48 protein-coding genes, 1 tRNA gene, 1 other RNA gene and 2 pseudogenes are annotated in these 50,110 nt (G+C 65.5%); 24 read left to right on the top strand and 28 right to left on the bottom strand.

All coding sequences use genetic code 11. The features are described 5' to 3' along the window. The 3 genes and pseudogenes from V6M49_RS03210 to V6M49_RS03220 all read left to right on the top strand — a co-directional run. Positions 1-247: pseudogene (locus V6M49_RS03210) on the top strand (gfo/Idh/MocA family oxidoreductase); the annotation flags it as partial. A 1-nt stretch (position 248) separates the two neighbouring features. After that, complete coding sequence (locus V6M49_RS03215; RefSeq protein WP_332760006.1) at positions 249-1,250, top strand: sugar phosphate isomerase/epimerase family protein; 1,002 nt, start codon at positions 249-251, stop codon at positions 1,248-1,250. 22 nt (positions 1,251-1,272) lie between these two features. Next, on the top strand, positions 1,273-1,806 hold the full coding sequence (locus V6M49_RS03220) for a GNAT family N-acetyltransferase (protein ID WP_332760007.1): 534 nt from the start codon (positions 1,273-1,275) through the stop codon (positions 1,804-1,806). Between the two features lie 22 nt (positions 1,807-1,828). On the opposite strand, the gene V6M49_RS03225 is transcribed toward V6M49_RS03220, so the two are convergent. Together V6M49_RS03225 and V6M49_RS03230 are read right to left on the bottom strand one after the other, a co-directional pair. Continuing rightward, entirely contained in the window at positions 1,829-3,976 is a 2,148-nt protein-coding gene (locus V6M49_RS03225) for an amylo-alpha-1,6-glucosidase (RefSeq protein ID WP_332760008.1), read from the bottom strand. After that, the gene (locus V6M49_RS03230; RefSeq protein WP_332760009.1) at positions 3,973-5,109 is read right to left on the bottom strand and encodes a glycosyltransferase family 4 protein; all 1,137 of its coding nucleotides are present in this window, start codon (positions 5,107-5,109) and stop codon (positions 3,973-3,975) included. The genes V6M49_RS03225 and V6M49_RS03230 overlap by 4 nt, the downstream gene beginning before the upstream one ends. Positions 5,110-5,289: 180 nt before the next feature. On the opposite strand from V6M49_RS03230, the gene V6M49_RS03235 reads away from it, so the two are divergent. Next, complete coding sequence (locus tag V6M49_RS03235) at positions 5,290-5,997, top strand: DsbA family oxidoreductase (protein WP_332760010.1); 708 nt, start codon at positions 5,290-5,292, stop codon at positions 5,995-5,997. A gap of 122 nt (positions 5,998-6,119) precedes the next feature. Continuing rightward, on the top strand, positions 6,120-6,761 hold the full coding sequence (locus V6M49_RS03240; RefSeq protein ID WP_141139355.1) for a TetR/AcrR family transcriptional regulator: 642 nt from the start codon (positions 6,120-6,122) through the stop codon (positions 6,759-6,761). 78 nt (positions 6,762-6,839) lie between these two features. On the opposite strand, the gene V6M49_RS03245 is transcribed toward V6M49_RS03240, so the two are convergent. After that, the gene (locus V6M49_RS03245; protein WP_104062683.1) at positions 6,840-7,505 is read right to left on the bottom strand and encodes a LytR C-terminal domain-containing protein; all 666 of its coding nucleotides are present in this window, start codon (positions 7,503-7,505) and stop codon (positions 6,840-6,842) included. After that, entirely contained in the window at positions 7,498-7,797 is a 300-nt protein-coding gene (locus tag V6M49_RS03250; protein ID WP_058930154.1) for a type II toxin-antitoxin system VapB family antitoxin, read from the bottom strand. The genes V6M49_RS03245 and V6M49_RS03250 overlap by 8 nt, the downstream gene beginning before the upstream one ends. A gap of 149 nt (positions 7,798-7,946) precedes the next feature. Here V6M49_RS03250 and V6M49_RS03255 point away from each other — a divergent pair, with 149 nt between their 5' ends. Both V6M49_RS03255 and V6M49_RS03260 read left to right on the top strand, forming a co-directional pair. Beyond that, positions 7,947-8,876, top strand: coding sequence for a hypothetical protein (locus V6M49_RS03255; protein WP_141139354.1), 930 nt, complete (start codon positions 7,947-7,949; stop codon positions 8,874-8,876). A gap of 282 nt (positions 8,877-9,158) precedes the next feature. Further along, the gene (locus V6M49_RS03260) at positions 9,159-10,574 is read left to right on the top strand and encodes a stealth family protein (RefSeq protein ID WP_141141945.1); all 1,416 of its coding nucleotides are present in this window, start codon (positions 9,159-9,161) and stop codon (positions 10,572-10,574) included. 79 nt (positions 10,575-10,653) lie between these two features. On the opposite strand, the gene V6M49_RS03265 is transcribed toward V6M49_RS03260, so the two are convergent. From V6M49_RS03265 to V6M49_RS03275, 3 genes are all read right to left on the bottom strand, one after another. Further along, a complete protein-coding gene (locus V6M49_RS03265; protein ID WP_141139353.1) occupies positions 10,654-11,586 on the bottom strand; it encodes a phosphodiesterase in 933 nt (310 codons plus the stop codon). Between the two features lie 122 nt (positions 11,587-11,708). Next, entirely contained in the window at positions 11,709-12,236 is a 528-nt protein-coding gene (locus V6M49_RS03270) for a glutathione peroxidase (RefSeq protein WP_332760015.1), read from the bottom strand. Between the two features lie 81 nt (positions 12,237-12,317). After that, positions 12,318-13,664 (bottom strand): M23 family metallopeptidase, encoded by a 1,347-nt coding sequence (locus tag V6M49_RS03275; RefSeq protein WP_332760016.1) that lies wholly within the window; start codon positions 13,662-13,664, stop codon positions 12,318-12,320. A 165-nt stretch (positions 13,665-13,829) separates the two neighbouring features. On the opposite strand from V6M49_RS03275, the gene V6M49_RS03280 reads away from it, so the two are divergent. Further along, positions 13,830-14,747, top strand: a complete 918-nt coding sequence (locus tag V6M49_RS03280; RefSeq protein ID WP_332760017.1) for an oxygenase MpaB family protein — start codon at positions 13,830-13,832, stop codon at positions 14,745-14,747. 100 nt (positions 14,748-14,847) lie between these two features. Here V6M49_RS03280 and V6M49_RS03285 read toward each other — a convergent pair. Next, a tRNA-Ser gene (locus V6M49_RS03285) sits at positions 14,848-14,935 on the bottom strand. A 311-nt stretch (positions 14,936-15,246) separates the two neighbouring features. On the opposite strand from V6M49_RS03285, the gene V6M49_RS03290 reads away from it, so the two are divergent. The 4 genes from V6M49_RS03290 to recR all read left to right on the top strand — a co-directional run bounded on the left by V6M49_RS03290 (position 15,247) and on the right by recR (position 19,898). After that, a complete protein-coding gene (locus V6M49_RS03290; RefSeq protein WP_141139350.1) occupies positions 15,247-15,573 on the top strand; it encodes a hypothetical protein in 327 nt (108 codons plus the stop codon). 88 nt (positions 15,574-15,661) lie between these two features. After that, positions 15,662-15,758: signal recognition particle sRNA small type (gene ffs / locus V6M49_RS03295), an RNA gene on the top strand. Between the two features lie 66 nt (positions 15,759-15,824). Beyond that, a complete protein-coding gene (locus V6M49_RS03300) occupies positions 15,825-19,235 on the top strand; it encodes a DNA polymerase III subunit gamma and tau (protein ID WP_332760018.1) in 3,411 nt (1,136 codons plus the stop codon). A 63-nt stretch (positions 19,236-19,298) separates the two neighbouring features. Then, positions 19,299-19,898, top strand: a complete 600-nt coding sequence (gene recR / locus V6M49_RS03305; protein ID WP_056348564.1) for a recombination mediator RecR — start codon at positions 19,299-19,301, stop codon at positions 19,896-19,898. A gap of 134 nt (positions 19,899-20,032) precedes the next feature. Here the strand turns inward: recR and V6M49_RS03310 are convergent, their stop codons facing one another. Next, positions 20,033-21,184 carry an ABC transporter permease gene (locus V6M49_RS03310; RefSeq protein ID WP_332760023.1) on the bottom strand — a complete coding sequence of 384 codons (1,152 nt, stop codon included), beginning with the start codon at positions 21,182-21,184 and terminating at the stop codon, positions 20,033-20,035. Beyond that, a complete protein-coding gene (locus tag V6M49_RS03315) occupies positions 21,181-22,152 on the bottom strand; it encodes an ABC transporter ATP-binding protein (protein ID WP_141139347.1) in 972 nt (323 codons plus the stop codon). The genes V6M49_RS03310 and V6M49_RS03315 overlap by 4 nt, the downstream gene beginning before the upstream one ends. A 216-nt stretch (positions 22,153-22,368) precedes the next feature. Between V6M49_RS03315 and V6M49_RS03320 the strand changes: the two genes are divergently transcribed. Beyond that, positions 22,369-23,727: an aspartate kinase gene (locus V6M49_RS03320; protein ID WP_332760025.1), complete on the top strand. Its 1,359-nt coding sequence runs from the start codon at positions 22,369-22,371 to the stop codon at positions 23,725-23,727. Positions 23,728-23,817: 90 nt separating this feature from the next. Here V6M49_RS03320 and V6M49_RS03325 read toward each other — a convergent pair whose 3' ends face one another. After that, positions 23,818-24,033: a hypothetical protein gene (locus V6M49_RS03325; protein WP_141139346.1), complete on the bottom strand. Its 216-nt coding sequence runs from the start codon at positions 24,031-24,033 to the stop codon at positions 23,818-23,820. 131 nt (positions 24,034-24,164) lie between these two features. Continuing rightward, positions 24,165-24,407 carry a hypothetical protein gene (locus V6M49_RS03330; protein ID WP_141139345.1) on the bottom strand — a complete coding sequence of 81 codons (243 nt, stop codon included), beginning with the start codon at positions 24,405-24,407 and terminating at the stop codon, positions 24,165-24,167. 81 nt (positions 24,408-24,488) lie between these two features. Here V6M49_RS03330 and V6M49_RS03335 point away from each other — a divergent pair, with 81 nt between their 5' ends. From V6M49_RS03335 to V6M49_RS03350, 4 genes are read left to right on the top strand one after another with little or no spacing between them, the layout of a single operon-like run. Then, on the top strand, positions 24,489-24,971 hold the full coding sequence (locus tag V6M49_RS03335; RefSeq protein WP_141139344.1) for a MarR family winged helix-turn-helix transcriptional regulator: 483 nt from the start codon (positions 24,489-24,491) through the stop codon (positions 24,969-24,971). A 40-nt stretch (positions 24,972-25,011) separates the two neighbouring features. Beyond that, positions 25,012-25,587: an SSI family serine proteinase inhibitor gene (locus V6M49_RS03340; RefSeq protein WP_332760026.1), complete on the top strand. Its 576-nt coding sequence runs from the start codon at positions 25,012-25,014 to the stop codon at positions 25,585-25,587. Further along, a complete protein-coding gene (locus V6M49_RS03345) occupies positions 25,565-26,497 on the top strand; it encodes a 3-methyladenine DNA glycosylase (RefSeq protein WP_332760027.1) in 933 nt (310 codons plus the stop codon). The genes V6M49_RS03340 and V6M49_RS03345 overlap by 23 nt, the downstream gene beginning before the upstream one ends. Next, a complete protein-coding gene (locus V6M49_RS03350) occupies positions 26,494-26,847 on the top strand; it encodes a serine protease inhibitor (RefSeq protein WP_141139341.1) in 354 nt (117 codons plus the stop codon). The genes V6M49_RS03345 and V6M49_RS03350 overlap by 4 nt, the downstream gene beginning before the upstream one ends. Before the next feature lie 81 nt (positions 26,848-26,928). Here V6M49_RS03350 and V6M49_RS03355 read toward each other — a convergent pair whose 3' ends face one another. From V6M49_RS03355 to V6M49_RS03365, 3 genes are all read right to left on the bottom strand, one after another. Then, positions 26,929-30,093, bottom strand: a complete 3,165-nt coding sequence (locus V6M49_RS03355) for a S8 family serine peptidase (RefSeq protein WP_442959691.1) — start codon at positions 30,091-30,093, stop codon at positions 26,929-26,931. 306 nt (positions 30,094-30,399) lie between these two features. Beyond that, positions 30,400-33,357, bottom strand: coding sequence for an exo-alpha-sialidase (locus V6M49_RS03360; RefSeq protein ID WP_332760029.1), 2,958 nt, complete (start codon positions 33,355-33,357; stop codon positions 30,400-30,402). Positions 33,358-33,692: 335 nt separating this feature from the next. Beyond that, positions 33,693-33,878 carry a hypothetical protein gene (locus V6M49_RS03365; RefSeq protein WP_332760030.1) on the bottom strand — a complete coding sequence of 62 codons (186 nt, stop codon included), beginning with the start codon at positions 33,876-33,878 and terminating at the stop codon, positions 33,693-33,695. A 261-nt stretch (positions 33,879-34,139) separates the two neighbouring features. Between V6M49_RS03365 and purS the strand changes: the two genes are divergently transcribed. Genes purS through purL form a run of 3 tightly spaced genes read left to right on the top strand, consistent with a single transcriptional unit; the run spans position 34,140 to position 37,505 of the window. Further along, the gene (gene purS / locus V6M49_RS03370) at positions 34,140-34,391 is read left to right on the top strand and encodes a phosphoribosylformylglycinamidine synthase subunit PurS (protein WP_056348600.1); all 252 of its coding nucleotides are present in this window, start codon (positions 34,140-34,142) and stop codon (positions 34,389-34,391) included. 1 nt (position 34,392) lies between these two features. Next, positions 34,393-35,178 carry a phosphoribosylformylglycinamidine synthase subunit PurQ gene (purQ, locus tag V6M49_RS03375; protein WP_332760031.1) on the top strand — a complete coding sequence of 262 codons (786 nt, stop codon included), beginning with the start codon at positions 34,393-34,395 and terminating at the stop codon, positions 35,176-35,178. Then, positions 35,175-37,505, top strand: coding sequence for a phosphoribosylformylglycinamidine synthase subunit PurL (gene purL, locus V6M49_RS03380; protein ID WP_332760032.1), 2,331 nt, complete (start codon positions 35,175-35,177; stop codon positions 37,503-37,505). Before purQ ends, purL begins: the two co-directional genes overlap by 4 nt. Positions 37,506-37,628: 123 nt before the next feature. On the opposite strand, the gene V6M49_RS03385 is transcribed toward purL, so the two are convergent. The 6 genes from V6M49_RS03385 to V6M49_RS03410 form a co-directional block, all read right to left on the bottom strand. Beyond that, positions 37,629-38,570 (bottom strand): hypothetical protein, encoded by a 942-nt coding sequence (locus tag V6M49_RS03385; protein WP_332760033.1) that lies wholly within the window; start codon positions 38,568-38,570, stop codon positions 37,629-37,631. Between the two features lie 116 nt (positions 38,571-38,686). Further along, positions 38,687-38,980 carry a DUF503 domain-containing protein gene (locus tag V6M49_RS03390; RefSeq protein ID WP_104062665.1) on the bottom strand — a complete coding sequence of 98 codons (294 nt, stop codon included), beginning with the start codon at positions 38,978-38,980 and terminating at the stop codon, positions 38,687-38,689. Between the two features lie 75 nt (positions 38,981-39,055). Next, positions 39,056-39,373 (bottom strand): putative quinol monooxygenase, encoded by a 318-nt coding sequence (locus V6M49_RS03395; protein ID WP_104062664.1) that lies wholly within the window; start codon positions 39,371-39,373, stop codon positions 39,056-39,058. Between the two features lie 34 nt (positions 39,374-39,407). Next, entirely contained in the window at positions 39,408-40,034 is a 627-nt protein-coding gene (locus V6M49_RS03400; RefSeq protein WP_332760034.1) for a hypothetical protein, read from the bottom strand. Between the two features lie 14 nt (positions 40,035-40,048). Further along, on the bottom strand, positions 40,049-40,633 hold the full coding sequence (locus V6M49_RS03405; RefSeq protein ID WP_332760035.1) for a DUF1990 family protein: 585 nt from the start codon (positions 40,631-40,633) through the stop codon (positions 40,049-40,051). Then, on the bottom strand, positions 40,594-41,010 hold the full coding sequence (locus V6M49_RS03410) for an MmcQ/YjbR family DNA-binding protein (RefSeq protein WP_104062661.1): 417 nt from the start codon (positions 41,008-41,010) through the stop codon (positions 40,594-40,596). The genes V6M49_RS03405 and V6M49_RS03410 overlap by 40 nt, the downstream gene beginning before the upstream one ends. Before the next feature lie 45 nt (positions 41,011-41,055). Between V6M49_RS03410 and V6M49_RS03415 the strand changes: the two genes are divergently transcribed. Beyond that, positions 41,056-42,084 (top strand): isopenicillin N synthase family dioxygenase, encoded by a 1,029-nt coding sequence (locus V6M49_RS03415; RefSeq protein WP_332760036.1) that lies wholly within the window; start codon positions 41,056-41,058, stop codon positions 42,082-42,084. On the opposite strand, the gene V6M49_RS03420 is transcribed toward V6M49_RS03415, so the two are convergent. Beyond that, positions 42,085-42,510 (bottom strand): CoA-binding protein, encoded by a 426-nt coding sequence (locus V6M49_RS03420; protein ID WP_332760037.1) that lies wholly within the window; start codon positions 42,508-42,510, stop codon positions 42,085-42,087. Between the two features lie 133 nt (positions 42,511-42,643). Here V6M49_RS03420 and V6M49_RS03425 point away from each other — a divergent pair. Both V6M49_RS03425 and V6M49_RS03430 read left to right on the top strand, forming a co-directional pair. Continuing rightward, positions 42,644-42,961 (top strand): annotated as a pseudogene (locus V6M49_RS03425) (PLP-dependent transferase); the annotation flags it as partial. After that, complete coding sequence (locus tag V6M49_RS03430) at positions 42,958-43,452, top strand: CoA-binding protein (protein ID WP_332760038.1); 495 nt, start codon at positions 42,958-42,960, stop codon at positions 43,450-43,452. The pseudogene V6M49_RS03425 and the gene V6M49_RS03430, both read left to right, overlap by 4 nt. 46 nt (positions 43,453-43,498) lie before the next feature. Here the strand turns inward: V6M49_RS03430 and V6M49_RS03435 are convergent, their stop codons facing one another. The 5 genes from V6M49_RS03435 to V6M49_RS03455 form a co-directional block, all read right to left on the bottom strand. Then, entirely contained in the window at positions 43,499-44,284 is a 786-nt protein-coding gene (locus V6M49_RS03435; protein ID WP_332760039.1) for a hypothetical protein, read from the bottom strand. Further along, a complete protein-coding gene (locus tag V6M49_RS03440; protein WP_332760040.1) occupies positions 44,281-44,832 on the bottom strand; it encodes an RNA polymerase sigma factor in 552 nt (183 codons plus the stop codon). Before V6M49_RS03440 ends, V6M49_RS03435 begins: the two co-directional genes overlap by 4 nt. A gap of 281 nt (positions 44,833-45,113) precedes the next feature. Then, the gene (locus tag V6M49_RS03445; RefSeq protein WP_332760041.1) at positions 45,114-45,455 is read right to left on the bottom strand and encodes a YegP family protein; all 342 of its coding nucleotides are present in this window, start codon (positions 45,453-45,455) and stop codon (positions 45,114-45,116) included. A gap of 320 nt (positions 45,456-45,775) precedes the next feature. Further along, positions 45,776-47,065, bottom strand: a complete 1,290-nt coding sequence (locus V6M49_RS03450) for an adenylosuccinate synthase (protein WP_056348633.1) — start codon at positions 47,063-47,065, stop codon at positions 45,776-45,778. A gap of 244 nt (positions 47,066-47,309) precedes the next feature. Beyond that, positions 47,310-48,374 carry a M14 family zinc carboxypeptidase gene (locus tag V6M49_RS03455; protein ID WP_332760042.1) on the bottom strand — a complete coding sequence of 355 codons (1,065 nt, stop codon included), beginning with the start codon at positions 48,372-48,374 and terminating at the stop codon, positions 47,310-47,312. 308 nt (positions 48,375-48,682) lie between these two features. Here V6M49_RS03455 and V6M49_RS03460 point away from each other — a divergent pair, with 308 nt between their 5' ends. Then, complete coding sequence (locus V6M49_RS03460; RefSeq protein ID WP_141139329.1) at positions 48,683-49,312, top strand: uracil-DNA glycosylase; 630 nt, start codon at positions 48,683-48,685, stop codon at positions 49,310-49,312. Positions 49,313-49,405: 93 nt separating this feature from the next. On the opposite strand, the gene V6M49_RS03465 is transcribed toward V6M49_RS03460, so the two are convergent. After that, positions 49,406-50,110: iron-siderophore ABC transporter substrate-binding protein (locus V6M49_RS03465; RefSeq protein WP_332760043.1), on the bottom strand; the 705-nt coding region annotated here is incomplete at its 5' end.

Genomic DNA, 50,110 nt, shown 5'->3' on the forward strand with positions numbered 1-50,110 from the left:
GGTCAACGAGCCCGAGCACCCGTATCTTGAAGCCTGGTGGCCGCAGGGCCACATCATCGGCTGGGAGCACACGTTCACGCATGAGATCCGCGACTTCCTCACCGCCATCAGCACCGGAACCCCGCCGTCGCCGTCGTTCGAGGACGGCCTCGAAGTGCAGCGGATCCTGAACGCCATCGAAGAGTCCGCCGCCGCGAAAAGCTCCACCATCCCGCTGGCCCGCACCACCATTTCTGAAGGAGCCTGACATGCCTCGCCCCTACACCCTGTTCACCGGCCAGTGGGCCGACCTCCCCTTTGAGGAAGTCGCACGCCTCGCCTCCGGCTGGGGCTACGACGGCCTGGAAATAGCCGTGTCCGGTGACCACCTGGACGCCTGGCGCTGGGACGAACCCGGCTACGTCGAATCCAAACTCGCCGTCCTGGAGAAGTACAACCTCAAGGTCTGGGCCATCTCCAACCACCTCAAGGGCCAGGCCGTGTGCGATGACCCCATCGACTTCAGGCACGAAGCGATCGTCGGTGCGAAGGTCTGGGGCGACGGCGATCCCGAGGGCGTCCGCCAACGCGCCGCCGAGGAAATGCAACACACCGCCCGGCTGGCCAAAGCCCTCGGAGTGGACACCGTCGTCGGCTTCACCGGCTCCTCGATCTGGCAGTATGTGGCCATGTTCCCGCCCGTCCCCGCCGCCGTGATCGAGGCCGGCTACCAGGACTTCGCGGACCGCTGGAACCCCATCCTGGACGTCTTCGACGAATGCGGGGTCCGGTTCGCCCACGAAGTCCACCCGAGCGAGATCGCCTACGACTACTGGACCACCGTCCGCACGCTCGAAGCGATCGGCCACCGGCCCGCGTTCGGCCTGAACTGGGACCCGTCGCACTTCATGTGGCAGGGCATCGACCCCGTCTCCTTCATCTGGGACTTCAAGGACCGGATCTACCACGTGGACTGCAAGGACACGAAGCTGCGCCCCACCGGCCGGAACACCGTTATGGGCTCGCACCTGCCGTGGGGTGACCCGCGCCGGGGCTGGGACTTCGTCTCGGCAGGCCGCGGCGACGTCCCCTGGGAATCATCCTTCCGCGCCCTGGCCGCGATCGGCTACACCGGACCCATCTCCGTCGAATGGGAAGACGCCGGCATGGACCGGCTCCACGGCGCCCCCGAAGCACTCGCCGCCCTGAAGAAGTTCGACTTCCCCGCCTCCCAGACCAGCTTCGACGCCGCCTTCAGCACGAAGCCCTAGGAAGCGCACGTAGAATCCCTGCATGACCCACACGATTCGAAAGGCAACAACGGACGACGCCGGCCCGCTCGCCGACCTGGCGGCCGTCACCTTCCCGCTGGCGTGCCCGCCGTCGTCGTCACCGGAGGATATTGCCGCGCACGTGGCAAACACGCTCAGCGAACGTCACTTCCGGGAGTACCTGGCAGACCCTGATGTCACCATCCTGGTCATTGACGCGGACGGGGCGCTCCGCGGCTACAGCCTGCTGGTGAACCGGCCAGCAGAGGATCCGGATGTCGCGGCGGCGCTGAAGGTGCTGCCCACCATGGAGCTCAGCAAATGCTACGTCCACCCCGGACACCACGGCCTGGGCGCAGCCGGCGAACTGATGCACGCCAGCCTCCAGGCGGCGGCAGAAGCGGGCGCGGCCGGAGTATGGCTGGGGGTCAACAGCCAGAACGCCCGGGCCATCCGGTTCTACGAAAAGTCCGGTTTCCGCAAGGTGGGCAGTAAGTCCTTCCGGCTGGGAACCACCGTGGAGCACGACTTCGTCCTTGAGCGGGCCCTGCCCTAAGCGCTCCCCGAGAAACCTGCCGCTAGTCTCCGGCCCGTCCACCCAGTCGTTCGTCCAGGGGCGGACGCGGTTCCTTCAGCAGCTTCAGCCGCGCTGGGAGGCCGTCGATGCGGCCCTCCCTCCCGCGCGCGCTGATGGCCACACGCGAAGTCCCCAGCAGGACGTTCTCGGCCCTGAAGTCCCCGATTTCCTCCGGGAGGATCGGTGCGAGATGGACCACGTTGCGCGTGAAGTCCGGGTCGAAGCGCAGCAGGATCCGGGCAAGCTGGATGGGAGCTGCCGCGGCCCAGGCCTGGGGCGAGCATGCCGTGGGGTACGGGACAGGGCCGTGGAATTCGGACCGGTCGAACCCGCAGAACAGCTCCGGCAGCCGGCCGTCGAAGTGTTCGGCGGCGTCCAGGATCCCGCTGGCGATCTTCACAGCCTCATCAACAAATCCATAGCGCATCAGCCCGGTGGCCACGATCGCCGTATCGTGCGGCCACACCGATCCGTTGTGATAGCTGACAGGGTTGTAGGCGCCCATGTCCGAAGCCAGGGTCCGGATCCCCCAGCCGGTAAACAGTTCGGGGGACATCAGGCGCTCCGCCACTGACGGGGCTTTTTCCTCGTCCACGATGCCCACCCATAGGCAGTGGCCCATGTTTGAAGTGCACGCGTCAACCGGAGTCTTGTCCTTGTCCAGCGCGATGGCGAAGTAGCCCCTGTCCGGCAGCCAGAACTTCTCGTTGAAAGCCTCCTTCAGGGCGATTGCCCGCTCGGCCCAGTGGTGCTCTGTCTCAGGATCCCCGGCCCAGCGCGCCAGCAGGGACCGTCCCACATAGGCGGAGTAGACGTAGCCCTGGACCTCGCACAGGGCAGTGGGTGGTTCGGCCATCCGCCCGTCGGCAAAGTTGATCCCGTCCCAGGAGTCCTTCCAGCCCTGGTTGAGGAGACCGTGCTGGTTGGGGCGAAGGTATTCCACAAAGCCGTCGCCGTCACGGTCGCCGTATTTTTCGATCCAGTCAAGGGCGCGGTCGGCATGGGGAATCAGCGAATCGATGATGTCCTCGGACAGTCCCCAGCGGCTCAGTTCGCCCAGGAGACTGACAAAGAGCGGGGTGGCGTCCACCGTGCCGAAATAGGCGGTCCCGCCCAGGGACAGCCCCGCCGTCACGCCCAGCCGAACCTCGTGCGGGATGCGTCCCGGCTCTTCCTCGGAGTCGGGATCCACCTTCGTGCCTTGGAGGGTTGCCAGCGTCTGGAGGGTTCCGGCCGCCAACGTGGGGTCAACCAGCAATGACATGTAGGAGGACAGCAGTGAATCCCGGCCAAAGAGTGCCATGAACCAGGGTGCTCCCGCGGCCACGGCCGCACGGTCCGGGTGCTCGGCGTCGAAAATCCGGAGGGACCCCAGATCGCTTTGGCTCCGGCGCAGGGTGGCCTCGATATTGCCGTCCGCGACGCTGATGCGCGGAATATGTTCTTCCCATGCCAAGTGCCGCTGCACGCCCACGCGTCCGCGCGGTTGTCCCTCTTGCGTGAACGGCGCCGCGGGTCCCACACCGTTGATGAGCGGGACCACAATCACGCTGGTGGACCACTCGCCGCGCGCCGGAATGGTTGCGTGGAAGCGAAGCATCTCGGTGGAGATTTCGGCGCCGGCTGCGCGGATGGCGGAGCCGCGCCGCTGGCCGTTACGGAGGGCCTCGATCAGCATCCCACCGTCGCTGACCGTGCGGCTCACCCGCGCGCCCTGCGGAATCCGGCCGCCCTTGACGTCGAAGAGGTCGGCCTGGTCGGCGTCAACCAACAGTTCGATATCGCAGTCCACGGCTTCCGCTGAGTAGTTTTCGAGGGTGATGTCGTCCTGCAGCCCGGGTCCGATATGACGGACCTGACGGACCACCAGCGGACTGTCGAACCTGCCGCCGGGCCACTGGGCGCGGCCCACGAACGTGGCCTCGTAGGAGTTGGGCCGTTGCGCCACCAGCGGCTCGCGGAGCGCGCCGTTGATGCGCAGTATCCACCGGGACACAATCCTGGTGTCCTGGTAGAACGCGCCATTCGTTTCACCGTCGGCACGGATGTCGCCGCTCCGGGTAGAGATACAGAAGGAAGACCCTTCCACCACCGTGATGGCCTCAGCCCCGCCGACATCAGCCTCAGTGTCGGCGTTCCATGCAGTCATGGATGCGCTCCTTCCTCATGACCGCCCGCTAGAGATCGGGCCCGATCCGACGGCCCGATAACTGCTCTCCCTGTTTGATTCTGGCCCACATGGGAAACATCCGGAACCCCGGGAAGCGGGCTCGTTTCCAGCAGTTTTGTGTAGAGGTCCAGGTGGTTGCCCACCATCCGTTCGGTGCTGAACAGTTTGAGGGCCCGGTCCCGGCAGTGCGCCCTGTCCAGCTGTGCCGCAAGGGGCAGGAAGGTGTGCAGGCTGTCCGTGGGCGCAAGGTAGCCGGTCTTTCCATGGTCCACAATCTCCGGTGCGGATCCGATCGGGGTTCCCACTACTGGAGTTCCGGTTGAAAGGGATTCGATCATCACCAGCCCAAACGGCTCGGACCATTGGATGGGGTTCAGGAACGCCATCGCCTCACCCATGAGCTGAAACTTGTCGGTGTCCTCCAGCTCGCCCATAAAATCCTCGTTGGACCCCAGGAGCGGCTCAATGACGGAGCGGAAGTACGCGATCTCTTCCGGCTCGCGCATCTTGGCTGCGATCCGCAGCGGAATGCCAGCCCTGCGCGCGATGTGGATGGCTTCGAGAACGCCTTTATCCGGGCAAATCCTGCCGACAAAGCAGACGTACCCGCCTGCGCCGGAACCGACCGGGACGGCAGAGACGTCCATTCCGTGATGGATCACGCGGGTGATCGGAACATCCGGCACACGGGAAGCCTGGTCACGTGAGATGCCTATGATGGCCGTGTCGGCAGCCATCGCGCGGTACAAATCCGCCGACGCCGGGGTGAGGGGGCCGTGAATCGTGGTCACCACGGGGGCGGCGGACCTTCGTCGGGCCAGCAGCGGCCCAGCCAGTGTGTGGTCGTGGATGATGTCCACGTCCCCCAGTCCTTCATAGGCCCTGATGACATGGCTGAGCTCCGAGAGTGTGAACCCCAATGCAGCCGGCTCGGATGGCCTCATCCCCGGCACTCTCGGCGCCGGACACGTGCTGTCCGACGCTGCAGCCAACAACACCTCGTGCCCTGCGGCGATGAATCCCCGGGCAAGGGAGTCAACAACCCTTTCGATGCCCCCATACCCGGCCGGGGGAATCGGAATCCATGGTGCCGCGACAAGTCCTATCCGCATACTGTGCCTCCGGGAGGATCAAAGTCCGAGTCCCCCGACCGACTGATGTGTTCAGAATGGCCTCTGCTTAACCCGCTGCTTCGACTATCGCCCCGCGCGGGAGCCATTTCAAGGCCCAATGTGACAAATCCGACACTGCCCGCGCGGAATGGGTGTCTGACCTGCACAGTTGTGGCAAGCATGAAGATTGAGATCTGGTCAGACGTCGCGTGTCCGTGGTGCTACATCGGCAAGCGCCGGTTCGAGGCGGCCCTGGCCGAGTTCCCGCACCGCGACGCTGTGGAGGTGAAGTGGCGCAGCTACCAGCTGGACCCCACCCTTCCCGAGCACTATGACGGCACCGAACTGGAGTACTTGAGCACCCGCAAGGGCATGGCCCCGGAGCAGGTTTCGCAGATGTTTGACCACGTCACCGAGCAGGCCAAGGGCGAGGGCCTGGACTACCGGTTCGACCAGGTGGTGGTGGCCAACAGCTTCACCGCCCACCGCCTGATCCACCTCGCTTCCCAGCAGGGACAGCAGGATGCCGCGAAGGAACGCCTGCTGAGCGATCATTTCGAACACGGCAAGGACATCGGAAGCGCCGAGTACCTCACTACCCTGGGCCAGGAGCTGGGCCTCAACACCGATGAAGTCGCCGAACTCTTCACCACGGACAAATACGCCGACGACGTCCGCTTCGATTTCGAGGAAGCCCGCGGCCTGGGCATCAGCGGCGTCCCGTTCTTTGTGATTGACCGCAAGTTCGGGCTCTCCGGCGCCCAACCTGCCGAAACGTTCACGGCGGCGCTCAACCAGGCCTGGCAGGAGACCAACCCCCTGGTTCTGGTCACTGCCGCGGACGGCAACGACGGCGAGGCCTGCGGCCCGGACGGCTGCGCTGTCTGACACGCCCGATCCAACACGGGCCGCTGAGTTTTTGTCCAGATAATCCACCCAGCGGCCACCAAAAGCGGGTTTATCTGGACGAAAACTCCGGGTTTACTGACACATCGCGGTAAAGTGTCCGCATGCCCAGGATTTCGGCGGCCAACAACGCCGCGCAACGCGCCGAGACGCAACGCCGGGTCCTGACAGCGTTCGGGGAGCTCCTGTTCACCCACGGCCTGCCCGGACTGACCATGACTGACGTCGCCCGGCATGCCGGGGTGGGGCGGACCGCGGTGTACAACTACTACGCCGACATCGAAGAACTGCTGATCTCCTACGCCCTGGACGAGACCGAGCGCTTCCTCGCCGAACTCCGGGAGTCACTGAGCAAGCTCGAGAACCCCGTCGAACGGCTGGCCCTGTACGTGCGCACCCAGGTGGAGGACCTCAGCCGCCGCCATCTCCCGCCCGGACCGGCGATGGCGGCGGTGCTGTCGCCGTCGTCCTTTGCGAAACTGGCCGACCACGTGGGTGAACTCAGCGTCCTGCTGCAGGGCATCCTCCGGGACGGCATGGCACAGGGATACCTGCCGCAAGCGGACATTGGCCAGCAGGCGCAGCTCATCCACGGCACACTCTCCTCCAGCGCCGCACGCGGCAGCAACGAGCCCGCAGAACTTGAGGCCCGGATCGCCCGGACCGTGCGGTTCATCCAGCTCGGCGCCGGAGCAAGGTTCGACGACGACGGCGCACCCCTGCGCGTCAGCCTCCCCTTGCCGTAAACCCCTGCGTTGCTCTATCACCTCCGGTCGTCATCCGCCTGGTTTAGCGACCAGACGTGATAGAGCAACGGCAACAGGTCAGGGGCCGGCCGTCGGAATAACCGGCCACTTGGCATCGTCAGCGATCCGCCGGCTTTCCCGCGGGCAGCTGAGCGTCCCGGGCGTCTGGTCTACCCGGTCCGCGGCGGCCAGCTCCTTGAAATCGCTGGAAATAATCACGTCAACGCTGGCGTCCGTCCGGCCGTCCTGGAAGTAGTCGGAGCCGGGCAGGTTCCGTTGGACGCTGAAGGCCGCAGACTGCCCGGCAGCCCCTGAAACCACCGCAGCCACACCGCGGAAGCCGGCATCCGTGTTGGCCACGGCACCCACCACAAACTTCCGGACCAGCAACTCATCCGCCACGGAGCGAGCCAGACCGGGGCGGCTGGTGGAGTTGTAGACGTTGAGGTTGATTTTGTCGTTGGGGGTGTAGTCAAAGGTGGCCCCGGGACAGGTGGTCCGGGGCTCATCGCTGCCCGCCGTCGTCGGAAGCTTCAGCTGTCCGCTCATGATGGCCAACGCAACGATGATGGCGCCGGCAATGAGGCCCAGCAGCAATACCAGGACCACTCCATGCACCACGCGGCGGCGCACCCGCACCGGGTTGTCGGGGTCGCCGGCAGCCTCAAACGTGGCCCGCAGTTCGGGGCCGGTGACAACGTGGTGGCCATGCAGGACGCTGGCGTCCTTGGGTTTCCTAGCCATCTATGACCAGCACGCGGGCGTGGATGGCGGTCCGCTGGTGCAGCGCTGTCCGGACGGCGCGGTGCAGCCCGTCCTCCAGGTACAGGGTTCCCTGGTACTGCACCACGTGCGGGAAGAGGTCTCCGAAAAAGGTGGAGTCTTCGGCCAGGAGCGCTTCGAGGTCGAGCGTCCGTTTGGTGGTCACCAGTTCATCCAGGCGGACAGGTCGAGGCGGCAGCGACGCCCACTGTTTGGGCGTGTTGAAACCATGGTCGGGATACGGGCGTCCCTCGCCCACAGCTTTGAAGATCACTATGCCACCCTAGGCAGCTTGGGGGCCCAAGAGAAGTGTCCGGCCCGCAGCATCCAAAGGTTGTAGCCAAACAGTGACCATCTGTCACATGCCGTGGACATTGCGCCGCCAGCGCAGGATCAGAGGCCCGTGGCTGACACAATGGAGCCATGACCGCACCCGAATTCCCTGCCAGCACCGCGCCCGGCGTCCGCCTGCCGTCCACCCCGCCCCTCGCCCTCCTGCTCGACGTTGACGGACCCGTGGCCAGCCCCGTGACCCGTGACGTGAAACCCGGCATCATTGCCGATCTGGTGGCGCTGGCCACTGCCGGAATTCCGGTCATTTTCAATACCGGCCGCTCCGATACCTTCATCCGCGAGCAGGTCATGGAGCCGATGATCGCCGCCGGCATTCCCGCCGGGACAGTCATCCACGCCATTTGCGAGAAGGGCGCCGTGTGGTTCAGCTACACCGCCGCCGGGCCCGGCCCCATCCACGTTGATCACGAACTGGCCGTGCCCAAGGCCTACGGCGATGACGTCCGCCGGCTCGTAGCCGAGGACTACTCCAGGCACATGTTTTTTGACGAGACGAAACGTGCCATGGTGTCCGTTGAGCAGCACATCGAGGTGCCCTCCGCCGACTACTTGGCCGAACAGAAGCTTTTCGACTCCGACGCCATGGACCTCATGACCCGCCACGGCATGGGCGTGGTCCGCCTGGAGCACCACGCACCGAATTCCGACGACGAGGTGGACTACCGCGTCGATCCCACCATCATTTCCACCGATATTGAGTCAGTGCGGCTCGGTAAAGACCTCGGCGCCAGCCGCGCCGTGGAGTTGCTGGCGGCACAGGGCATCACGCCGCTGGCGTGGCGGACGGTAGGTGATTCCCGCACGGACTACGCCATGGCGGACTGGCTCCACCACAATGACCACCCCGTAAAACACGTTGATGTCCGCCCGGCGGACGGCGTTCCGGTCAAGCCTTATGACGTGTTGACCGCCACCGATCTCGGGCTTGGGGAGGATGTCATTCACGACGACGCCGGCGGAGCTTACCTGCGCAGCTGGCGGGAGGCCATGGTCGGCTGAGCCCGTCCCCGGCCGGCGGCGCCCGTTTGAGGCCTGCCATTTTGGGGGTCGCGCTATTATTCAGATAAGAACGCTTACCATTTAGCCGCGACGGAGACAACCATTACAGAAGCACCTGTCCAGGACGAGATCTACTACGGCGGCCAGGCGTCCGTAGAACCGCGCACCCATGCGGAGGTGACATCTCCGGCTGCTGAGGCGCGGCTCAAGCACCGGCCGGACGTCGTCCGGCACAAGGGCAGGTATGCCCTGATAAACCACAACCGGACGCCGTACCAGGCCATGGTTGAGGACCTGCTGTTCCTGCGGGGCGTCCTCGCGGAGGCCGGACTGGACTACCTTTTGGTGCGCGGCAACAACGACCGTCCGGTCATCGCCCTGGACTGGAAAGACCGCAAGAAGCTGCGGGCGGCCTTGGTGGAGGCCTGCCGCAACGAGCCTGTGTACTCCATGACCGTGGACGCGAAAAAGAAGTCCTCCGTGCTGGTTGCCGACGGGGATCTCTCCCCCAACCGTCAGGCCCGCATCTTCCGCCTCTACCGTCCGCGGGTTGAACCCGATGGCGGTTTCGAGTTCGGTTCCTCCGCCGGCGTCCAGATTGAGCTCTGGAGCTTTGAAGGCGATCAGCTGATCCTCCCGATCGAAAACTCCCTGACCCGCCGCACCATGCAGTCCCAGGACGCTGTCCGCGGGACGGTTGAACGGTACGGCCACACCTGGCCCACCATCGAGAACATGTTCGCCGACCACGCCAGCGACATCAGCTTCGACATCGACCTGGTGTTTTCGTGGGTTGACGGCAGCTCTCCCGAATACATCGCGGCCCGCCGTGCCCAGCAGCAGGGTGTGGTTCTCGGCGAAGGCGACGACCACGAAGCCCGCTTCCGGCAGATCAACGAACTCAAATACGCCCTGCGCTCCGTCTACATGTTCGCGCCCTGGATCCGCCGCATCTTTATCGCCACGGACTCCCCCGCCCCGGAGTGGCTCGCGGAGCACCCGTCGGTGACCATTGTCCGCAGCGATGAGTTTTTCGCCGATCCCGCAGTGCTGCCCACGCACAACTCGCAGGCGGTGGAATGCCAGCTCCACCACATCGAGGGCCTCTCCGAGCACTTCCTCTACTCGAATGACGACATGTTCTTCGGCCGCTCGGTGGGCCCGGACATGTTCTTCACACCGGGTGGCGTCACGAAGTTCATCGAGGCCGAGACCCGGATCGGGCTGGGCGACAACGATGCCGAGCGCAGTGGCTTCGAGAACGCCGCCCGTGTGAACCGCAAGCTGCTCTGGAACCGGTTCGGTCGGATCACCACGCGGCACCTGGAGCACACCGCCGCCCCGCTGCGGCGCAGCGTTGTGGCCAGGATGGAGCGTGAGTTCCCGGAGGAGTTCCAGAAGACGGCGGCGAGCAGGTTCCGCGCCGCGGACAACATCTCGGTCACCAATTCCTTCTACCACTACTACGCGCTGCTGACAGGCCGTGCGGTCACGCAGACCGCAGCCAAGGTGCGGTACGTGGACACCACCGCCCGCGCCGGGCTGAACACCCTGCCCAAGCTGCTGGCCAAGCGGAACATGGACTTCTTCTGCCTCAACGACGGCAGTTTCCCCGAAGTCCCCGCGGACGAGCGCGCCGAGCTCGTGACCGACTTCCTGGAGAAGTACTACCCCATCAAGGCGCCCTGGGAGCTCTGACGCTCGCGGCCCTGACGCTGGCTGCGCCGGCGTTGGGAGCTCCGGCGTCGGGAGCTCCGACCCGCCGGGCTGTGTGAGGCTAGATAGCGTAGTTCGGAAGGGATACCTTCCTGACGCCTCCTGTTTTGGCGTTGTCAGGGATGCTGACGCCCGCGGCGGCCAGTCGCTCAGCAGTCATTTCCGAGGTGACATGCTCCCCTACGGTGGCCGCGTTCCCCAGCGGAACCACGGAGTGGACAATGGTGTGCTCGTAGACGTGCACCAGGTTGAAGGCCTGCCCGCCGTCCCGGCCGCGGGTACCGCCGACGGCGACGTTGAGGTCCTGGGTGTAGCACGTGGCCGAGGCCACGGAGACAGGAATCCCCGCAAAGGTGGCGGTGGTCGAGTAGTGCAGATGCCCGGCCAGAATAGTCCGGACGTCGGAGTTGCGGACCACGGAGGCCAGGCTTGCCTGGTCCCGCAGTTCCACGAGCACGGCAAGGTCCAGGACCGACGGTACCGGCGGATGGTGGAGCGCCAGGATGGTGCCGTCGGGGGCCGGGGTATCCAGCTGGCGGGTGAGCCACCCCAGCTGGGCCGGGCTTAGCTCGCCGTGGTGGTAACCCGGGACCGACGTGTCCATGGTGATGATGCGCAGGCCGTTGATGAAGTAGCTGCGGTCCACCGGTGCGTCACTGGCAGGCTCGTCCAGCAGCCCGGTCCGGAAGTTGGCGCGGTTGTCGTGGTTGCCCATGGCCCAGATGACTTGGGCGCCCATGTCTTCGCAGGCGGGATCAACAATTGCCCGTAGCTTTGCATAGGCCTGAGGGTCGCCTTGGTCGGCGAGGTCACCCGTGAAGATCACGGCCTCGGGCCGGGCGCCGGAAGCCCTGACCTCGTCGAAAAGCTGAATGAGCTTGGCTTCGCTGTCAACTGCGCCGTAAAGGGGATCCGGACCTCCCAACAAGTGGGGGTCGCTCAGGTGGAGAAGGAAGTGGCGTGGCCGGGGGTGTTCGGCCTCGATGTGCTTCATTGCTGCCTCTGTGGTTGGTGGGAAACGGCGTTTCCCTTCTACCCTTCAGTAACTATTATCCAATCAGATAATTGGCAAACTGTGGGTAAATTGTTGCGGCCAAGTTGGAAAAAACTAAAGAATTAAGCCGTGGAAAGTTCGATTGTGGCCGCCGGTCCGTCAAATTCTGCCAGTGCCATTTCAATTGCGTCGATGACCTCGGCGGAGTCCGGTTCGACGGTGGGTGCGAAGCGTGCCACCACCTCGCCCTCGCGGTTGACCAGGAACTTCTCGAAGTTCCATTTCACCAGGCCGGGCAGCACACTGGTTTTGAACCTTGTCAGCTCGGCATAGAGCGGATGCTGGTCCTTACCACGCACGTTGGCCTTGGCCGTCAGCGGGAAAGTGACACCGAAATTCCGCTCGCAGAACTCGGCGATCTCGCTGTCGTTGCCTGGCTCCTGGCCGGCGAACTGGTTGCACGGAACTCCGAGCACATCGAAGCCGCGGTCGCGGAACTTCTCGTATAGCGTCTCCAGGCCCGCGTACTGCGGAGTGAAACCGCACTTTGACGCCACGTTCACCACCAGCACCACGTTGCCCTTGAACCGGCCAAAGTCGGTTTCGGTGCCGTCGTTGAGAGTGAGGGGAATGGTGTACAGGTCTGTCACAGCGCCGTCCTTGAAAGGTTGGTCATGCAGGTGATTCGTTGCCAACCATCAAGGGTACGGGTGCAGTCTGGGAGTTCTCTGTCAGGGTCCCGCCGACTCGGACCATGTTGCGGTGTCGGTAGGCGTGGCGGTGGTTGTAGCTGTCGTAGAAGACGAGGGCGAGGGCGACGCTGTTTCGGCTGAGGACCCGCTACTCGTTGTTGCTGTCGGCTCCACCGTTGGCGCTGGCGTCGGTGTCAGGCGCGAGGTAGGCCTGAACGGCCACGACCTGGAAACAGTGGGCGTCGGAGACGGCGACGCGCTCGTCTTCGGCGCAGGCGAGGTGCCCGTGGGGGTGGGTGACGTCGTCGTCGGCGTGGCGCTTGAGGTTCCAGTCGGCGTCCGCGTTGCCCGGGGCGTGGAAGGCGTTGGGGAGGGCGATGCCGTCGAAGTGGCTGTTTCCGTCGCTGTTTCAGTCGCAGTCGGGTCCGGCGATGCGGATTCAGGCGAGGTAGCGTCCGACGACGGCTCTTCCGTGGGTGCCTCGTCCGGCGGTTCCGACGTTGTCACTGATCCCTCCACCGGCGGCGGTTCGGACAGTTCCTCTTCGCCGCCAAGGACCGTGTGGCTGTTGTCCTCGGCAACCGGGATGGCCCAGCGTTGCGCGCCGACGTCCACGGGTTTGGCCTCATAGCTGACCATGGCTATGTCCTCGAGCGCGTCCAACTGCCGAATGCGCAGAAGTGTCCAGTTCAGCGGGCTGGTGTGCTTGCCGTTGAGGATGGTTTCGAAATGCAGATGGCAGCCGGTGGACCATCCCGTGGTGCCCACGCGGGCAATGACCTGGCCCACCTGCACGGAGTCCCCCGTCCGGACCGCCACAGCCTCCAAGTGGTTGTACGTGGTGATCAGCCCGTTGCCGTGGTCTAGTTCCACGCGGTTGCCGCCGCCCCAGGGATGCCACCCGGCGGCACGGACCACGCCTGCGTCGGCCGAATAAACCCTGGTGCCGCAGCCTGCAGCGAAGTCCTGGCCCAGGTGGAAATCGCCGCCCGCACCGGTGATAGGACTGACCCTGTACCCGAATGGAGAGCTTGACGTGAGGAGCTCAAGGGGCGCCATGAGGGACCCCTCCGGGGGACGGGTGAGCCCGGCAGCGGCCACGTCGAGCGGAGCGCTCCCGCCTTTGGCGATCGTCCTGACCAGTGTGCGGTTAAACGGAACCAAGGCCCGGCTGTCCGTCAGGAAAGCACCGGCCAGCCCAGGCAGGCCAACATGTCCGGCACCCGCCGGCGAAGCTGCCGGGCGGGGTTCAACGGGGGAGGATCCAGGGAGGCCGACGGCGACGAGTGACGCGGCAACAACGGCGCTGGCGGCCAGCACGCGCACGGCTATGGCGCAGCCGCCCGCGGGCTCCTTCTCCCGGCCGGATCCCCGATGATTGCCCACTCGTTACTCCCGGGTTGGCCCGCCAGACCCCGGTTCCAGACGGACTTACCATCTCATGGGACCACAAAGACCCGGGCCTGTGAACCCCCGCGCCGGTCCCGCTGCGGACATTATGTGGTTCACCCCTCAGAACCGTGCCCGCGGCTTCTGGACGAGAATAGTGGCATGCGAAATTTCCTCAGGGAATGGCAGGGCGAAATCAAACGGGTATTCACCGGCAGCACTGACGGTCAGCCCGCTTGGGTTCCGCGGCTGGCCGAAGGGGACGACGCCGGCTATCACCTTCCCGGCTCGGCCGTCTGGGCGGTGCACGGCTCCATGGCCACCATTGTGGCTGGGGTCCGCGCGCTCCTGATGCAGGCCTTGCACCCAGGGGCACTGGCGGGAATCCACGAGCACTCCGACTTCCGCGCAGATCCGCTCAGCCGGCTGGCCCGGACCATCCGCTGGATCTTCACCGTCACCTATGGCCCACAGGCCGCCGCCGACGAGACTTCCGCCCGGGTCCGTCGCCTGCATGAGCCTGTACAGGGGACCTACAGTGACGGGCACGGCGGCGAGCGGAGCTACTCGGCCAACGATCCGGAACTCGCCCGCTGGGTCCACATCGCGTTCGTGGACGCCTTCCTCTCGGCCCACAAAATCTGGGGTGCCGGGATCCCCGGCGGCCCCGACGCCTATGTCCGCGAGTGGGCCCAGGCCGGACGGCTGATGGGCGTGGTGGATCCGCCCCTGAGCGAGGCCGAAATGCGGGAGCAACTGGACCGCTGGTATAACAACGGTGAGCTGGTGGCGGACAGCAGGGTTGCCGAGACCGTTGAGTTCATCCGCAACCCGCCACTGCATCCGCTGCTGCGCCCCGGCTACCGGATCATCTTCGCCGGCGCCGTCTACAGCCTTGAGCCGAAGTACCGCCGCATGCTGGGGCTCCAGGTCCCCCGGCTGGGGCCGTTCCCGCTCCCCGTGAGGCTGGCAACGAAGGTGGCTCTCGGCGTCGTACATCTGGCCCTTGGACGCGGGCCGGGACCCAGCGAACAAGCGGCCCGGGAGCGCCTCCGCCGCCTGGGCTACGCGGGCACGTGACCTGGCAGCTGGGCTGGGCAGCTGGGCTCCCAGCCATGGGTCAACGGGCTGGAGGACAGCAAAAACCCGGCCCTGACGAGGTCAGAACCGGGTTTCTGGCTGGCGGAGAATGGGGGATTTGAACCCCCGAGGGCGTTAACCCAACACGCGTTCCAGGCGTGCGCCATAGGCCGCTAGGCGAATTCTCCAGCTGCTTTCGAATCAAAAGCAGATACTAGACTACCTGAACATTCCGGCATCGCCCAATTGGGCCGGCGGACTGTTACCGCACGCGGCAATCCGGGCTCCAGCTGGCCCGTCAACGTAAAAATGGACGCCCCCAATGCGCCCATTCCTCCGATACACCGTTGAGCTGCCGGGTCCGGCCCTCCAGCCAGGCCCCGCAGCTCACAACCTTGAGATTGCCCCAATCGGTGTACATATCCATGATCGGCCCTACCCGCCGGATAAGCAATGAAAATCGCTGCCCATTAGCCTGCCTTCTTGGCAGGATGAGGCCATGACACAGCTGCACGCCCTGGTGGTTTACGTTCCGGAGACACACACGGAGCCGCTGCTCGCGGCAATCGGGGACGCCGGCGCGGGCAGGATCGGGAACTATTCGCACTGCACGTTCACCTCCCCCGGCACCGGGCGCTTCACTCCGTTGCCTGGTGCCGGGCCGTTCATCGGGGCCGTCGGTGCGGTCGAACGCGTGCCGGAAACCCGGGTGGAGTGCGTTGTGGAGGAAGAGATGCTCGACGCCGTCGTGCTGGCCCTGCGCGCGGCGCACCCTTACGAGGAGCCCGCATTCATGACCTGGCCGGTGGACGGCTGGCGACGCTAGCTGGCGTCCGGGCCTTTGAACCCGCTTTCGCCTTTGCGCCAGCTTTCGCGGCCGTCCGGACCTTCCTGAATCTTCGGGTAAACTTGTCTGCGGCCCCTCATGTGGCGTCATCCTGTTGAACTCCCCCAGGACCGGAAGGTAGCAAGGGTAAACGGGCTCTGGCGGGTGCATGGGGGGTCTTTACTATTCCCCCACAGGGCGGCCGTCCGCGAGGGATCCTGATTGTCTGCCCGGATTGGTAGGGTTTTCTCGTGACTGTTACTACCACCGCCCTTTACCGTAGATACCGCCCGGACTCCTTCGCTGACGTTATCGGGCAGGAACATGTCACCGAGCCGCTGATGACGGCACTGCGGAAAAACCGCGTCAACCACGCCTATCTCTTCTCCGGCCCACGCGGTTGCGGAAAGACCACCTCCGCCCGCATCCTGGCCCGCTGCCTCAACTGCGCCCAAGGCCCCACTGACACCCCCTGCGGCACGTGCCCCAGCTGCGTTGAGCTCGCCCGCGGCGGCTCAGGCTCCCTGGATGTCATCGAGATCGACGCCGCCAGCCATGGTGGCGTGGACGACGCCAGGGACCTCCGCGAGCGCGCAACGTACGCTCCGGTCCGCGACCGCTACAAGATCTTCATCATCGATGAGGCCCACATGGTCACCTCGGCCGGGTTCAACGCCCTGCTGAAAATCGTTGAAGAACCGCCGGAACATATCAAGTTCATCTTCGCCACAACGGAGCCGGACAAGGTCATCGGCACCATCCGCTCCCGCACGCACCACTACCCGTTCCGGCTTGTCCCGCCGGAGCCGCTGATGGCGTACCTGGAGCTGCTCTGCAACCAGGAAAACGTTCCCGTGGCTCCCGGCGTTCTGTCCCTGGTGGTCCGGGCCGGCGGCGGCTCCGTCCGCGATTCCCTGTCTGTGCTGGACCAGCTGATGGCCGGCGCCGGACCCAACGGCCTCGACTACGAACTTGCCGTAGCCCTCCTCGGCTACACCCACGCATCGTTGCTGGATGACGTGGTGGAAGCTGTGGCCGCCTCAGATGCCGCCACCGTTTTCCGGGCTGTGGACCGCGTTGTGCAGACCGGCCACGATCCCCGCCGCTTCGTCGAGGACCTGCTGGAACGCTTCCGCGACCTCATCATCGTCCAGGCCATGCCCGAAAGTGCCCAGGTCATCCTCCGCGGCATGCCTGCGGACCAGATCGCCCGGCTCCAGAACCAGGCGCACAACCTCGGGGCTTCCGAACTCTCCCGCGCCGCTGATGTCACCAACACTGCGCTGACCGAGATGACCGGCGCCACTTCTCCGCGCCTGCACCTTGAGCTTCTCTGCGCCCGCATCCTGCTCCCCAGTTCGGAACAGACGGAACGCGGCATTGCTGCGCGGATCGACCGCGTGGAGCGGCGCCTGAATTACGCCGGGAACGACGTCGGCGCTCCCGCTCCGGCTGGTGCTGCGGTTTCGGCTGGACCCGCTGCGGTTTCCGCGGTGCCGGCAGCGGCAACGCCGGCTCCTGCTGCACCTGTTTCCGTACCAGCAGCTTCCGCGCCAGCTCCTGCTGCACCCGTTTCCGTACAACCAGTTTCTGCGCCAGCCGTTTCTGAGGCGCCCGCTGCGGCACCTCCGATTGCTGCGGTTCCGGCCGCAGCACAGCAAGCTGCGGCGCCGGTTGCTGCGCAGCAGCCTTCAGGGCCAGCGGCTGCCGGTCCAGGGCTGGCCCGGCCACCGGCAACCGGAGCCGAACAGACCAGGCCGTCGCTGACGCCGCCCAGGGTCAGCACCAACGACTGGCCGGTTGACGAGTCCACAGGCAGGCGGCCCGCGCCCACACGGCAGGAATCCGGTCAGGCCACCCGAGAGACCGGGGCAGACGCCCCCCGCGCAGGTTCCCCGGCCACCCCGTCTGCAGGCACCGGCGCTGACACGGCTCCTGCCACCGCTGCACCTGCCCCGGCTGCGCCCGCTTCGGTTGGCCATGCCCCCGCCACTGCTGCACCGGCCGGAGCGACAGGAACTGGCGCGGCAAGAACTGGGGCCGCCGGGACAGGCGACGTCGAAGTCCTGCGCCGTGCCTGGCCGGAAGTTCTGCAGACACTCTCCAAGATCAAGCGCAGCACGTGGGCCCTGGTTGAGCCGAACGCCCAGGTGGGTGCCTTTGACGGCCAGGTCCTGACACTGTCGTTCAGCACTACCGGGTTGGCTGGCGCCTTCGGCCGGGCTGATCACGCTGAAAACCTGCGGCAGGCGATCCACAAAACAGTGGGCATCGACTGCCAGATCACCGCAGTCGCGGGTGGCGCCAACAGGGCAGCGAGCGCTGAGCCAAACCCAAAAGCTCCCACTAGTCCGGAAGCCAGCCCGGAAGCTCCGGCCAGTTCAGCCGACGTCGCGTGGGGCCTGGCTCCTGCCAGCGCCGTTTCCACGCCTGAGGTCCTGGCCACCGCGCCGGCACCTTCGCCAGCCCCCTCCCCCGCGACGCGTGCTCCCGAACCGGCCGTGCCTCCTGCCACTGCTGCACCTGCGCCGACTGCAGGCGCGGCAGCTATTGCAGAAACTGTCCAGCACACCGGCGACGTCAGCGCGTCGGCAGCCACTGAAGCCGCCCAGGTACCAGCCGCCCAAGGAGAGTCGGTACCAGCTGAGCCGCTTGCCACCGCCGGTTCGTTTGCCTACTCCGATGACGACTGGGGTCCCCCGCGCGACGAAGATGCTCCGCCACTGGACGAGGAACCACCCATGGACTGGGATCCCTCGGCTGCGGCTACCCCACGACTGTCGCCTTCACAGCCTGAGCCTTCAGCGGCCGCACCCGCCAAGCGGCCCGCTCGAGGTGTTTCAAAGGCCGCAGCAGCAAAGACGTCCCCATCTAGCAGGTCCTCCGGTGCGGCATCGGCCGCTCCTTCACAACCCGATCCGGCACTGGATCCGTGGGGCCGGGCCGTCGAGCAGGCGCCGGGCGTATGGGTGGTTGGCACCGAGCCCAATGTTGGCAAAAGCCTGAACACGCCCGTCCCGGAAGAGGCCACGGAAACCGCTCCTGCGCCCAGCTACGAGCCCGCCACCGCCCAGGTCCCCAAGACGTCAGCTGTCGTGAGCCAGTCCGATGCCGACGCCAGCTGGGGATTGCCGCCCGTAGCCCCCACCGCAACCACCGAAATCCCCACACCATATTCAGCCGCACAACATTCAGCTGCACCGCAGAGCTCCGCCCCAGAGACCCCCGCACTACAAGGCCCCGCACCAGAATCCGCGGCGCCCAACAACCCGGCGCCAGCCAGCCAAGCCCCGCCAGCTCCGGCAGTCCCGCCAGTGGAAGCAGCCGTTCCCGAACCGGCTGAAGTTCGTGAGTACGCCATGGCATCGACTGCTCCCGCTGCCGCACCCCTGCAGCCGGCACCGGCGACGTCCGAGTCCGCTGCTGCCGCCCGGCAGAGTCTTTACCAGCGCCTGTCCAACAGCCCCGAGGCCGAAGCCGGGCGTGCCAAGGCGCCGGCCAGGGCTGCCGCCGCAACCTATGTCCAGGACATACCGAGCGCGGACGATGAAACAATTGAGGAATCCGGTGTCTTTGGACGCGCCGCCGTCGAGCGTATTCTGGGCGGGAAGCTGATCGAGGAGCGGTCCCCGGACGGAAGCCCCATCGTTGCGAGGTTCTAGGCACCTGGCGCACGTACTCCCGCAACTCCATTCACTACCCAAGCCAAGCCAAAAGAGGAAAACGTGTACGAAGGTGCAGTCCAGGAGCTGATCGACGAGCTCGGACGGCTTCCCGGTGTCGGTCCCAAATCCGCCCAGCGGCTTGCCTTCCACATCCTCGAAGCGGACCCGCAGGACATGAAGCGACTCGTGGAAGCCATCACCATGGTGAAGGAACGCGTGAAGTTCTGCACGGTATGCGGCAACGTCACCGAGCAAGAACTGTGCAACATCTGCCGGGATCCCCGGCGCGACCCGTCAGTCATTTGTGTAGTGGAGGAGTCTAAGGACGTCCTCGCCGTGGAGCGCACCCGGTCCTTCCGCGGCCGCTATCACGTGCTGGGCGGAGCCATCAACCCCATTGCCGGCGTTGGGCCCGAACAACTGCGGATCCGGGAACTCCTGACACGGCTGAACGACGGCGCCATCCAGGAAGTCATTATCGCCACCGACCCCAACCTCGAAGGCGAAGCAACGGCCACGTACCTGGCCAGGATGCTGAAGACAATCGGCATCGTGGTGACCCGTCTGGCCTCCGGGCTGCCTGTGGGCGGCGATCTTGAGTACGCCGACGAGGTCACCCTCGGGCGTGCATTCGAAGGCCGCCGCAACGCCCTGACCTGAGCGGACCTGCCCCTGACCTGGTCAGGCCGACAGGCTAAGGCAACAGGCTAAGGAGGACCGGCGACCCGGCCTGCCCCAGCCCGGCCCGGCCTGGGTTCAGGGGGCCGGGCTGAGCCGTCGTCGGGCACACCGGCTTAGGCGATGCGGGTTCCGCGTGCCAGCCTGTGTGCCGGGGTGCGCAGCGAGCGCCAGCCCAGCCACATCAGCAGCCCGGCAAGCAGCAGCTGCAGGCCGAGCCCCAGCGGCCACAAGGGAGTGGACTGTGCCAGGTACTGCGGCTTGGCCTCCCCGTTGGCGCAGGGGTAGGTGCCCTCCGGACCGGCCATGGCGTAGCGTGCACCCTGGCTGATGGACTCGATAGCCCCCACCGGTGACGACATTCCGAGGCCACTGTTGACTCGGACCGTGTAGGGGATGGCATCGGCCACCACCACGTAAGGGTTCATGGCCAGCATCCACGCCACCCTTTCGGTGCGAACTGCTGGCTGGGCACGCAGCGGTCCGGAGCAGGTGTACTCCGGTTCCTGCGGCGCCGTTTCGTCGGGTGCCGGCCGCAGCGGTTCAACATTGCGGTACTGCGCCTGGTTGGCCATAACGGTGCCCTGCGAGAGCCCGGTGCCCAGGCCGAAGGCAATCAGGGAACCGAAAACCAGCCCGGCCACGGCAAGGTACGTGACGACAATCGAGAACAGCGGGCGCCCCGCCAGCGCGGAAATTCCGACGCCGATGGCACACACCACGCCCACCTCAACCGCCAGCATCAGCAGGGCCACGATGACGTGGCCGGGCGTCATGCCGCCGAGGGCCACTCCGATGACCAGGAACGGCGTGCTGGCAACCAGGAAGGCCAGGGCGGCGGCCCACGCGGCGAAGAACTTGCCCCACAGGATCTGTCCGGGACGGAGCAGGGTCACCTGCAGGATGGCCAGGGTCCCGCCGGCGCGGTCGCCGTTGACGGCATTGGCAGACAGTGCGGGCGCCACCAGCAATGCGAAGAGGAGGACAAAGGCCAGGACCACTTCGAAGATCATGGACCCCGGACCGGTGTCGGGCGGCATAAAGCTCGAGTAGGCCCGTTGGGCTTCGCGCTGGGCGTTCCAGCTGGCCCACGTCAGCCAGGTCACCAGGCCCGTCAGGATGAACCAGATGGCCAGCATGATGTACCAGCCGCGGGACCGGAGCCGCTGCTTGAGTTCCAGGACCACCACATCCCGGATGCCGGCAAGGTAGCCGGCAACAATGCCGGAAGCCGGCGGGCGCTGCGTTGGTTCTGTCAGCTGGCTCATCGCCGCTCCCCCTCAAGGTTCATGTAAGTCTCTTCCAGGGCACCCGAAGCGGGGGCAAAGGAGCTGACCCCGACGCCGGCCAGCACCAGGTCGCGCAGGAGGCTGGCGGCGTCGTCGTCGTTCAGCAACACCAGGCTGATGGCCGGCCGGCGGCCGTCCTCAACCCGGAACGCCAGGCCCAAGTCCGTGAGTTTGGCGGCGAGCGCTGCGCCGTCGGTTGCCGAGATGGCGTAGCGCCTGCCGGAGGCGGCAGCCGCGTCCGTGGTCTGGTGCCGGACCGTCCTCCCGCGGTTGACGAACACCGCTGCGTCCGCAATTTCGTCCAGCTCGCTGAGCACGTGGGAGGAGACAACGATGGACTTCCCCTCCGCCGCAAGCTGCCGCAGCATCACGCGCAGCTCCACCCGCGATCCCGGGTCCAGGCCCGACGCCGGCTCATCGAGCAGCAGCACGGACGGATCGTGTATCAGTGCGCGGGCCAGGCTGAGGCGCTGCTGCTGCCCCCGGGACAGTACACGGGCCGGCTGGTCTGCAAGGTCACTCAGGCGGACCCGGTCCAGCATCCCTGTGACGCGCTGCGGGATTCCGGCCTTGGGCAGCCGGTAGAAACGGGCTATCTGGGTGAGGATCTCACGGGCGGTCAGGGACTCCCACACGCCCAGGGTGTCCGGCATCCAGCCAATCCTTTTCCGCACTTCCGCGCGGTGATGCTGCGGATCCAGCCCGTCCACCGTGACAGTGCCGGAATCCGGCGCCAGCAGTGAAGCCAGCATGAGCAACAGCGTGGTTTTGCCGGCACCGTTGGGGCCGATCAGTGCGGTGACTTTTCCCGCCGGAGCATGGAAATCCATGTGCTCGACGGCGTGCACCTGCCCGAAGCTGCGGCTCACCGCGGTGGCGCTGATGCCGTCCTGGCGCGGGCTTTCCGGCTGGGCCGGAATGCCTATTCTGTCCCAGTTTTCTGTCATGTCCCGAGCACCTGTCCCCCAAAGCCGTTCATGCATACTGACTATATGAGCCTACGCCTGAGCCGACGGCCGCAGTATCCGCCGGAAGGCTGAGATTTGGACACAATTCCGCGTCCGGCCACAGGCGGCGATAAACTGGGCTGACACGTCACGCCGTCCAGCAGCAAGGCCGTGCCTGACCTCCAGAACTCCGATTGATCCAGTGAAGGTACGCGCATGAGTACGCCCACTTCCGAAGTGCACACAGCAACGCAGCCACAGCAGCTGCCCGAAGGCACTGCCGTGACCAAACAGCTGATTGTGCAGAAGTTCGGCGGCTCCTCCGTGTCGGATGCCGAGGGCGTCAAGCGCGTCGCAAAGCGCGTGGTCGACGCGCAGCGGGCCGGCAACGAAGTGGTGGTGGTCGTTTCCGCCATGGGCGACACTACCGACGAACTGCTGGACCTCGCCGCCCAGGTGACAGATTCCGCCCCTGCCCGCGAGATGGACATGCTCCTCTCGGCCGGTGAGCGCATCTCCATGGCCCTGCTCGCCATGGCCATCAACAAGTTCGGCGCCTCAGCACAGTCCTTCACCGGCTCCCAGGCCGGCATGATCACGGACGGCATCCACGGCAAGGCGCGCATTATCGACGTCGATCCGCACCGCATCCGCACGGCCCTGGACAAGGGGCACATCGCGATCGTCGCCGGCTTCCAGGGCATGAGCCGGAGCACCAACGAGATCACCACCTTGGGCCGCGGCGGCTCGGACACCACCGCCGTCGCGCTTGCGGCCGCACTCGACGCCGATGTCTGCGAGATCTACACGGACGTTGACGGCATCTATACCGCGGACCCTCGCGTGGTGCCTTCCGCCCAGAAAATCGATACCATCTCCAGCGAGGAAATGCTGGAACTCGCGGCGTCCGGTGCGAAGATCCTGCACCTGCGCTGCGTTGAATATGCGCGCCGGTTCGGTGTGCCGTTGCATGTCCGGTCCTCATTCAGCCAGAACGAAGGCACCTGGGTCATCCCCAGCGCCGAAGACAAGATCACCACTCAAGAGGGAGTTGCCTTGGAGCAGCCAATCATCTCCGGCGTTGCACACGACCGTTCCGAAGCCAAGGTCACTGTGGTGGGTGTCCCGGACATCCCCGGCAAGGCTGCCGCGATCTTCCAGGTCATTGCCGACGCCCACTCGAACATCGACATGATCGTGCAGAACGTTTCCACGCACGGCACGGGCCGGACGGATATTTCCTTCACGCTCCCCATCGTCGAAGGCGCGGAGGCCCTGGAAGCGCTCAAGGCCGCACAGCCGGACATCGGGTTCGAGAACATCGAATACAACGAACAGATCGGCAAACTGTCCCTGATCGGGGCCGGCATGCGGTCACACCCGGGCGTCTCCGCGACGTTCTTCAAGGCCCTGTCCGACGCCGGGATCAACATCAACATGATCTCCACCTCGGAAATCCGGATCTCCGTGGTGACACACGCCGATCTCCTCGATGACGCCGTCCGGGCAATCCACAAGGCCTTCGACCTGGACAGCGAGGACGAGGCAACGGTCTACGGCGGCACCGGGCGCTAGCTCTCAGCCCTGCCACACCATAAAAAGGATGTTCTGGGGGCCGGTTCTGCCGGCCACCAGAACATTTTCTTTTTGGCCAAAGCGGACAGCTCAGCCCTGTTTGTCCAATTCTTCGCGGCGCACGGCGTAGTGATGACCTTCGGAATCGGTTTCCACCACGAAGTGGGAAAGGTCCTCGTTAGAGGCCTGCTCGAACTCATCATGCTTGTGGACCACGGGCGAATCCGTGTCCAGACGCGTTGCCGGCCCGAAGACAAAGCGGAGCCTGTCAGTCGCGTGCATAAAACCGGTGAGCGCATGTCCCATTGTTTCCACCCCCTTCCCGCGTTGCGGGCGAAAGAGCCACTGCCTCCTTGTGGAGTCAGTGCCCTTATTTTACGCCCGCCGCCCGAAAATTGGTCTGGTGAGGTTGGGCATGGCGGGGAGGCCGGAGAGGGTCAGCGGAGGGACTGGTCGTCCGGGTTCCTGGGCACAACATAGGTGCTGCCGTCCGGGCGGGTGACCGTTTCCCATTGCTGGGTTTCCCGCTCGCGCTGAACCAGGAGTGCCCGGTTCTCTTCGGTCATGTCATGCACCAGGGAACTGCGGTTGGCCGGGCCGAAAATCGCCCTGAGCTTGCCGGTTGCGCGCATGAACCGCTGGGATGCGCTGCCCTTGTCGCCTGACTTGCCTTTGCCCATGAAAGTGACCCCTTCGATAGAACCCCATTACCCGCTCCAGTGTACGCTAACAATTAGTGCACTAACTATTGGAGGAATGTTATGGCGGTACGGGCCGGCGCCGCGCGGCAGCAGGACGATGACCTCCTCTTGGAGCAACAGCTCTGTTTTGCCCTTACCGTGGCATCCAGAAGCGTGGTGGGCGCCTACAAGCCCGTCCTCGAAAAGCTCGGACTCACCCACCCTCAGTATCTTGTGATGCTGTGCCTGTGGGAATCAGCACCCCGCACCCTGCGCAGCATCAGTGAGGCCCTGGCGCAGGCCCCGGCCACCATCTCACCGCTTCTTCGGCGGCTGGAGGAGGCCGGCTTTGTCACCCGCCAGCGGGTGGACGGAAACGAACGCACCCTTGCCGTGGGCCTGACCCCGGCCGGCGCCGCGCTGCGTCAGCAGGCCATTGCCGTCCCGGGCACCATGATGGAACGCCTGGGCCTGACCCGTGAGCAGGTGGGGGCGCTGCACAAATCCATGATGGGGCTCATAGCCGCCTCCGCCGGATCCAACGGGCAACCCGTCGGGGAGTAAATGCGGCAAGGCGTAAAATGGCAGCAACCTAGGAGGGTCCATGCGTTTGCGAACAGTACGGCCATTACTGGCGGTTCTCGCCATTGCCGGGCTCGCCGCCTGTACGGGCACGCCTGACGGGACCGGGACTTCATCCGCCAGCCCCACAGCTAGCCCCACAACCAGTTCCTCCGCCAGCCCGGGCACTTCCGGGTCCCCCGCTCCGGACACCGAGACCACCGTCCCTGCGCCGTCACCTTCCGCACCCCCGGCCCCGACGGCAGGCCCCGGCGCCGGCAACGCCGAGCTTGCCATCATGGTCAGGCCCTCTCCCACTGAAGCGGCAGTGAACTACACGCTGGTCTGCCGCGGCGGCCTCCCCACGGCTGAGAGCAAGCACCCCAGGCCGGAGGCTGCGTGCGCTGCCCTCAAGAACAACGCTGCGCTCCTCAGCCCGGCCCCCAGGAGCAAAGACGTGGCCTGCACCGAACAATACGGCGGCCCGCAGACCGCCACAGTCACCGGGATTGTGGACGATACCCCCGTGGATGCCACGTTCGCGCGCACCAACGGCTGCGAAATCGGTGCCTGGAACGCAGCCCAGGACGTCCTGGGTGCCAGCGGTGGAGCAACGTAGCCTGCTGACGGCCGACGCCTGGCGTGCCCGCGAGGAAGCGCACGCCCAACGCGTCCGCCGTTACTCGGATCCCTACCTTGCCCGCCGCTCGGCAGGTCGGAAGCACCCGGTGGAGGACTTTCTTTTCACTTACTACACCCAGAAGCCTGGCCAACTGCTGCGCTGGCACCCGGGAGCCGGCGTCGTACTGACCGCTGAAGCGGCGTCCGCCCGCATGGGCTGGAAGCACTACCAAACGCTCGACGACGGCGAACTCGCCTCCCTTGGGCTGCCGCCAGGAACCCCTGCCGTGACTTTTGACCGCGCCCGGTTCCTGGCCGACCGGCACGAGGCTGTGGCCTTCGCGGACATCATTCTTCGCGGCACCGCTGCCCGGCCCGCGCAGTTCGGCTGCTTCGGGCTGCACGAATGGGCCATGGTCTACCGACAGGACAAATTCGACCTGCGCCATGAATACCTGCAACTGAGGCTGGGTTCGGCCGGCACGGACAAAGTGGTGGAGGACAACCGGATCCGGTGCTCACACTTCGACGCCTTCCGCTTCTACACGCCCGACGCGATTGCACTGAACGAACTGGCGCCCAGCCGCGAAAACCAGCGGCATATGGAACAGCCGGGCTGCCTGCACGCCAACATGGATCTCTACAAGTGGGCGTACAAACTGCTGCCCGCGCTTCCCAGCGAACTGGTCATGGATTGCTTCGAACTGTCCTGGCGGATCCGGGCCATGGACATGCAGGCCTCCCCCTACGACCTCGCGGAGTGGGGTTACCCGCCCATTCGGATCGAAACCGCGGAAGGCAAAGCGGCCTACGTTGAGCATCAGCGCGCCTTCGCCGGCGAGGCTGCTGCGCTCCGAGGGCGCCTGGCGCAGGCCTTGGCACCGCTTCGAACTGCGGGGACGGTATGAAGGACCTCGAGCTGACCATCAGGGTCACGGAAGACCCCGGCTCCCCCGAGTACGAGTTCCGGCTCATTGTCCGCGATGGCCGCCCTGCTGACGGTTGCACCGTGCCCGATCCCGCAGCAGCGTTGTCAGCGATGGAACGCTTCGGTGAGGACATTTTCTTTCCTAAACCGGGCCCCCCGAAACTCTGCACGCAGCAATACGGCGGGCCGCAGGTGGCCGTTGTGACCGGCTCCATCAACGGCCGTCCCGTCAGTGTGACTTTCCGGCGAACCGATGGCTGTGAAATCTCCCGCTGGCGCGCCATGGCTCCCCTGCTCGGCGGGACAGCTGGTTCCCGCGGCGAAATCTGACCATCGGCGGCAGCCTCCGCAAAACGGGAACGCCGCCGGAACCAAGCGGTCCGGCGGCGTTCCCCTGCTGTTGCTGAAGAGCTAGAGATCCATGTTGCGGTTTCCGGAGAACTCCGGGACCTCCTGCTTCTTCTTTTCCTTATTGACCTTGTCCTTCTTGCCGTTGGCAGGGTCACCGGCAGTTTCATCAGCAGGGACCACCAAAGCACTGCCTGGTGTGACAATCACAGAGACGAAGGTGGGCGCGCTCGAACCGGCGAACGTCACCCGGCCGATATAGGAGCCTTCAGCGAGATCCTTCCACTGGAGCTTCAGAATGCCCGGCTGGCCGTTCCCGAGCCGCAGCGGATTGGGGGTCACCGTGGCATTTCCCACGTTGGCTCCCAACACCGCAGCGTCCACGGACGCCTTCGTGGGCTGCCCGTTGGGGCTTGCGTAGAGGTTCACAAAAATCGTGTACACGCCCGGAGCCGGGTTCGGAACCGAAATTGATTCACTGGCAGAGGCCGTCTGGGCCAGCAGGGCCTGTCCCGCCGGGTTGAAGACCACCATGTCGAAGTCGGCGGCCTCGTCCGAGGAAAAGACGGAGAACTTTGCCAACGGCGATCCTGCCGGAACCGTGACCTCCTTAGCGAAGTTGGACGCGTCCGTTCCCAGGGCCAGCGGTCCGGGAACCAGCTCGATGGCCGAGGAGTCAGCCTTGGACAGACCGTCCAAGGTGATCTTCACGGGCGCGTTGGTGCCCGAAACCACCGGAATGTCGCCCTGCCCCTGGCCTCCTTCCGAGGTAAACGCCAGGTTCGCCGGCGCCACCACGGACTGCGGGCGGACAGCCACCGGCGATGCCACGTTCTTGCCGGCACCCTGCCAGACGAGGTTGCCCATGGCAAACTGCCCCAAAGCAGCGCTGGTGTTCTCAAACTTGACCTGGAAGGTGCGCTTCTCGCCGGCAGCGTTGAAGCTAAGGATCGACGGCGTGACCGTCACCTTGACGCCGGGAACGCTGGCCTTGGCCCGGTAAACGCCTGGGGTCAGCGCGGTGACAGTCCGGGTGACCTCTGTCTTGCCGGTAAGTGCCCCCAGCGCGAACGAGGCAACATTCATATCCCGCGGTGCGGTTGTTCCGAGACCCGGGATGCCCAGGTCCAGGCCCGTTCCCTGGATGAACTTCAGGTAGTCGTCCTCGGAGTTGTCGTAGACCAGGCCGGGATCCAGGACCCGCGCAATGTCCACCTGGCCGGCGCCGGTGGCGAACACGTCACCGTTCCGGCTGCCGTCTGCGTTCTTGATATCAGCTGCCGTGGTCATCATGGCTGACTTGACGGTGGCCGGAGACCATGTGGGGTTCTTGGCCAGGATCAAGGCGCCAAATCCGGCCACGTGCGGCGCGGCCATTGACGTCCCGGACATCATGCCGAACTGGTCGCCGCCGGAACCGATGGGTGAAACGCCTGCCAGCACTGCCACACCCGGTGCCGCCACGTCAGGCTTGAGCAAGTCTGAGCCGGTAGCGAGCAGCGGGCCCCGGGAGGAGAAGCCGGCGATCTGCGGCTGCGGCGCGGGCGGAAGGCCGGTGGTGTCTGTGTTCACCAGGGAGACCTTGATGCCGGGGTTGGCGATGATCTTGTCCTTGATCTGCTGCGTGGCCGGCGGGTTCACGTGCACTGTCGGGACTGCGTGGCGGTCAAGGTCCTCGGAGGAGGTGGTTACGTTGACCAGGATCATGCCGATGCCGCCGGCGCGCTGCACCTCGGCGCTCTTGGCTACGCGGTCCACCACCCCGCGGTCGCAGACAACAATCTTCCCTGTCACCTTGGCGGGATCCAGCGCATTGGGTGCGCACAGTTCGGGGTTGGCTGCGCCGGCGGCTGCGGCACTTGCCGCCAGCACAACGTTGCTCGCAGGAACGGGAGCGGACATAAGACTGGCGCCGCGGTACTTGCTTCCGTCCTCAAACTCGACGGTTCCCTGCAACTCCGTGGAGAAGGAGCTCGCTGCCACCGTGGTCAGCCACGGCGCGCCGTGGTTTACGGTGCTTGCCGTGGGCCCCGAGTTTCCGGCGGAGGCTGCAACAAAGATTCCGGCAGAGGCCGCGGAGAGGAAGGACAGCGACACCGGGTCTGTGGTGGTTGAGGTGCTGCCGGAGATGGAGTAGTTCAGCACATCCACCCCGTCCAGGATGGCTTGATTGATCGCGGCCACGGACGCGGAGCTGTAGCACCCGCCCGTCGCCGGGTTGTCATCCTCCCAGCAGACCTTGTAGACGGAGATCTTTGCCGCCGGCGCCACGCCGCCGGTGATGCCCATATCGGTTGCACCAAGGTTGGCCCGGACGTTCGCGTTGCCCGCGGCGGTGCTGGCGGTGTGCGTCCCGTGGCTTCCCACATCCACGGGCGAAATCAGTTCTTCGGGCGCGCGGTTCTCCGGCGCCACGTACGCCATGTAGTCGTCAGCGAAGTAGCGGGCACTCAGGACTTTGGAGTTGCAGGCGCTGCCGTCAAACGCCGCCCCGGTTCCCTGGCCCTTCTGGCACTCTCCGACGAAGGTGTCGCCGTCGGACTTGAGCATGGCGATGTTGCCGTCCGCGGTACGGTACGGGGCGCCCACCTGGGCCTGGCCGGCGAGGGGTTGCACGTCGTCCCCGGCGAAGAACGGGTTGGAGGGGGTGTAGCCGGAGTCAATAACGCCAACCACGACGCCTTTGCCGGCATTTTCCAGCCCGCCGAAGGCAGTCTTCCAGAGGCCGTTTTCACCGCTGAGCCCAAGGAAGTCCGTGCTTGAGTAATCCGGCGCGTTCTCCGTGTCCGGTGCCACCATGATGACGGCCGGGTCCTTGGCGAGCTTGGCGGCCTGGTCGGCGGTCAGATCGGCCGAGAACCCGTTGATGGCAGCTGTGTACTGGCGCTTGATCCGGACGCTTTCGGACCCGGCCACAGCGTTCTGCCTGCCCTCGAGATGCGCCTGGTACTGCTGGACTTCGGGCCGGTCGGCGTCAAGCTTGCGGCCCTTCTGGGGCTTCGTCGCTGCGAGTCCGGGAGTCCCGCCGTCGTAGGTGGCCGCCGGCTTCTCGGCCAGGACCACAATGTAGCGGCCGGCGGGGTAGTCGCCGGGGTTGATCTTCTTTGAGGCAACTGCCGTGTTTGCTTCAGCGGGCGCCGCGGTAGCGGGGCTCATCGCCATCGAAGAAAGGAGAAGCGGCAAGCCCACGGCCAATGCCGCTGCTTTCCGGAGTCCCCCGCCCCGAATGGGGCTTTTTCCAGTTGATTTCACGAGCGACTACACCTTTCACGAGGAACGGCCGGCCACGTTGCCGGTCTGGAGCAGCTGGGAACGGCACACGACATTACAGATTTTGTAATGCTGTGACCAGCCGTTACAAACAGTACAGACTGAGAGCTGAATATGACATAGGACACATCAGGTGTATAGGTCAATCATGCAGCTACAAGGCGGGCCCGGGAAGGCACCAAAGAAAGACCCCTACGCGGGCCGGACTTTGGAAATGTCCGGCTCCGCGCGGAGGTCTTCTTTGGTGCTAGGAAATCACCTGGCTCAGCCCTTGGGCGTCACCTGCAGGCGGTCGAAGGAGACCTGCTTGCCGTCCTTGTCCAGCACCACCACGTCGTCGCGGCCGCTCTGAACATCTGAGGGCAGGATGAACTCCACTGTGTTGTCGGTGGTGGGGAAAATCCAGCCGAGCCGGTAGCTCTTCTTGTTCAGGTACACGTAATACCACTGGCCGTAGTCGAGACCCTTCAGGGTCACCTTCTGGCCGTTGCGGTACTTGTCCTGCGTGCCGAGGTCGAACGGAGCCGTCTGTTCCTCGAGGTCCTGGACGGCGAGGACGGGGACCGTCTCGGGCTGCGACGGCTGGAGAGCCAGCACCAGCGCGCCGCCGGTCACCGTGGCGGTGACTTCCTTGGCGCCGTTCGTGGCAGTTGCCGCGAACGAGACCGCGTCGAGCCGGCCTGCCGCGATGTCGGCTGCGGTCAGGACGTGCTCGCGCGTTGCCGTCACGGTCCCGCCCACGGCCAGGGCGTCCTGGCTGATGGACGCGTCCGGGGCACTGAGCCCGGTCAGGGCGACGTTGCCGGCGTTGCCTACGGTGTAGGCGTATGAGACGGTATCGCCTTCGCTGGCGAAACGGTCACCGTCGGCGTCGTTCCACTCAGCCGAAACGGTGCCTTCCAGCTTGGCGTCGCGGACCTTCAGGTCCACTTCGCCACCGTCGACCGTGTAGACCTTGCTGCTCTGGCCTGCGGAACTGACTTCCCACGTGGTCTTCGGAACGAAGTAGCCCTGCTCTGCCTCGGCAGCGGTCACGGTGTGGCGCGGCGTGGCGCAGGTGTAGCCCTGGCCGGCCGGCAGCACGCCGTAGCGGCAGTTGCCCGGGCCTTCGGGAACGAACGGGCTGAAGTTACCGGCGGTGGGAACCACCTTTTCCACCAGCGGGCTCGTGTTGCTCACGCTGAAGGTGTACGGAAAAGCATCGCCGGCGGCGTACGGCTGGGTGGCGAGGTCGCGCCCGGCGTCGCCGCGGGCTCCCGCGATCGTGGCGGAGACAAGTCCGTCACGCAGTGCCACCGCGGCGCCGGTGAACGCAACCGTCTTGGTGAGCGACGGCGTCGCGCTGGCAGTGACGGTGAAACTCGCCTCGGGGACGAAATAGCCGCGGGCGATGTCATCGGCCGTCAGCGTGTGCTTGGCCGTGGTGCAGTTGTAGTTTGCACCGGCGGCCAGGCTGTTGAACCGGCAGTTGGGAGCCGACGGCGGCAGGAAGCCGGCGTCGAAGGTCCCCGAAACGGGCACGGAGTTCGCCGTGACGTTGGCGGTGCTCTTGACGTTCAACGTGTAGCCCAGGACGTCACCCGACTGGTAGGGGCTGGCGATGACGTCGCGGGCCGGAGCCGTTCCGGTGATGGTGAGGCCCACCTGCGGAGCTGCCGGGACGGTGGCGGTGAACGTGAACTGCGAAACCCGGCCATCCGCCGTCGTGAACGCGGCGTTGAGGTTCTGCGGACCGCTGGCGTTCGCCGGTGCGGTCAGGTCCACGTTGACGGTCACCGAGGCACCGGGCGCGACGTCGGGCACGGGCACCGTGGTGGCGGTCCAGCCGGCGGGAGTGTAGACCGTGGCGTTGGCGCCGGAAAGCGTGGTGGCCTCCTGGTTGGTCACGGTGACCGCTACCTGCTTGGTGGCGCCGGCGGTGGTGGTGAGTGCCGGTACGGACAGCGGGGCGCAGGCGTAGTTCAGCCAGGCGTCGTCGAACTTCGCGAACTGGATGTTGTCCGTGTAGTTGCCTTCATACAGGACACCGAACTTGCCGTCCTCGAGCCGGGACACGGTGGAGTAAGCGGAGAAACCGGCGCGGATGGTGCGTACACCGGGCCAGGTGGCGCCGTCGTCGCAGGAGATACGGGCAGAGACGTTCTCGCGGCCGGTCTTGGAGTTGGAATTGGTGAAGATGAGCTTCTTGGCGTCCGCTGAGCCCTGAGCCGCGGCCGGGAACATGCGGGCGATGGAACCGTTGCTTGCCGGGTCCGGCAGTTCGGTGTCCTGGGTGACCGGACCATAGGTGGCGCCGCCGTCAGTGGAGATGGCCACCTTGCGGTAGCCCTGGTTGGCGTTGTCGCGCGAGTTCAGCAGTACGCGGCCGTCGGAAAGTTCCACGGTCTTGTTCTCGTCCATGCGGTCGCCCACGTTGGCGCCCTTGTGCCAGCTCACGCCGTGATCGTCCGAGTAGACGCTGTAGGCCTGGATCTTGTTGGTGCCGTCGGCCTGGCGCACATCGCCGGCGTACTGCTGGATCAGGCGGCCCTTGTACTGGCCGTACTTGAGCTGGATGCCCTCGCCGGAGGAGGCGAAGTTGGAGCGGATATCGCCGGCCACCGGGCTGGTCTTGCTGGTGCCCGGCTTGGTGACGTTAGTGATGAGCCTTGGCTGCGTCCACGTGACGCCGCCGTCGGAGGATTCGATCACGGCGGAGGAGATCACGCTGCGGTCGGCGTCGTCGTTGCCGAACTGGCTGCCGAAGAAGCCCTGGTCCTTGGAGTACACGAACAGCGCGAAGACCTTGCCGGCCTCGGCGTCGTAGATGTAGGACGGATCACTGTAACCGTATTTGGGGCCCGTGGCGTCGCCCACGTGGCCGGCGGCGATGACCTGAACGGGCCCCCAGGTCTGGCCGCCGTCGGTGCTGCGGCGCTGCACGATCGAGTTGGGGTTCGGAGCGTCCGCGGCGCTGCCGGGGCGGCCGTCCCACGAGGCGAGCACCACGTTGTTGCCCAGGTAGGTCAGGGCCGGAATTCGGTAGAAGAAGTTCGCCGCAGTCCGGTCGGCGCCGATGTTGGCCTCCGCGAACGAGCCGGGAGGAGCGCTGGGGTTGTTCGGGGGGATCGGTGCCGCCTGCGCGGCGATCCCGGATCCGGCCAGCAGCGCCAGCGCTACCAGCCCGGCTCCTGCGGTCCGGCCAATACTTCGGTGCCTGTTCCGCTTAGTAGAAATTCGCAAATCCATATCCTTTCAAGGCGCCGCGGGGCGGCGGATCGGGAGAATTCGGCCGTGAGGGCGGTCTCGGCATCCGATGGGATACCACCTGCCACATACGACGTCCTACGACCATAGTGTGTAGAACGTCACGTGGCTAGGAGTTTCCGGAAGTCGCTTGGGAGAGGCCCGGGACAGGGCGTTTGGGATTAGTACATTTTCAGCAGGGCAACCGGCGCAGGGGCACGTGCGGCGGGGCACAAAAACGGGCGCCCCCGTTCAGGGACGCCCGGTTGAGGTTTGGGCAAAGACTTGAAGCCTGGATAAAAAGACTTGAAGCCTGGATAAGGAGTGGGCGCCTACTGCCTGGGCGTCCGAACCACGTCACTGATCCACTGGCGGGTCTTTTCGTCCATGGGGCCGGCCACGCGCGTTTCCCGGGCAGCCCGGTCCGCCTTGATCTTCTGCATAACCATCCGGCCCAACCCGGCAAAAACGGCCACGGCCATCATCGGCAACAGCAGAGATTTCGATTTTTCAGCCATGCGGTAATCCTAGTGACGCTTGCTCCGCGAGGCCATAGCCGCCGTCGTCCTCTACCTCCCGAAAGCCCGCCCCGCCGCGATGACTGTGGCCGATCCCACCGAATACAGGGTGCGGCGCTCGGCCCGGTAGAATGGCCTAGCAAGCTCGCGGAGCGCCCGTCCACACTGTTCGAAAAAGAACGTCCCCAGCATCCCGGAACGGCGTAAGACGGCGTGACTCCGCTGCGCCCTTACCCAATGCTCACGCACAGGAGTTGCCGGATGCCCCGGATCGTTGTTGACGTCATGCCCAAGCCCGAGATTCTGGACCCGCAGGGGAAGGCCATCGTGGGTGCACTCCCCCGTCTGGGCTTCACCAGCTTTAGCTCTGTCCGCCAGGGCAAGCGCTTCGAACTGACGGTTGAGGGCGAGGTGACCGACGCAATCCTGGCCCAGGCCCGCGAAGCCGCCGAGACCCTGCTGTCCAACCCCGTGATCGAAGACGTCGTCAACGTCGAGGTCGTCGAGGCCTGAGATGACTGAACTTCCCTTGATCGGCGAGGCCATCGCCGTCGCCGCCAACGCTCCTGGTGCTCGCAGGCTCGCGGGGGCCCGGATCGGCGTCGTCACCTTCCCAGGCACCCTTGACGACCGCGACGCCGCCCGGGCAGTCCGGCTCGCCGGCGGCACCGCAGTGCCGCTCTGGCACGCAGACACCACCCTGGGTGACGTGGACGCCGTCGTGATTCCCGGCGGTTTCTCCTACGGCGACTACCTCCGCGCCGGCGCCATTGCCCGCTTCGCGCCGCTGATGTCCAAAATCATCGACGCCGCCAACTCCGATGCCAAGCTGCCCGTGCTGGGCATCTGCAACGGCTTCCAGATCCTTACCGAGTCGCACCTGCTGCCCGGCTCCATGATCAAGAACGACCACCTGAAGTTCATGTGCCGCGACCAGGTCCTGCGCGTGGAAAACAGCAACACCGCCTGGACCCTGGACTACGAGGCCGGCCAGGAAATCACGGTTCCGCTGAAGAACCAGGACGGCCAGTACATCGCCGACGAAAAGGTCCTGGACGCGCTCGAAGCTGAAGGACGCGTGGTGTTCCGCTACGTGGGCTTCAACCCCAACGGCTCCCGCCGCGACATCGCCGGCATCTCCAACGCCGCCGGCAACGTGGTGGGACTTATGCCCCACCCCGAGCACGCGGTGGAAGTTGGCTTCGGCCCCGAATCCCTGGACGGGATCGGCGGGTCCGACACCGACGGACTGGGTTTCTTCACCTCCGTACTGAACAAGATTGTGGGAGGCAACAAATGACCGAGATCAATTCGGTGGTCGAGCCTGTCGAGACCAAGAAGTTCAATATCGACACTGTCGAGAACGCTGCCAAAACGCCCGACACCGAACTGCCGTGGGCCGAACTGGGCCTGAAGCAGAACGAGTTCGATGAGGTAGTGAAGGTCCTGGGCCGCCGCCCCACCGGCGCCGAGCTGGCCATGTACTCCGTGATGTGGAGCGAGCACTGCTCCTACAAGTCCTCGAAGAACCACCTGCGCCAGTTCGGCGAAAAGGTGACCGACGAGATGAAGAAGGACATGCTGGTGGGCATCGGCGAAAACGCCGGCGTCACCAACCTGGGCGACGGCTGGGCCGTGACGTTCAAGATCGAGTCCCACAACTCGCCGTCGTTCGTGGAGCCCTACCAGGGTGCTGCCACCGGCATCGGCGGCATTGTCCGTGACATCATCTCCATGGGCGCCCGCCCGGTTGCCGTGATGGACCCGCTGCGTTTCGGCGCCATCGACCACCCGGACACCGCCCGCGTCATGCACGGTGCCGTTGCCGGCATCGGCGGCTACGGCAACTCGCTGGGCCTGCCGAACATCGGCGGCGAAATGGTCTTCGATTCTGTCTACCAGGGCAACCCGCTGGTTAACGCGCTGGCTGTCGGCGTGATGCGCCACGAGGACATCCGCCTCGCCAACGCGTCCGGCAAGGGCAACAAGGTGGTCCTGTTCGGTGCACGCACCGGCGGCGACGGCATCGGGGGCGCCTCGGTGCTGGCCTCCGAGTCCTTCGACGACACCAAGCCGTCCAAGCGCCCCGCCGTCCAGGTGGGCGACCCCTTCGCCGAGAAGGTCCTGATCGAGTGCTGCCTGGAGCTCTTCAAGGGTTCCCTCGTTGAGGGCATCCAGGACCTCGGCGCCGCTGGCATCTCCTGCGCCACGTCCGAGCTCGCCTCCAACGGCGACGGCGGCATGGAAGTCGAACTGACCTCCGTCCTGCTGCGCGACCCCACGCTGACCCCGGGCGAAATCCTGATGTCCGAGTCGCAGGAACGCATGATGGCCGTGGTCACCCCGGAGAACATCGCCGCCTTCGAAGCTGTCATGGACAAGTGGGCCGTGGAGTACTCCTGGCTCGGCGAGGTCACCGACACCGGCCGACTGATCATCACCTGGGACGGCGTAGTCATCGTGGACGTCGACCCGCGCACGGTGGCCCACGACGGTCCGGTCTACGACCGCCCGTACGCCCGCCCCGAGTGGCAGGACTCCGTCCAGGCCGATTCCTTCACCGGATCCGTCCAGGACGCCGGCCGCCCCTCCGCCCCCGCGGAACTGGCTGCCGCCGTAACCGAGCTCGTGGCCTCACCGAACATGTGCAGCAAGGACTGGATCACCAACCAGTACGACCGGTACGTCGGCGGCAACACCGCATTGGCGTTCCCGGACGACGCCGGCGTGGTCCGCGTGGACGAGGAAACCGGCCTGGGCGTTGCCCTGGCCACCGACGCCAACGGCCGCTACACCTACCTGGACCCGTACCACGGCGCACAGCTGGCGCTGGCCGAGGCCTACCGCAACGTGGCCACCTCCGGCGCCGTTCCGATGGCCGTCAGCGACTGCCTGAACTTCGGCTCCCCCGAGGACCCGGACGTCATGTGGCAGCTCGCGGAGGCCATCCGCGGCCTGTCCGATGCCTGCATGGTGCTGGGCATCCCGGTCACCGGCGGCAACGTCTCGCTGTACAACCAGACCGGCACCACACCCATCCACCCCTCCCCCGTGGTGGCAGTGCTGGGCAAGCTCGACGACGTCGCCCGCCGCACGCCGTCGGGCTGGCGTGAAGACGGCCAGGCCATCTACCTGCTGGGTACGACGGCGGCAGAACTGGACGGTTCCGAGTGGGCCAACATGCGCGGCCACCTTGGTGGACTGCCGCCCAAGGTTGACCTCGCCGCCGAACGCGAGCTGGGTGAAATCCTGATCAACGCATCCCGCGACGGCATGGTGGACTCCGCGCACGACCTCTCAGAGGGCGGCCTTGCGGCAGCCTTGGTGGAGTCCGCACTGCGCTATGGCGTGGGTGCCCGGATCGCCCTGCAGGATGTCCTGGACCGCGACGGCGTGGACCTGTTCACGGCACTGTTCTCCGAGTCCCAGGGCCGCGCGGTTGTCGGCGTACCCCGCTCGGAAGAGGTCCGGTTCAAGGACATGTGCACGGCCCGCGGCTTTGCCCACACCCGCATCGGCGTGGTGGACGCAGCCAGCGGCAACCTGGAGATCAACGGCGTGGACACCATGTCCCTGGCCGCCCTCCGCGAAGCCCACGAGGCGACCCTGCCGAAGTACTTCGGCTAGACCCCACCGCCGCCCTAGCCTCGCAAGCTCGGCAGGGAACCCTGGCGGCGTGGGCCCAGCCATCGATTGCTCCGTAAACGCCCTTTTGAACCCTCAAAAAGGCGGTTGCGGAGCAATCGATGCTTAACGGCCCATGCGCCACCCCGCCTGGACCAGGGCTGTGCGGATTTTGGAAATAGCTGGCTTCGCTTCGTTGACCATGTGCCGCTTGGAAATGCGGACTTCCCTCCACCCCAGCGTCCCGTACCTCTCCGAACGGGTGATGTCCCGGACGACCTGCCCTTCATCGCCGTGCTGTTCACCTTCGTACTCAATTCCGATCCGGTACTTGCGGTAGGACAGGTCCGGCTCATGATGGCGTATTCCGTCGTCGCCGATGATTGGCACGTTCAATTCCGGTTCCGGCAGCCCCGCCCTCACCATGGCCAGCCTCAACAGCGTCTCCTGCGACGAGTCAGATCCCACGCGGATGAGTTTGATGGCTTCCTTGGCCCTGCGCAGCCCGCGCTTTCCCTTGTGCCTGTCGATCATTCGCTGCAGATCAGCCAAGCTGCAAAGCGGCATGTCCCTGACTTCAAACGCCGCCCTCGGCACGCGCACACAGCTGTCCCCCATGGCCACAAGCTCGTCCACTGACAGCATTTCCGCCATGTCCAGCCAGGTCCGCTCCGGGGTAGTCACTGGAATCCCGTCAACTGTGGTGACCTCATCGCTGTAAAGCTTCATGCGGTGCACAATTACGTGCGGCCTGTTCAGGTGTGCCGAGCCCTTAGGCCTGATGACATGAAACATCTCTGGAGTCCCCTTCTGCTGACGTCGCGGCAGCAGAAGCATCTCCGCCGCGGTGAGGTGCGACGCGGCGCATCGCTCATTGACCTCGATGAAGGGCCGGACCCTGTCACCCAAGGGGAGTTCCGCCGTCGGGCTTTCCGACCGGATCCCCTTGCCGAGCCGATGCAGTGTCCGGTGTCGCAGCCGCTTGTGCGACACTCCGGCGCGCGCCGCCTCGACAACTGTGAACGGGCGGTCCTGCAGTTCCTCGGGCAGCGGGCGCGGGGTCTTCATGGATTCATCAGAGCAGAATACGGCGTGCGCTGCAGAAGTTATCCACAGCCCTCATCGATTGCTCCGTAGGCGCCGTTTTGGGTATTCAAAAGGGCGCCTACGGAGCAGTCGATGAGTCAGTCGTCGCTGCGGAGCTCCCGCTGCCTCGAGCTGAGCAGCTCAAATTCGGGCCGGGCGGCCACAAAGCGTTCGACGGCGGTGAGCACCTCCACGACGTGCGCCCGGTCTGCTGCCACCAGCCCGGCGCCCACCTGCGAGCGGCGGTACTGGTCGTGGTCCCCCACCTCCGCGACGGACACGTCGAAGCGGCGCTTGAGCTCGGCCAGCAGCGGCCTGATGACGGAGCGCTTCTCCTTCAGGCTCTGGACGTCGCCCAGGAGGATGTCGAATTCAATCCAGCCGATCCACATGCAGTAATCGTATCGACTGCTCCGTAACCGCCGTTTTGAGGGGTCAAAAGGGCGGTTACGGAGCAATCGATGGGGTCAGATGGTGAGTTCGCCCATCCGGTCCCAGCCGTCGCCGTCGAGCTGGCGGCTGATGATGCGCGGCGTCTCGGCCAGCGCCTGCGGCATGTCCGCCATGGCCTGCTTGAAGTGCGTGCTGTTGACGTGTTCCCCGGCGGCGTCGTCCTTGAAGGCTTCCACCAGGACAAACTCGTTGGGGTCATCCACACTGCGGGACCAGTCGAACCACAGGTTGCCGGGCTCCGCCCGTGTGGCTTGGGTAAACGCGTCAACGAGGCCCAGCCAGCGCTCGGACCACTCGGGTTTGACCTTGAATTTCACGACGATGAAGATCATGCGGTATTCCTTCCGTTGCGGGGGTGTGGGTTGTTCAGCCTGCGGCCAGGGCAAGGTCACAGGCCTTGATGGCCTCACGTGCGGCCTGCTGCTGCGCCGGGGTTCCTGCCCGTTCGGCCCACTGTTCGGCCAGCTGGAACTCCACCAGAGCCTCTGTGAACCGGCCGGCGCCGTGGAAAGTCCAGCCGAGGTTGTTGTGTAGCGCCACCATCCAGCGCCGTGTGTACGGATCGTGGGCGGTGGACGCGTATTCGAGGGCGCTCCGGGTCCACAGTTCAGCGTGGGCGGAGTCTGCCAGGGCCAGCATGTGCAGCGCGTCGACGGCGAGGAACTCCTCGCCGAGGTGGTCGCCGAGCTCGGCTGCCTGTTCGAACAGGGGTACGGCCATGGCGGCGTGGCCGCTGGAGTTCAGGACGCGTCCGCGTTCCAGCAGGATCCGCACGCCGACGGTGGGTTCTTCCTCGCCGTCCACGGAGTCCAGCAAGGCATCCGCCTCCTCGTAGCGGCCCTGCAAGCCAATGGCCCGGCCAAGCTGCGTGGCGAGTTCGGCCTTTTCGTAGGTGTCGTAGGTCGGGTCAGCAAGGGCGTCCCGGAAGCGCTGTTCGGACAGCTCGGGATCCCCAAAGTTCCATAGGCGGTCAAGGGTCGATTGGTCCAGCATGTACCTTCTCCTGATCAGCTTTCACCTGCGGCGAGTTGGCGTGCCCCTCCAACGTATCGCGAAGTGATGTGCCGTTGCGCCGCCCGGGCCAGCAGGCCTCCCGCCTGGTAGAACCAGTTCGCGTGCCTGCTGAAGGCGGTGATCTTCAGGAACACCCGCCCGTCAGCGCCGATCTCAACTTCGAAGGCTTCTTCGCCGCGTTCAGGATGGCCGGGCAGCGTGCCGTAGCCGAAGCCCGCTGACTGGGGGCCGTCTCCCGGCACCGGCCGCCGCACCCAGACCACCTCGCACGGGGCATTAATACGGAAAGGCCCGACGCCGAACCCGCTCACCACGCGCGCGCCGGGGATCACGACGTCGGACTCGGTCCGGACGCGCAGTCCGGACCGACGCTGCAGTTCCCAGGTAAGGATTGCGTTCGCCACCCGGCGGTAGACCGCCGGTCCATCGCCAAGGTACTCCCGCGATACGAGGCAGGGGTAGCCTTCCGGCGCCCGGCCGTGCTCGGTGGAGCCGATGCCCGGGTAGTTGAGGCCGCCGGCAGCCAGGCGCTTCCCGGTCAACGGGGCCCGCCCGAAGAACCGGACAGCCGCGCCCATCCCAGCTGCTCCTGTTGCTTGCGGCTCAGGGAGGCCACCACCAGGTCGTAGGAATCCTCCACCATGTCCCGGACCATGGCATCGGGCAGGTTTCCGTCCAGCCGCACGCCGTTCCAATGGGTCTTGTTCATGTGCCACGCGCCGGTGATTTCCGGGTGGGCGGCCCGCAGCTGCTCAGCCAGGGCGGGTTCACATTTCAGGCTCACGGACCAGTCGTCGGGGTTCATGGCGGACGCCGCAAACATCTTGGCTTCATGCCGCGCGCCACCTGCCACGGCAGCCCGGACCTTAAACACGGAGGTCTCCGGACCGAAGGGAAAATCCTCGAAGGCACCGGGAAATGACAGGCATATTGCCTTGAGTTGGGCTGCGTCCATGGACCGAGCCTACAAAGCCCTTCCCGGCGGTGCTAGTCTGCGAAGATGTCACCCGATCAGGCAACCATCCCCGTTCTGGACATGAGCGCCGCACGCCAGCCGTACGGCTCCTTCAGCCCCGAATTCATCGACCAGCTGCGGGACGCCGCCCACAACGTGGGCTTCTTCCAAATCACCGGTTACGGCGCCGCCCCCGGCCAGGCCGAGGAGCTGCTGGCCCTCATCAAACGCTTCTTCGACCTGCCCCTCGAGGAGCGGATGAAGCTGGACAACAGGATTTCCCCGCACTTCCGCGGCTACACCCGGATGGGCACCGAAGTCACGCAGGGACGGGCCGACGCCCGCGAGCAGATCGACTACTCGCCGGAACGCGAACCCGTCCACAATTACCCGGCCGACCAGCCGTACTGGCTCCTCCAGGGGCCCAACATGTGGCCCGATGAGGCGTTGCCGGAGCTCAAGCCGGCGGCCATGGCCTGGGCCGACCTGATGTCCAGTGTGGGCATGGAGCTGCTGCGGGGCATCTCGGTTTCCCTGGGACTGCCGGAGGACCACTTCGACGAGCCCTTCGGCAACGAACCCGCGTGGATGGGCAAGCTGGTGCATTACGTCGGCGGTGTGGTGGAGACGGCCGGGAACCAGGGCGTGGGCTCCCACGCTGACTACGGATTTGTCACCCTCCTCCTCCAGGACGAGGTGGGCGGCCTCGAAGTGCTGCCGCCCGGGACAACTGAATGGGCGCCGGTTGAGCCTGTTCCCGGGGCACTCGTGGTGAACCTGGGCGAAATGCTGGAGGTGGCCACGGAAGGCTTCCTTGCCGCCACGATCCACCGGGTCAAGGCGCCGCCACCGGGCGTGGACCGCTACTCAGTCCCGTTCTTCTGGTCGCCGCGGCTGGATGCCGTCATTGATCCGGTGCCCCTGCCTCCCGAGCTCAAAGCCCAGGCACGTGGCATCTCGGACGATCCGTCCAACCCGATGCTCGCGTCCTTTGGCCTGAACATGCTCAAGGGCCGCATGCGCGCGCACCCCGATGTGACCGAACGCCACTACCCGGAACTCATGCAGCGCTGATCAGAGGTTGTACTTCCACGCCTGCTGGGCGGGGCAAACGTCCATCACCACGTCCAGGCCGGCGGCCTTGGCACGGTCCACAGCCGCTTCGTCGATAACACCCAGCTGCAGCCACACGGCTTTGGCGCCCACGGCAATTGCCTGGTCCACCACCGCCCCGACCTTCTGCGAGTTCACAAAGCAGTCGACGACGTCGAGGGGTTGCTTTTCAGGGGGAATTTCACCCAGGGTACGGTACCCGGTTTCGCCGTGGACGGCATCGCCGGGAAGGTTGACGGGGATGATCTCCATCCCGAGCCGGTCGCGGATAAACAGCGAGGTGTCGTAGGCTGCGCGCCACTCGTTGGTGGTCAGGCCCACGATAGCCCACCGCCCTTTGTTTCGCATCAGGCGCTCAATAACGGCAGGATCGTTGACGTGGACCATGATGCAAGCGTACATCGCCCCCTGAGCGGCCCTGATCGAATATTTGACTGACGGGCAGGCGTCAACGCCGTGCGTGGGCGAATATTACGTCCCACAGAGCATGATTTGGCGCAGGGCGTGCGGTTCGGCTGTGGTGAAGGGTGGCCGCACGGCCGGGCAGAAGTTCATCGAATCCCTGCAGCTGGCCTCGCACCTGGCCAATGTGGGCGATTCCCGCACCCTGGTGATCCACCCGGGTTCCACCACGCACCAGCAGCTGAGCCCGGTCCAGCTGGAGTCCGCGGGCGTCCCCGAGGACCTGGTCCGCATTTCCGTGGGCCTGGAGGACATCGACGACATCCTGTGGGACCTGGACCAGGCACTGGACGCTGCCTCGGTTTCGACGGGCTCAACCACCGAGGCGGGCTCAACCACCGAAGCGGATTCCTGCATTGTTAGAGCGAACGTATGAGCACCGGCGGACGTATCTGGACCGGACCTTCCGCTCCGGAGCGCCTGAACCTGCTGCGCGCAGCCACCTCGATTGCGATCGTGGGCGCCTCGGACAAGCCGACCCGGGCCAGCTATTTCGTGGCAACCTACCTGCAATCGTCCACGCGGTACAAGGTGTACTTCGTAAACCCCGTGGTCAAGGAGATCCTTGGTGAACCGACCTACGCCTCACTGGCCGATCTTCCCGAAAGCCCGGACATCGTGGATGTGTTCCGCAAGCACGACGACCTCCCGGGCGTCCTGGACGAAGCCGTCGCGGCCGGCGCCAAAACCCTCTGGCTGCAGCTCGGCTCCTGGCATGAGGACGTGGCCGCGGGCGCGGAAGCCGCCGGGCTCAACGTGGTGATGGACCGCTGCGTGAAGATCGAGCATGCCCGGTTCCACGGCGGGCTGCACCTGGCCGGCTTCGACACCGGCGTGATCCCCTCCAAGCGGCAGCTGCTTTCCTGACGGAGATGCTCTTCCTGACGGATGGTGCTTCCTGAAGCAAACCTGATCAGCGGGTGAACTTCTTCAGCCAGATTGAACCGGGTCCGGCATTGCCGGCCCCGGTTTTTTCTGTCAGTGCCGGGGGGACGATGGCTGCCGTCAGGGACTCCCCCGCCGCTGTTCCGGCTTCGGCCAGGGTACCGGCAACCAGCTTTCCGGCCTTGTCGAGTTCGGCAGCGGCGTCACGGGTGACGCCCGCAGCGTTCCCCGGCGCGCCGCCGTCGTCCGCCTTTGACGTGCCGGACGGCGTACCGGTTCCGCGGCCGGCCGGCTCCGCGCCCCGGTTCTGGCCTGCGTCTTCCAGACCGTTCGCCGGCGGGGCAGTTTCCCGTTCAACAGTTTGGGGCTGTGCCGGCGCTGGATTGTCGTTGGTTGCAGGATCCGCGGGCACCTGCACCTCCGCCGGATCTGCGGCGGTCCCGCTGGCGGCGGGAGTCCCTGCGATGGACCAGCCGGGAGCCCAGTCCTGCAACAACTTCTGGATGGAACTGCTGGCCTGCGCGTCCGGAGCGGTGCCGGTGGCGGCCACCCCGGTGACGCCCAGCCCCATCCCCGCGATGACGGCAAGGCCCACAACAGTGGTCCTGTGCTTCCGGAGGAGCCGGTGCCGGGCGAGCTGGTGGGTCTGGCCAGACAGGAGTGCGGCCAGTTCGGGGCCGGGTTCGGGGACCGGCAGGGAGGCGAGGGAGCCCAGCGCGAGCAGGGTTTCGCGGAGGCCGGCGGAATCGTCCACACCGGCGTCAAGGAGCATTTCATCAATGGTCCGGATCAGGGAGCTGGCATTGGAGGTCATGGCGCCACGTACTCCTTCACTGCGGACTGCTCGCGCAGCCGGATCAATGCACGGCGCTGGAGCTGTTTGACGGCGCCGGCACTCTTGCCCATCACAGCGGCCACCTGGTCCACCGTGAGGCCCGCGACGAGGCGTAACGACACCACTTCCCGCTGTTCATCCGGCAATTCGTTGAGGAGATCGGCCACTTCCTGCGGCGAGATCCGGTGCAGCACTTCAGTCTCGGCCGAGGACTCCTCGCGTCCGTCGAGGTCGGGTTCGAACGGGAGCTTACTGGGGGTGCGCTGCTGTCTCCGGTGATCGTCCACCATCCTGGCGTGCGCCACGGAGAAGACAAACGTGCGCAGCCCGGCCACGCCGCCGGTAACCTTCTGCAGCCGTGGCAGGACGGCGATGAAGACTTCCTGCATAACCGCCTCCGGATCTTCTACCCCGCGGGCTGTGAGGTAGCCCAGGACCTGTGGCGCGTACGTTCGGTACACGATACTGAAGAGCTCCGGATCGCGGGCGCGCGCACGCAGAACGTCGTCTGTCAGTGCATCGGTCACGGACACAGGGCCTTCGGTGGAGGGGACTGGGCTTGCTCAGCTTGGGGCCCGCACATCGCACGCGGAATGCCCTCGCCAGCCAACTTTACCCTTCAGTAACAAAAGAGCCGGCCTGGAACATGATGGGGGACAAGTTCCAGACCGGCGCTTCATAGGGGTAATCGCTCTTGGCACCGCAGGGGTTACGCCGTCGGACAAAAAACTTTCCGGGAGCGTAACGTCGGGCAGGGCTGGCTACGTCTAGCGCGTTCGGGCCCAGCCCAGCTCAGGCCCAGCGCGCCTCAAATCCTGCGCGGGGCGGCCACCCCCAGGCGCGGTGCCTTGGCCATAACAAAAGTGTGCGCCCTGGTGGCGGGGACGCGTTGGTCCCCGCAGTTCGGCTGGAGTTGGGCGGGGACCACCACGGACGTGGGGGCGGGGGCGGTCGGCGAAACTTTGGCGGCGGGGCAGAGATCGGTGACCAGCCCTGTCCCGGCGCATTCGCGGACGGCGGCGATACCGGCAACCACGGCGGCTTTGTTCTCAAAAGCCCCCGACACAGCCATCACCGTGCCATCCGGCGCCGTGAGGCGGAACCTGAATTGTGAATCCGAATCCAAGAAAACTTCAAACTTCCCGGCCATGATAAATCCTTCCGGTCTGGGGTCCCGTCCGGGCAGCATCTTCGCCTCGGGCGGTCCCGGAGCATCGCTGCATCCGGCACCTGCGGGTCTGGTCGAATGATCAACTGATCAGTTCAGGGTGTGCTTAAGAGTCTGTCCGGCCCGTCTACAGCCTCACAAGACCGGTTGCGTTAAGCCTGTGTAAATTCCCCCAAGTGACTGGCAGTTAACGTCGCGACAGCCTATTTTGAGGACGTTAACTGCGAGTCACTTGGGCCAGCAGACGACAAAGGCGGGCCACCCTTCCAGGTGACCCGCCGTCGTCGTGCGTTTACAGGCTGCTAGTCGTTGATCAGATCGTGGACCACGATGGTCTGGTCGCGGTCCGGGCCGACGCCGATCGCGGAGAAGCGCGTGCCGGAGAGCTTTTCGAGGGCCAGTACGTAGTTGCGGGCGTTCTCGGGGAGATCCTCCAGGGTGCGGGCACCGGTGATGTCCTCGGTCCAGCCATCGAAGTACTCAAAGATGGGCACTGCGTGGTGGAACTCTGTCTGCGTCATGGGCATTTCGTCGTGCCGCACACCGTCGACGTCGTAGGCAACGCAGACCGGGATCTGCTCGATGCCGGTGAGGACGTCCAGCTTGGTGACGAAGTAGTCCGTGAAGCCGTTCACGCGGGAAGCGTGGCGTGCCAGGACGGCGTCGTACCAGCCGCAGCGGCGCGGGCGGCCGGTGTTTACGCCGAACTCGCCACCGGTCTTCTGCAGGTACATGCCCATCTCGTCGAACAGTTCGGTGGGGAACGGTCCGGCGCCAACACGGGTGGTGTAGGCCTTGATGATGCCGATGGAGCGGGAGATCCTAGTGGGGCCGATGCCCGAGCCAACGGACGCGCCGCCGGCGGTCGGGTTGGAGGAGGTCACGAACGGGTACGTGCCGTGGTCCACGTCCAGGAACGTGGCCTGGCCGCCTTCCATAAGCACAACCTTGCCCTCGTCCAGGGCGTTGTTGAGGACCAGCGTGCTGTCGATGACCAGCGGTCGCAGGCGCTCGGCGAAAGCCAGGAAGTAGTCCACGATCTCGTCCACCACAATGTCGCGGCGGTTGTAGACCTTGACCAGGAGTTCGTTCTTCTGGCGCAGGGATCCTTCCACCTTCTGGCGGAGGATGGACTCGTCGAAGACGTCCTGGACGCGGATGCCCAGGCGGGCCACCTTGTCCATGTAGGCCGGGCCGATGCCGCGGCCGGTGGTGCCGATGGCGCGGCTGCCGAGGAAACGCTCGGTGACCTTGTCCAGGACCTGGTGGTAGGGCGCCACGAGGTGCGCGTTGGCGGAGATGCGCAGCTTGGACGTGTCCGCGCCACGGGCCTGCAGGCCTTCGATCTCCTGGAACAGGGCCTCGAGGTTCACCACACAGCCGTTGCCGATGATCGGAATCGCGTTGGGGCTCAAGATGCCGGCCGGAAGGAGTTTGAGCTCATACTTCTCACCGCCTACGACGACGGTGTGCCCGGCATTGTTGCCGCCGTTGGGCTTTACGACGTAGTCAACGCGGCCGCCCAGAAGATCGGTGGCCTTGCCTTTTCCTTCGTCGCCCCACTGGGCTCCTACGATCACGATTGCTGGCATGGGATCCTCCCCCATTCGTTCGGGCCGCACAGGTCCGTCCACCGAAATGGCAGGCCTGCGTAGCGCCGTTCATGAGAATGCCCCGAAGGCCATAGCCTGGCCGGACCGCTACGGCGGCCAGCCACGCAAGAGTCCGGGGCTCTTACCACCCAAGTTTAGCCGATCACGGACTTTGCCCACTCAATGGGGTGCCCGTGGCCCTTCGCGCACGGCAAAGGACCACGGGCAGACTTGCCACGATCTACTACTCGTCGTCAGCTTCCTCGCCGGGACGGGACGTCTGGGTGTCCAGGCTGTCCCAGAACGACGTATCGGCGTCGGCAATCGAACCGTCAGCGATGGCCGCCGCAGTGGCCGTCAGCGTGGTCACTGTCTGCTGGATCAGGTAACCGTTGCTGCGGAGCCCGAGGGCGTAGCCGTCCAGATAGTGATCCGACATGCCACGCATTTCGAAGAGCAGGGTGGCAATCCCGTACTCCACTGCGATGCCGTTGCGGCTGATGGTCTCGGCGCTGCCGCCCACGTACTTGCCCAGGTGGCCCCAGCCGGTGGAGTCGACGTTGTTGAAGACCACGGCGCCCAACTGCTTGGACATTTCCACAACAGCCGGATCGGCATTGGGCGTGGTGGGGTACAGGATGGACCCGGAGACCAGCTTTCCGTCGCGTTCACTCCGGGTGCCCTGGTGGTGCAGGTCGATCATGTAGTCAATGTTGTACTTGCGCATAACGTTGGTGTGGAGCGCCTGGGTTTCGGGCTGGATTTTGGCGACGTGGTCGCGGTTCAGGTCCACCTCCGCGGCGTTGTACCGCGTCATGTGGCGGTCGCCCTTGGCCAGGTAGTCATCCAGCGGGAAGTTCACATCTCCCATCGCGCCGTCGGCGTTGAGCATGGGAACGATGAGGATGTTCACTCCGTCCAGGATGTCCCCCGATTTCCCGGTCCCCAGGTGTTTCACGAATGCCATGGCACCCTCGGTGGTCAGCTGCTCATTTCCGTGCTGCTGGGTCAGGTACAGGATGGTGGGCTTGGCCGGGTCCGAAATGTACTTCACCAGGTGGATGTCCCGGCCCTTGACAGTCTGGCCGATCACCTCCAGTTCCATGGCTGGCTGGCGGGTGTCCTGATCCTTCAGGAAGGAGACCAACTCGTCATAGGTTGCCAGTTTCGAGGTGGTGATTTGGCCATTGCCGTCATAGTTGGGGCCTTCGCCCACGGCATGGGCCAACGGTGCCGGCGCGGCGAGTGCCGCCAGAACCAGGGCTCCGGATACGGCCGCGGTCCTTATAGTTGCCAGGGCTTTGTTCACGGTACGTTACCTCTTTCGACTGCATGGAGGGTGCGACCAGCCGCAACGTCCTTATTGCGGGCTGTCACAGAAGCCAATCAAGCTAAACGAAAGCTGTCAATTAACTTGACAAAGACCGATCGCCCTGTGCCGTCCATCACGGGAGGTTAGGGCCGGGCCCCGCATTTCGCGGGGCTTGCTAAACTGATAGTGATCGACCAGGAATCGGTCCACACCACATTTCAAACCACGCCGGACGGGCGCGCCCATCACGCGCCCATTTTCCGGATTGGCAGCATCGCCGAGCCCCGCAGGAGACATTGCACTATATGACAGCCCTGGCCCCAGAATCCCTCCGTGAACAGCTCCTGAGCCGCCGCTACGAGCCCAACGTTGCCGCCGTGAACGAGCTGTGCGATTCCCTGCAGAGCGTCAAGCCCCACACCGAAGTCCCGTACGTCGACCCCATGCACGACGTGGACGAGTGCCGCATCATCAGCCTCTACTCCAACATCGGTGAGGCTGACCCGTCCGGTTTCATCACCGCCGGCGACGAAGAAGCCGCCACCCGCATGCTCGGCATCCAGTGGAAGCTGGGCCTGCGCCCCGAGTTCGTGATGCCCTGGAACGTACACCCGTGGCACACCCCCGGCGAGGTCAACGGCAAGTTCACGCCGGACCAGATTTCCGCCGGCCTCAAGCCGCTCCTGAAGTTCCTCGCCGTGGTTCCCCGCGCCTCGGTGATCGTGGCCCACGGCACCGAAGCCAACCGCCTGGCCAACCTGCTGCTGAAGACCGAAGTTCCGCTGCTCTGGCGCCGCGGGCTGAAGACCTACAAGGTCCGCTCCCTCAGCGGCCGCGCGTTCGCCGGGACGCCCGCGCGGCAGGAACAGTACCTCGAGGAAATGCGCGTCGTCTACACCGACGCCATGGCCCGCACGGGGCTCGCGAAGGTCTAGCCAACCACCGGAGATAACGACGGCGGGCGGTCACCTTTTCTTCTAAAGGTGACCGCCCGCCGTCGTACTTCCTTAAGTACTTGTGCTGACTTCTCAGCCCGCGGTAAGCAGGTCCTTGAGTTCGTCCTGGATCAGCGAAGCGCCGGTGGGACCGAGGCCCAGGAACCAGGTGTCATCGCTGACGGCCTTGGCGTGGCCGGACTTGACGGCCTCGAGGCGGGGCCAGACGGCGCCCTCAACAACAGAGGTTTCCCCGGTGGCGGAGGGCTCGCCGTAGCTGCTGTAGAAGATCCAGTCGGCATCGGCGTCGCCGATGTTCTCGGCGGAGATCTCCGCGGCCAGCTCGTCAATGTCCTGGTTCTCCGGCCGGGCGATGCCGGCGTCCTTCAGGATCACGCCGATGAGCGACTTGTTGGCGTAGAGGCGGATCTTGCCCGGCAAGAAGCGGACCAAGGAAACCTTCTGGTCGTCCGGGACTGCAGCCTTCAGTTCGTCGGCCTTGGCCTGGTAGGCGTTGAGGGCGGCAACCGCCCTGGTCTCCTCGCCCAGTGCCTCGCCGGCCAGCAGGAAGTTTTCCTTCCACGGAAAGCCCGGGCGGATGCTGAAGACGGTGGGAGCAATCTGGGAAAGCTGCGGGTAGAGCCTGTCCGCGCGCAGCTTGCTGCCGATGATGAGATCCGGCTTCAGTGCGGCGATCGCCTCGAGGTTCAGGTCCTGGATAGTGCCCACAGTTTCCACGCCGGCCACCTTGTCAGCCAGGTAGCCGGGGACCGCGTTGGCACCTTCCGTGGTGGGCAT

Source organism: Pseudarthrobacter sp., from assembly GCF_036675385.1.
Classification (GTDB): domain Bacteria; phylum Actinomycetota; class Actinomycetes; order Actinomycetales; family Micrococcaceae; genus Arthrobacter.

Bases quoted from the DNA above. Each gene is read 5' to 3' on its own strand.
- V6M49_RS03340 (WP_332760026.1), top strand. From the start codon at position 25,012: ATGCGTTTGCGAACAGTACGGCCATTACTGGCGGTTCTCGCCATTGCC.
- V6M49_RS03265 (WP_141139353.1), bottom strand. From the start codon at position 11,586: ATGAAGCACATCGAGGCCGAACACCCCCGGCCACGCCACTTCCTTCTC.
- V6M49_RS03320 (WP_332760025.1), top strand. From the start codon at position 22,369: ATGAGTACGCCCACTTCCGAAGTGCACACAGCAACGCAGCCACAGCAG.
- V6M49_RS03290 (WP_141139350.1), top strand. From the start codon at position 15,247: ATGACACAGCTGCACGCCCTGGTGGTTTACGTTCCGGAGACACACACG.
- V6M49_RS03280 (WP_332760017.1), top strand. From the start codon at position 13,830: ATGCGAAATTTCCTCAGGGAATGGCAGGGCGAAATCAAACGGGTATTC.
- V6M49_RS03330 (WP_141139345.1), bottom strand. From the start codon at position 24,407: ATGGGCAAAGGCAAGTCAGGCGACAAGGGCAGCGCATCCCAGCGGTTC.
- purS (WP_056348600.1), top strand. From the start codon at position 34,140: ATGCCCCGGATCGTTGTTGACGTCATGCCCAAGCCCGAGATTCTGGAC.
- V6M49_RS03390 (WP_104062665.1), bottom strand. From the start codon at position 38,980: ATGTGGATCGGCTGGATTGAATTCGACATCCTCCTGGGCGACGTCCAG.
- V6M49_RS03350 (WP_141139341.1), top strand. From the start codon at position 26,494: ATGAAGGACCTCGAGCTGACCATCAGGGTCACGGAAGACCCCGGCTCC.
- V6M49_RS03335 (WP_141139344.1), top strand. From the start codon at position 24,489: ATGGCGGTACGGGCCGGCGCCGCGCGGCAGCAGGACGATGACCTCCTC.
- V6M49_RS03255 (WP_141139354.1), top strand. From the start codon at position 7,947: ATGACCGCACCCGAATTCCCTGCCAGCACCGCGCCCGGCGTCCGCCTG.
- V6M49_RS03400 (WP_332760034.1), bottom strand. From the start codon at position 40,034: ATGCTGGACCAATCGACCCTTGACCGCCTATGGAACTTTGGGGATCCC.
- V6M49_RS03385 (WP_332760033.1), bottom strand. From the start codon at position 38,570: ATGAAGACCCCGCGCCCGCTGCCCGAGGAACTGCAGGACCGCCCGTTC.
- V6M49_RS03395 (WP_104062664.1), bottom strand. From the start codon at position 39,373: ATGATCTTCATCGTCGTGAAATTCAAGGTCAAACCCGAGTGGTCCGAG.
- V6M49_RS03415 (WP_332760036.1), top strand. From the start codon at position 41,056: ATGTCACCCGATCAGGCAACCATCCCCGTTCTGGACATGAGCGCCGCA.
- V6M49_RS03445 (WP_332760041.1), bottom strand. From the start codon at position 45,455: ATGGCCGGGAAGTTTGAAGTTTTCTTGGATTCGGATTCACAATTCAGG.
- V6M49_RS03410 (WP_104062661.1), bottom strand. From the start codon at position 41,010: ATGGACGCAGCCCAACTCAAGGCAATATGCCTGTCATTTCCCGGTGCC.
- V6M49_RS03215 (WP_332760006.1), top strand. From the start codon at position 249: ATGCCTCGCCCCTACACCCTGTTCACCGGCCAGTGGGCCGACCTCCCC.
- V6M49_RS03450 (WP_056348633.1), bottom strand. From the start codon at position 47,065: ATGCCAGCAATCGTGATCGTAGGAGCCCAGTGGGGCGACGAAGGAAAA.
- V6M49_RS03230 (WP_332760009.1), bottom strand. From the start codon at position 5,109: ATGCGGATAGGACTTGTCGCGGCACCATGGATTCCGATTCCCCCGGCC.
- V6M49_RS03365 (WP_332760030.1), bottom strand. From the start codon at position 33,878: ATGGCTGAAAAATCGAAATCTCTGCTGTTGCCGATGATGGCCGTGGCC.
- V6M49_RS03315 (WP_141139347.1), bottom strand. From the start codon at position 22,152: ATGACAGAAAACTGGGACAGAATAGGCATTCCGGCCCAGCCGGAAAGC.
- V6M49_RS03245 (WP_104062683.1), bottom strand. From the start codon at position 7,505: ATGGCTAGGAAACCCAAGGACGCCAGCGTCCTGCATGGCCACCACGTT.
- V6M49_RS03260 (WP_141141945.1), top strand. From the start codon at position 9,159: ATGGTTGAGGACCTGCTGTTCCTGCGGGGCGTCCTCGCGGAGGCCGGA.
- V6M49_RS03460 (WP_141139329.1), top strand. From the start codon at position 48,683: ATGACAGCCCTGGCCCCAGAATCCCTCCGTGAACAGCTCCTGAGCCGC.
- V6M49_RS03225 (WP_332760008.1), bottom strand. From the start codon at position 3,976: ATGACTGCATGGAACGCCGACACTGAGGCTGATGTCGGCGGGGCTGAG.
- V6M49_RS03405 (WP_332760035.1), bottom strand. From the start codon at position 40,633: ATGGGCGCGGCTGTCCGGTTCTTCGGGCGGGCCCCGTTGACCGGGAAG.
- V6M49_RS03220 (WP_332760007.1), top strand. From the start codon at position 1,273: ATGACCCACACGATTCGAAAGGCAACAACGGACGACGCCGGCCCGCTC.
- V6M49_RS03240 (WP_141139355.1), top strand. From the start codon at position 6,120: ATGCCCAGGATTTCGGCGGCCAACAACGCCGCGCAACGCGCCGAGACG.
- V6M49_RS03420 (WP_332760037.1), bottom strand. From the start codon at position 42,510: ATGGTCCACGTCAACGATCCTGCCGTTATTGAGCGCCTGATGCGAAAC.
- V6M49_RS03430 (WP_332760038.1), top strand. From the start codon at position 42,958: ATGAGCACCGGCGGACGTATCTGGACCGGACCTTCCGCTCCGGAGCGC.
- V6M49_RS03235 (WP_332760010.1), top strand. From the start codon at position 5,290: ATGAAGATTGAGATCTGGTCAGACGTCGCGTGTCCGTGGTGCTACATC.
- purQ (WP_332760031.1), top strand. From the start codon at position 34,393: ATGACTGAACTTCCCTTGATCGGCGAGGCCATCGCCGTCGCCGCCAAC.
- V6M49_RS03435 (WP_332760039.1), bottom strand. From the start codon at position 44,284: ATGACCTCCAATGCCAGCTCCCTGATCCGGACCATTGATGAAATGCTC.
- V6M49_RS03310 (WP_332760023.1), bottom strand. From the start codon at position 21,184: ATGAGCCAGCTGACAGAACCAACGCAGCGCCCGCCGGCTTCCGGCATT.
- purL (WP_332760032.1), top strand. From the start codon at position 35,175: ATGACCGAGATCAATTCGGTGGTCGAGCCTGTCGAGACCAAGAAGTTC.
- V6M49_RS03325 (WP_141139346.1), bottom strand. From the start codon at position 24,033: ATGGGACATGCGCTCACCGGTTTTATGCACGCGACTGACAGGCTCCGC.